This is a genomic window from Chryseobacterium sp. JAH, assembly GCF_001507335.1.
GTDB lineage: Bacteria > Bacteroidota > Bacteroidia > Flavobacteriales > Weeksellaceae > Chryseobacterium.
Map to the genome: position 1 here is coordinate 1 of NZ_LMAH01000006.1, position 57,671 is coordinate 57,671.

Annotated in this window: 64 protein-coding genes (1 of these 64 running past the window's edge); 25 read left to right on the top strand and 39 right to left on the bottom strand. The window is 34.5% G+C overall.

What is annotated here, in order from left to right; translation table 11 throughout:
- Window positions 1-700 precede the first annotated feature (700 nt).
- The 4 genes from asnS to AR685_RS12610 form a co-directional block, all read right to left on the bottom strand.
- Entirely contained in the window at window positions 701-2,149 is a 1,449-nt protein-coding gene (gene asnS, locus AR685_RS12595) for an asparagine--tRNA ligase (RefSeq protein WP_059124788.1), read from the bottom strand.
- 122 nt (window positions 2,150-2,271) lie between these two features.
- On the bottom strand, window positions 2,272-2,871 hold the full coding sequence (locus tag AR685_RS12600) for a CDP-alcohol phosphatidyltransferase family protein (RefSeq protein ID WP_047444406.1): 600 nt from the start codon (window positions 2,869-2,871) through the stop codon (window positions 2,272-2,274).
- 22 nt (window positions 2,872-2,893) lie between these two features.
- The gene (locus AR685_RS12605) at window positions 2,894-3,523 is read right to left on the bottom strand and encodes a hypothetical protein (protein ID WP_059124789.1); all 630 of its coding nucleotides are present in this window, start codon (window positions 3,521-3,523) and stop codon (window positions 2,894-2,896) included.
- 3 nt (window positions 3,524-3,526) lie between these two features.
- Entirely contained in the window at window positions 3,527-4,204 is a 678-nt protein-coding gene (locus tag AR685_RS12610; RefSeq protein ID WP_131777629.1) for an LA_2272 family surface repeat-containing protein, read from the bottom strand.
- 88 nt (window positions 4,205-4,292) lie between these two features.
- Here AR685_RS12610 and AR685_RS12615 point away from each other — a divergent pair, with 88 nt between their 5' ends.
- The 3 genes from AR685_RS12615 to AR685_RS12625 all read left to right on the top strand — a co-directional run bounded on the left by AR685_RS12615 (window position 4,293) and on the right by AR685_RS12625 (window position 7,751).
- Entirely contained in the window at window positions 4,293-5,240 is a 948-nt protein-coding gene (locus tag AR685_RS12615) for an XRE family transcriptional regulator (protein WP_228376438.1), read from the top strand.
- Window positions 5,237-6,043, top strand: a complete 807-nt coding sequence (locus tag AR685_RS12620) for an AraC family transcriptional regulator (RefSeq protein ID WP_059124792.1) — start codon at window positions 5,237-5,239, stop codon at window positions 6,041-6,043. The genes AR685_RS12615 and AR685_RS12620 overlap by 4 nt, the downstream gene beginning before the upstream one ends.
- Window positions 6,044-6,107: 64 nt before the next feature.
- Window positions 6,108-7,751, top strand: a complete 1,644-nt coding sequence (locus tag AR685_RS12625) for a serine hydrolase domain-containing protein (RefSeq protein WP_059124793.1) — start codon at window positions 6,108-6,110, stop codon at window positions 7,749-7,751.
- A 62-nt stretch (window positions 7,752-7,813) separates the two neighbouring features.
- On the opposite strand, the gene rimM is transcribed toward AR685_RS12625, so the two are convergent.
- The 7 genes from rimM to AR685_RS12660 all read right to left on the bottom strand — a co-directional run bounded on the left by rimM (window position 7,814) and on the right by AR685_RS12660 (window position 11,911).
- Complete coding sequence (rimM, locus tag AR685_RS12630; protein WP_059124794.1) at window positions 7,814-8,356, bottom strand: ribosome maturation factor RimM; 543 nt, start codon at window positions 8,354-8,356, stop codon at window positions 7,814-7,816.
- A 184-nt stretch (window positions 8,357-8,540) separates the two neighbouring features.
- Entirely contained in the window at window positions 8,541-9,104 is a 564-nt protein-coding gene (locus tag AR685_RS12635) for a 30S ribosomal protein S16 (protein ID WP_047444420.1), read from the bottom strand.
- Window positions 9,105-9,399: 295 nt separating this feature from the next.
- On the bottom strand, window positions 9,400-9,912 hold the full coding sequence (locus AR685_RS12640; RefSeq protein WP_059124795.1) for a nitroreductase family protein: 513 nt from the start codon (window positions 9,910-9,912) through the stop codon (window positions 9,400-9,402).
- A gap of 133 nt (window positions 9,913-10,045) precedes the next feature.
- A complete protein-coding gene (locus AR685_RS12645) occupies window positions 10,046-10,495 on the bottom strand; it encodes a hypothetical protein (RefSeq protein WP_059124796.1) in 450 nt (149 codons plus the stop codon).
- Window positions 10,496-10,580: 85 nt separating this feature from the next.
- A complete protein-coding gene (locus AR685_RS12650; RefSeq protein WP_047444426.1) occupies window positions 10,581-10,802 on the bottom strand; it encodes a hypothetical protein in 222 nt (73 codons plus the stop codon).
- A gap of 133 nt (window positions 10,803-10,935) precedes the next feature.
- Window positions 10,936-11,466, bottom strand: coding sequence for an SRPBCC family protein (locus AR685_RS12655; RefSeq protein ID WP_059124797.1), 531 nt, complete (start codon window positions 11,464-11,466; stop codon window positions 10,936-10,938).
- 94 nt (window positions 11,467-11,560) lie between these two features.
- Entirely contained in the window at window positions 11,561-11,911 is a 351-nt protein-coding gene (locus AR685_RS12660; protein WP_059124798.1) for a nuclear transport factor 2 family protein, read from the bottom strand.
- A 179-nt stretch (window positions 11,912-12,090) separates the two neighbouring features.
- Here AR685_RS12660 and AR685_RS12665 point away from each other — a divergent pair, with 179 nt between their 5' ends.
- Complete coding sequence (locus tag AR685_RS12665; protein WP_059124799.1) at window positions 12,091-14,109, top strand: M3 family metallopeptidase; 2,019 nt, start codon at window positions 12,091-12,093, stop codon at window positions 14,107-14,109.
- 526 nt (window positions 14,110-14,635) lie between these two features.
- Here the strand turns inward: AR685_RS12665 and AR685_RS18145 are convergent.
- Window positions 14,636-14,773 (bottom strand): hypothetical protein, encoded by a 138-nt coding sequence (locus AR685_RS18145; RefSeq protein ID WP_165592817.1) that lies wholly within the window; start codon window positions 14,771-14,773, stop codon window positions 14,636-14,638.
- A 182-nt stretch (window positions 14,774-14,955) separates the two neighbouring features.
- Between AR685_RS18145 and AR685_RS12675 the strand changes: the two genes are divergently transcribed.
- The 7 genes from AR685_RS12675 (at window position 14,956) to AR685_RS12705 (ending at window position 19,584) form a co-directional block, all read left to right on the top strand.
- A complete protein-coding gene (locus tag AR685_RS12675; protein WP_059124801.1) occupies window positions 14,956-15,405 on the top strand; it encodes a hypothetical protein in 450 nt (149 codons plus the stop codon).
- A 92-nt stretch (window positions 15,406-15,497) separates the two neighbouring features.
- A complete protein-coding gene (locus tag AR685_RS12680; protein ID WP_131777630.1) occupies window positions 15,498-15,956 on the top strand; it encodes a hypothetical protein in 459 nt (152 codons plus the stop codon).
- A gap of 67 nt (window positions 15,957-16,023) precedes the next feature.
- Window positions 16,024-16,980 (top strand): DUF2157 domain-containing protein, encoded by a 957-nt coding sequence (locus AR685_RS12685; RefSeq protein ID WP_059124803.1) that lies wholly within the window; start codon window positions 16,024-16,026, stop codon window positions 16,978-16,980.
- Complete coding sequence (locus tag AR685_RS12690) at window positions 16,970-18,043, top strand: DUF4401 domain-containing protein (protein ID WP_059124804.1); 1,074 nt, start codon at window positions 16,970-16,972, stop codon at window positions 18,041-18,043. Before AR685_RS12685 ends, AR685_RS12690 begins: the two co-directional genes overlap by 11 nt.
- Window positions 18,030-18,518, top strand: coding sequence for a GDYXXLXY domain-containing protein (locus AR685_RS12695; RefSeq protein WP_059124805.1), 489 nt, complete (start codon window positions 18,030-18,032; stop codon window positions 18,516-18,518). The genes AR685_RS12690 and AR685_RS12695 overlap by 14 nt, the downstream gene beginning before the upstream one ends.
- A 28-nt stretch (window positions 18,519-18,546) precedes the next feature.
- Complete coding sequence (locus AR685_RS12700; protein ID WP_082671935.1) at window positions 18,547-19,104, top strand: GNAT family N-acetyltransferase; 558 nt, start codon at window positions 18,547-18,549, stop codon at window positions 19,102-19,104.
- Between the two features lie 48 nt (window positions 19,105-19,152).
- The gene (locus AR685_RS12705) at window positions 19,153-19,584 is read left to right on the top strand and encodes a GNAT family N-acetyltransferase (RefSeq protein ID WP_059124806.1); all 432 of its coding nucleotides are present in this window, start codon (window positions 19,153-19,155) and stop codon (window positions 19,582-19,584) included.
- A gap of 27 nt (window positions 19,585-19,611) precedes the next feature.
- On the opposite strand, the gene AR685_RS12710 is transcribed toward AR685_RS12705, so the two are convergent.
- The 3 genes from AR685_RS12710 to panD all read right to left on the bottom strand — a co-directional run bounded on the left by AR685_RS12710 (window position 19,612) and on the right by panD (window position 21,692).
- Window positions 19,612-20,187, bottom strand: a complete 576-nt coding sequence (locus AR685_RS12710) for a TerD family protein (protein ID WP_059124807.1) — start codon at window positions 20,185-20,187, stop codon at window positions 19,612-19,614.
- A 122-nt stretch (window positions 20,188-20,309) separates the two neighbouring features.
- Window positions 20,310-21,338, bottom strand: a complete 1,029-nt coding sequence (locus AR685_RS12715; RefSeq protein WP_059124808.1) for a lysylphosphatidylglycerol synthase transmembrane domain-containing protein — start codon at window positions 21,336-21,338, stop codon at window positions 20,310-20,312.
- 3 nt (window positions 21,339-21,341) lie between these two features.
- The gene (panD, locus tag AR685_RS12720) at window positions 21,342-21,692 is read right to left on the bottom strand and encodes an aspartate 1-decarboxylase (RefSeq protein ID WP_047444445.1); all 351 of its coding nucleotides are present in this window, start codon (window positions 21,690-21,692) and stop codon (window positions 21,342-21,344) included.
- 399 nt (window positions 21,693-22,091) lie between these two features.
- On the opposite strand from panD, the gene AR685_RS12725 reads away from it, so the two are divergent.
- Window positions 22,092-22,382 (top strand): HU family DNA-binding protein, encoded by a 291-nt coding sequence (locus AR685_RS12725; RefSeq protein WP_047444447.1) that lies wholly within the window; start codon window positions 22,092-22,094, stop codon window positions 22,380-22,382.
- 116 nt (window positions 22,383-22,498) lie between these two features.
- On the opposite strand, the gene pdxH is transcribed toward AR685_RS12725, so the two are convergent.
- Window positions 22,499-23,140, bottom strand: a complete 642-nt coding sequence (gene pdxH, locus AR685_RS12730) for a pyridoxamine 5'-phosphate oxidase (protein ID WP_047444449.1) — start codon at window positions 23,138-23,140, stop codon at window positions 22,499-22,501.
- 24 nt (window positions 23,141-23,164) lie between these two features.
- Between pdxH and AR685_RS12735 the strand changes: the two genes are divergently transcribed.
- Both AR685_RS12735 and AR685_RS12740 read left to right on the top strand, forming a co-directional pair.
- Entirely contained in the window at window positions 23,165-23,713 is a 549-nt protein-coding gene (locus AR685_RS12735) for a YqgE/AlgH family protein (protein WP_047444451.1), read from the top strand.
- A 106-nt stretch (window positions 23,714-23,819) separates the two neighbouring features.
- A complete protein-coding gene (locus tag AR685_RS12740) occupies window positions 23,820-24,401 on the top strand; it encodes an N-acetylmuramoyl-L-alanine amidase (RefSeq protein ID WP_059124809.1) in 582 nt (193 codons plus the stop codon).
- A gap of 80 nt (window positions 24,402-24,481) precedes the next feature.
- Here the strand turns inward: AR685_RS12740 and AR685_RS12745 are convergent, their stop codons facing one another.
- The 9 genes from AR685_RS12745 to AR685_RS12785 all read right to left on the bottom strand — a co-directional run bounded on the left by AR685_RS12745 (window position 24,482) and on the right by AR685_RS12785 (window position 35,438).
- Window positions 24,482-25,297, bottom strand: a complete 816-nt coding sequence (locus AR685_RS12745) for an aminotransferase class IV (protein ID WP_082671936.1) — start codon at window positions 25,295-25,297, stop codon at window positions 24,482-24,484.
- A gap of 77 nt (window positions 25,298-25,374) precedes the next feature.
- Window positions 25,375-25,761, bottom strand: a complete 387-nt coding sequence (locus AR685_RS12750; RefSeq protein ID WP_047444457.1) for an START-like domain-containing protein — start codon at window positions 25,759-25,761, stop codon at window positions 25,375-25,377.
- A gap of 294 nt (window positions 25,762-26,055) precedes the next feature.
- Window positions 26,056-27,231 (bottom strand): aspartate aminotransferase family protein, encoded by a 1,176-nt coding sequence (locus AR685_RS12755; RefSeq protein ID WP_059124811.1) that lies wholly within the window; start codon window positions 27,229-27,231, stop codon window positions 26,056-26,058.
- Window positions 27,232-27,464: 233 nt separating this feature from the next.
- Entirely contained in the window at window positions 27,465-29,201 is a 1,737-nt protein-coding gene (locus AR685_RS12760; protein ID WP_047444461.1) for an OstA-like protein, read from the bottom strand.
- 3 nt (window positions 29,202-29,204) lie between these two features.
- Window positions 29,205-29,678, bottom strand: coding sequence for a Fur family transcriptional regulator (locus AR685_RS12765; RefSeq protein WP_047444463.1), 474 nt, complete (start codon window positions 29,676-29,678; stop codon window positions 29,205-29,207).
- A gap of 77 nt (window positions 29,679-29,755) precedes the next feature.
- A complete protein-coding gene (locus AR685_RS12770; RefSeq protein WP_059124812.1) occupies window positions 29,756-31,744 on the bottom strand; it encodes a KUP/HAK/KT family potassium transporter in 1,989 nt (662 codons plus the stop codon).
- Window positions 31,745-31,850: 106 nt separating this feature from the next.
- Window positions 31,851-32,834 (bottom strand): pyruvate dehydrogenase complex E1 component subunit beta, encoded by a 984-nt coding sequence (locus AR685_RS12775; protein WP_047444468.1) that lies wholly within the window; start codon window positions 32,832-32,834, stop codon window positions 31,851-31,853.
- 110 nt (window positions 32,835-32,944) lie between these two features.
- Window positions 32,945-33,361, bottom strand: coding sequence for a DUF2147 domain-containing protein (locus AR685_RS12780; protein ID WP_047444470.1), 417 nt, complete (start codon window positions 33,359-33,361; stop codon window positions 32,945-32,947).
- Window positions 33,362-33,509: 148 nt separating this feature from the next.
- Window positions 33,510-35,438 carry an LTA synthase family protein gene (locus tag AR685_RS12785; RefSeq protein ID WP_059124813.1) on the bottom strand — a complete coding sequence of 643 codons (1,929 nt, stop codon included), beginning with the start codon at window positions 35,436-35,438 and terminating at the stop codon, window positions 33,510-33,512.
- A 163-nt stretch (window positions 35,439-35,601) separates the two neighbouring features.
- Between AR685_RS12785 and AR685_RS12790 the strand changes: the two genes are divergently transcribed.
- From AR685_RS12790 to AR685_RS12815, 6 genes are all read left to right on the top strand, one after another.
- Window positions 35,602-36,345: a CDP-alcohol phosphatidyltransferase family protein gene (locus tag AR685_RS12790; RefSeq protein WP_059124814.1), complete on the top strand. Its 744-nt coding sequence runs from the start codon at window positions 35,602-35,604 to the stop codon at window positions 36,343-36,345.
- A gap of 105 nt (window positions 36,346-36,450) precedes the next feature.
- Window positions 36,451-37,215, top strand: a complete 765-nt coding sequence (locus AR685_RS12795) for a 3'-5' exonuclease (RefSeq protein WP_047444473.1) — start codon at window positions 36,451-36,453, stop codon at window positions 37,213-37,215.
- 3 nt (window positions 37,216-37,218) lie between these two features.
- The gene (locus AR685_RS12800; RefSeq protein WP_059124815.1) at window positions 37,219-37,620 is read left to right on the top strand and encodes a DUF2007 domain-containing protein; all 402 of its coding nucleotides are present in this window, start codon (window positions 37,219-37,221) and stop codon (window positions 37,618-37,620) included.
- 6 nt (window positions 37,621-37,626) lie between these two features.
- Entirely contained in the window at window positions 37,627-38,190 is a 564-nt protein-coding gene (locus AR685_RS12805; protein ID WP_059124816.1) for a hypothetical protein, read from the top strand.
- A gap of 10 nt (window positions 38,191-38,200) precedes the next feature.
- Window positions 38,201-38,806 carry a fumarylacetoacetate hydrolase family protein gene (locus AR685_RS12810; protein WP_047444478.1) on the top strand — a complete coding sequence of 202 codons (606 nt, stop codon included), beginning with the start codon at window positions 38,201-38,203 and terminating at the stop codon, window positions 38,804-38,806.
- A 64-nt stretch (window positions 38,807-38,870) separates the two neighbouring features.
- The gene (locus AR685_RS12815; RefSeq protein WP_059124817.1) at window positions 38,871-39,308 is read left to right on the top strand and encodes a universal stress protein; all 438 of its coding nucleotides are present in this window, start codon (window positions 38,871-38,873) and stop codon (window positions 39,306-39,308) included.
- Window positions 39,309-39,377: 69 nt separating this feature from the next.
- On the opposite strand, the gene AR685_RS12820 is transcribed toward AR685_RS12815, so the two are convergent.
- Entirely contained in the window at window positions 39,378-39,611 is a 234-nt protein-coding gene (locus tag AR685_RS12820) for a DUF6341 family protein (protein ID WP_047444483.1), read from the bottom strand.
- Between the two features lie 42 nt (window positions 39,612-39,653).
- On the opposite strand from AR685_RS12820, the gene AR685_RS12825 reads away from it, so the two are divergent.
- Entirely contained in the window at window positions 39,654-40,559 is a 906-nt protein-coding gene (locus tag AR685_RS12825; RefSeq protein ID WP_059124818.1) for a DUF6427 family protein, read from the top strand.
- A gap of 12 nt (window positions 40,560-40,571) precedes the next feature.
- A complete protein-coding gene (locus AR685_RS12830; RefSeq protein ID WP_047444488.1) occupies window positions 40,572-41,156 on the top strand; it encodes a DUF3109 family protein in 585 nt (194 codons plus the stop codon).
- Between the two features lie 141 nt (window positions 41,157-41,297).
- Here the strand turns inward: AR685_RS12830 and AR685_RS12835 are convergent, their stop codons facing one another.
- The 9 genes from AR685_RS12835 to AR685_RS12870 all read right to left on the bottom strand — a co-directional run bounded on the left by AR685_RS12835 (window position 41,298) and on the right by AR685_RS12870 (window position 52,154).
- Window positions 41,298-41,984: a hypothetical protein gene (locus AR685_RS12835; protein WP_059124819.1), complete on the bottom strand. Its 687-nt coding sequence runs from the start codon at window positions 41,982-41,984 to the stop codon at window positions 41,298-41,300.
- A 214-nt stretch (window positions 41,985-42,198) separates the two neighbouring features.
- Entirely contained in the window at window positions 42,199-42,342 is a 144-nt protein-coding gene (locus AR685_RS18150) for a hypothetical protein (protein ID WP_156122512.1), read from the bottom strand.
- A gap of 637 nt (window positions 42,343-42,979) precedes the next feature.
- Window positions 42,980-43,936, bottom strand: coding sequence for a T9SS type A sorting domain-containing protein (locus AR685_RS12840; protein WP_059124820.1), 957 nt, complete (start codon window positions 43,934-43,936; stop codon window positions 42,980-42,982).
- 129 nt (window positions 43,937-44,065) lie between these two features.
- Complete coding sequence (locus AR685_RS12845) at window positions 44,066-45,400, bottom strand: trigger factor (protein WP_047444502.1); 1,335 nt, start codon at window positions 45,398-45,400, stop codon at window positions 44,066-44,068.
- Between the two features lie 141 nt (window positions 45,401-45,541).
- A complete protein-coding gene (locus tag AR685_RS12850; protein WP_047444503.1) occupies window positions 45,542-46,102 on the bottom strand; it encodes a hypothetical protein in 561 nt (186 codons plus the stop codon).
- 27 nt (window positions 46,103-46,129) lie between these two features.
- Entirely contained in the window at window positions 46,130-48,514 is a 2,385-nt protein-coding gene (locus AR685_RS12855) for a TonB-dependent receptor (RefSeq protein ID WP_059124821.1), read from the bottom strand.
- A gap of 417 nt (window positions 48,515-48,931) precedes the next feature.
- Window positions 48,932-49,288 carry a hypothetical protein gene (locus AR685_RS12860; RefSeq protein ID WP_059124822.1) on the bottom strand — a complete coding sequence of 119 codons (357 nt, stop codon included), beginning with the start codon at window positions 49,286-49,288 and terminating at the stop codon, window positions 48,932-48,934.
- Window positions 49,289-49,530: 242 nt separating this feature from the next.
- Window positions 49,531-51,456: an ABC-F family ATP-binding cassette domain-containing protein gene (locus tag AR685_RS12865; RefSeq protein ID WP_059124823.1), complete on the bottom strand. Its 1,926-nt coding sequence runs from the start codon at window positions 51,454-51,456 to the stop codon at window positions 49,531-49,533.
- 80 nt (window positions 51,457-51,536) lie between these two features.
- The gene (locus AR685_RS12870; RefSeq protein ID WP_059124824.1) at window positions 51,537-52,154 is read right to left on the bottom strand and encodes a DUF5715 family protein; all 618 of its coding nucleotides are present in this window, start codon (window positions 52,152-52,154) and stop codon (window positions 51,537-51,539) included.
- Window positions 52,155-52,392: 238 nt separating this feature from the next.
- Here AR685_RS12870 and aqpZ point away from each other — a divergent pair, with 238 nt between their 5' ends.
- Window positions 52,393-53,109, top strand: coding sequence for an aquaporin Z (aqpZ, locus tag AR685_RS12875; RefSeq protein WP_047444509.1), 717 nt, complete (start codon window positions 52,393-52,395; stop codon window positions 53,107-53,109).
- Between the two features lie 46 nt (window positions 53,110-53,155).
- Here the strand turns inward: aqpZ and AR685_RS12880 are convergent, their stop codons facing one another.
- The 4 genes from AR685_RS12880 to AR685_RS12895 form a co-directional block, all read right to left on the bottom strand.
- Window positions 53,156-53,701, bottom strand: coding sequence for a hypothetical protein (locus AR685_RS12880; protein ID WP_059124825.1), 546 nt, complete (start codon window positions 53,699-53,701; stop codon window positions 53,156-53,158).
- 115 nt (window positions 53,702-53,816) lie between these two features.
- A complete protein-coding gene (locus AR685_RS12885; RefSeq protein WP_047444511.1) occupies window positions 53,817-54,806 on the bottom strand; it encodes an acyltransferase in 990 nt (329 codons plus the stop codon).
- Window positions 54,807-55,001: 195 nt separating this feature from the next.
- Window positions 55,002-55,775: a UDP-2,3-diacylglucosamine diphosphatase gene (locus AR685_RS12890; protein ID WP_059124826.1), complete on the bottom strand. Its 774-nt coding sequence runs from the start codon at window positions 55,773-55,775 to the stop codon at window positions 55,002-55,004.
- A 24-nt stretch (window positions 55,776-55,799) separates the two neighbouring features.
- Window positions 55,800-56,246, bottom strand: a complete 447-nt coding sequence (locus AR685_RS12895) for a 6-pyruvoyl trahydropterin synthase family protein (protein ID WP_047445211.1) — start codon at window positions 56,244-56,246, stop codon at window positions 55,800-55,802.
- 96 nt (window positions 56,247-56,342) lie between these two features.
- Here AR685_RS12895 and AR685_RS12900 point away from each other — a divergent pair, with 96 nt between their 5' ends.
- Together AR685_RS12900 and AR685_RS12905 are read left to right on the top strand one after the other, a co-directional pair.
- The gene (locus AR685_RS12900) at window positions 56,343-56,996 is read left to right on the top strand and encodes a ComF family protein (protein WP_059124929.1); all 654 of its coding nucleotides are present in this window, start codon (window positions 56,343-56,345) and stop codon (window positions 56,994-56,996) included.
- A gap of 43 nt (window positions 56,997-57,039) precedes the next feature.
- Window positions 57,040-57,671, top strand: the 5' portion of a protein-coding gene (locus AR685_RS12905) for an alpha/beta fold hydrolase (protein WP_059124827.1). It continues 58 nt past the right edge of the window; 632 of the gene's 690 nt are visible here — the first part of the coding sequence; the start codon lies at window positions 57,040-57,042; the stop codon falls past the right edge of the window.

Sequence of the window (57,671 nt, forward strand, 5' to 3'; positions counted from 1 at the left end):
CTATAAAAGCTTTTTCGTTTATGCCTAACTAAAGGCTCTTCTGCGCTACCGAATCTCTCTCGTTTTTCAGTGGGGCAAAGATAGGACACGTACTTACACGAAGCAAATATTTAATAATCAATTATTTTGATTGTGGAAAAATATTAAAGTAAAATACTGGTCTGATAGGCATTGAATAATAGAATAGAGTTATCCACAATGCTCATATTATTTTAATATTGAGTAAAAATGTAATTTTATTGAGGTGTCATTTGAAAATTCACTAAACAAAATACCGATTATGTACCTCGAAAACACTGCAAATATTACGTTTTTACGGAGAAACAGCAGCAACGAGTGTAGTGTTTGCAAAAGAGTAAGACAAAAGATTATTGATATTTATCTATATAATGAAGCTTGTAGATTAAACCTAGGCAATTGAATAGTATCCTTTTGGCGAATAATGATCACCAACTACTACCCTAGCCCAGATTGAACGGCATGTTTGAGCTCTTTTTGCGTCTAAGAATCAGCGAAGGCGCAAAAAAGCGAGTAGAGAAAGCTGGAATAAGCTCCTGATTTGGGTAAAAGTATTTTAGAGTTGGAGTGGAAATTCAGTGTAATTAAAATAATCTATTACAAAACACATCTAGATTTCAAAAAAAATACCTCTGAAAATTTCAGAGGTATTATATATATATATATATATATATGATGCAGATTAAAATTCGGCGTTCTTTGGAGTTCTTGGGAAAGGGATGACGTCTCGAATGTTGGTCATACCTGTTACGAAGAGAACCAATCTTTCTAAACCTAGCCCGAAACCTGCATGAGGAACCGAACCGAATCTTCTGGTATCCATATACCACCAAAGCTCATGCTCGTCTACATGCATTTCTGCCATTTTGGTTTTCAGAACGTCTAATCTTGCTTCTCTCTCTGATCCACCGATGATTTCACCAATTCCAGGGAAAAGTACATCCATTGCAGCAACGGTTTTGTTATCGTCGTTCAGCTTCATATAGAATGCTTTGATCTCTTTTGGATAATCGAAAAGAACAACCGGACACTCGAAGTGCTTCTCTACCAAGAATCTTTCGTGCTCAGACTGAAGGTCTGTTCCCCAGTTTTCAACCGGATATTGGAATTTCCCTTTTTTGTTCTCTTTTGAGTTCATTAAAATCTCAATTGCTTCAGTATAGCTTACACGCTTGAAACGCTTTGCAATAACATTCTCCAATTTTTCGATCAGTCCTTCTTTCGCTCTGTCTTTTTCCGGTTTTGATTTTTGCTCTTCTTCAAAACGTTTGTCTAAGAACTCAAGATCATCTTTACAGTTATCTAAAACATATTGAATCACATATTTCAAGAAATCTTCCGCCAAGTCGATGTTATCTTCAAGATTGTTGAAGGCAACTTCAGGCTCAATCATCCAGAATTCTGCTAAGTGACGTGTTGTGTTTGAATTTTCTGCACGGAAAGTCGGGCCGAAAGTATAAATTCTTCCCAATCCCATTGCTGCAGTTTCGCCTTCAAGCTGTCCGGAAACCGTTAAGTTGGTTTTTTTCCCAAAGAAATCCTGTGCAAAATCGATATCACCTTGCTCGTCTCTTGGAATATTGTTCAAATCAAAGTTGGTAACGCCAAACATTTCCCCCGCTCCTTCTGCATCTGCTCCAGTTACAATCGGTGTATTGATGTAGAAAAACTGGTTTTGGTTAAAGAAAGAGTGAATTGCAAAACTCACTGCATGACGTACTCTGAAAACGGCCCCGAATAAATTGGTTCTGAATCTCAAATGCGCCTGCTCTCTCAACACTTCTAAGGAATGTTTTTTTGGCTGAAGAATAGTTTTATCTCTTTCTTCTGTAAAGTTATCTCCTAAAATGATAATTTTTTTAGCGATAATTTCTACAGTTTGTCCTGCTCCCTGGCTTTCCACCACTTCACCAACAACTTTCAGTGAAGAAGCTGTGCTTATTTTACTGATAATTTCTGCGTCGAAATTTTCAAAATCAACAACAATTTGCAAATTATTAATCGTAGAACCATCATTTAACGCAATAAAGCGATTTGAACGGAAGGCTCTTACCCAACCGTAAACTGTAATGTCATGATGTAATACTTTCTTGTAGTCTTGTAGGACTTCTTTAATCGTCTGCTTTTTCATTTGTTGATTGATAAATTTTTGTATAAAAATTAATGTTTGCAAATTTACAAAAAACGAGGGAACTTTTGCTTGTTATGATTTAGGATTTAAATTAAGATGAGTTTTTCAGTGAAATATCTGAATTAATTAAAAAGCGTACTCTTTTTTCTCGGTTTTCCTTTTCTGATATTCCAGGCATGGTAAAAACTCGGGACGTCGTATTGCCACATGGGAAGAATTAAAATAATCAGGATAACATCAATATGAGAAATAATTCCTAAAATGATCGTTAAATGAAAAGCCCAGCCAGCTTGTTGAAATCCAATTAAATAAGTAAAAGCAATCAATAAACTTATCCCCCATATTTTTGAAAGCCAAGCATGAGTACATGTTTCTTTTTTAAATTTAATGATACTTATTATATAGCACAAAGCTTCCATGATAAAGATAAGCGCAATACTTTGCCAATGGTTTTGTATCACTTCTGGATTGATGAAATAGGCTGCAAATCCCAATGAAAGCCAAAAAACTAAATCGATCTGGCTGTCGAGTCGTCGTAGTTTTTCTGATGAAACTCCTACTTTTCGGGCAATGATACCGTCGAAAATATCTGTGAGTAGACCTACGAACATCAAGGTTAATATTAAAACTCCTGATTTTTCGCCATTTAAATACGCTAACGAAAAAATGAGCGGCGCAAAGAGGAAGCGAATTGCTATTAATAAATATGGTATTGTTTTCATGTTTAAAATTTTTTGATATTATTTAAAATTTAAAAATCAAGCTTGCTTCGGCTGAAAAAGCATTAAATCCTTCTGGCGCAGTTTGCTTATACCACAGTCTATACGGCAGATAAGAAGCCTGAACACCAATTCCCACATTATTTTTCCAAAAACGAATTCCCTGACCAATTTTTAAAGTTGAAAAACTAGCACTGTGAGTATCTATATAGATTGTATTATCATTATCAGATTTTTCCTGAGAATCGTCTTTCGGTATATCTCCATCATTAAAAAACAACGTCTGTAGGCTGAATTCTGAAACCCATTCTATTTTATTGTTTCTTAATTCGTATCTCTTGACCATTCTGGCTCCCAGATTCCAAATAAATTCTTCTGAGCGAATAGGATAAAACAGTCCGTTTTTTCCATAATTAAATTCATAAAGACTTTTACTGTAACCGAAATTTGTTCCCAATTCTAAATGAGTTTTAGATTCATCCGCGGGAAATCTGTACCAGTAACCAGCGTACACACCTGCATTTTGTTTTGCTTTAAATTTGTTAAAGTTCAGAAATGATCCGACTTCGATTAACGATCTCTTACTTTTTTCAGCGTTGACGTTTTGCGCAGAGAGATTGACGCACAAAAACAGGAGTATTGCAAAAGCTCTCATGACTTAAAAGTTGATTAGTGGTAGTGTTCTTTTTCCGTTTTTGTTCCAGAAGCCAATCTGGAGACCTTTCATTTTATTCGATTTATTCACCAAACCGACCTGCAAACCTTTGCCATCAATATTTTCATTAACAATACCTATCTGAACACCTCTGAGAATTTCTGTATTATTAAAAGCAGAAAAACTGACACCCTTCATTTCTTTAGACGAAACGCCTAAGATTGAAACAAAAACGCCATTGCCTTTTTCAATATCAAAATTGGCCAACGAACCCATGACACCATTCATCGTATGACCATAATTGTAAAGAGAAATACTGAATCCGTTGTGGCTAATCCCTCTGAAATAACCTGCGGGAGAAATATTGAGTCCATTAACCTGAACAGTTTCTACATTTGCAGTTTTTGCCGGATCATAAAAAAGCCAGAACAAAATCCCTAAAGGGTTGATTTCCAAATTAAGTCCGTTCACCTTCTGCAAGTTTAAAGCAGTTTCTTCTTTAAAAAGATATTTAGAATCCAAACCTAATCCGAATGCCAACCCGTTGACCTTACTAATTTTGTTATTTAAAGGTGTGATTGCAACCCATCTTACTTCTTGATGATTCACTTTCAAACTGTCCTGACAAAACAGAAAACTATTGAAGCAGGCAGCAATTATTAAAAATAATTTCGTTTTCATAATAGCGAGTTTTAAATTATAACTCAAAGCTACCCACAGAACAACCTTACCTGAATGCGAAAAAAAATTAAAATAAATCTCTACATTTGTGAAAATCGCAAATATCATGAATCAGGAAATTCTACTCAAACAAATCAGAAAGAAAATCGGAGACAAATCTTTGATCGATGAGATTGCCAATATTCTCAATATTAGTTATGATGCGGCACACCGAAGAACTTCGATGAAGGCAAAATTCAGTTTTGAAGAAGCTGTAGAATTGGCAAAATATTATCAGATTTCTATTGATCAATTCTTGGGAACGGAAAACCAATTGGTGGTAAAAAGAACAAAACCCGTAAAAACTCAGGAAGATCTATTGTATTTTTTTGAAAGTTCGTTGCAAATTTTGAATGTTTTCCAGAGTATCAATCAGTCGAAAGTGTATTATTCGGCGAAGGATATTCCTTTTTTTTATACGATTTCAAATACAATATTGTCACGCTTCAAATTTTATGTCTGGATGAACCTTTTAAATGAAGATAAATTTCTAGGACCATTCGAAGATTTTAATCTTCCTTATCATTCTCCGAAAAACGAAATGCTGAAAGATTTGTACGAAAGCCAGAATGTAACCGAAGTCTGGAATGACACCACGATTATGAGTATTCTGATGCAGGTTTCTTTTTACTCAGAAATGGGACTTTTGAAATATAAAGACATCGTGCTTATTTTGGAGGAAGTGAGAAGTGTTCTGCAAAATATCGAATATAAAATCCAGCATAATCCTAATTTCAATTTTTATGTCAACGATCTGGTCATTCTAAGCAATAATATTTTGTTTAAAAATGAATATCAATCTTCGTTTTTTATTCCATTTAACATGTTTGGATACATGATGACGAATGATGAGAATACTTGCAACGACACTTTGATTTATTTTGAACACGAAATAAAAAATTCGAAATCGCTGAATAGTTCAGGTAACAGAGAGCGGAAAATGTTTTTTAATAAAATGTATGACCAGATTGAAAACTTACAACAAAAATTAAAATGAACACACTTTATAAGGGTGAGTTTTTTGGTCAAACCAACAAAACGCTGCACTTCGATGGCCTGATTATCACAGATACAGAATACACTCATTCTTATGTCGACTGGCATTACCACGAGAATGCTTATTTCACTTTTCTCATTCAGGGAAATGTGGTTGAAGGAAATAAAAAAGAAATTTATGAATGCTCTGCCGGAACTTTACTTTATCATCAATGGGAAGATCCGCATTATAATATAAAACCCGATGGTTTTACACGAGGTTTCCACATCGAAATACCCCGAAAATGGTTTGAAAATCTGAATATTTCAAAAAACCAACTCGAAGGAACCTTTAATATAAAGAATCCCGAAGTAAAACTTTTAATGTATAAAATCTTTAAAGAAAGTAAAATAGATGACAGCTCTTCTGAAATCTCTACACATCAGCTTTTGCTCACTATTTTCAGTCAATTATCTACTCATAAGTCTAAGGTAGAAAAGAAACCAGTTTGGGTTAAGCAAATTGATGAGTTGTTGCACGAAAGCTATACGGAAAAATTCAGCTTAACAGAGCTTTCTCAAACGTTAGACATTCATCCAATTCATCTGAGTAGGGACTTTCACAAATATTTCAATTGCAATCTGGGAGATTATATCAGAAAACTAAAGATTAATCAATCTCTATCTTTTCTTACAGCCAACGAAAAATCGTTAACAGAAATTGCGTTAGACTGTGGTTTTGCAGATCAAAGTCATTTCATCCGCAGTTTTAAAGAAAATATAGGAATAACTCCATTAAACTACCGGAAAATTTTGAAAAAGTAAACATGTTAATTCTGTTCTATTTTTTTAAAACTAAGCTTTTTATTTTTGTCATATAAAATTTAAAATGAAATCAAGCCCAATATTTATTCTTTTTTTACTCTTTAATTTTTCTTTTGTACAGTCTCAGAATATTATCAATCCGGAAAAAATTGAAAATGCTATTCAAAAAGATCATTTGAATACAATTATTTTCATTGACAAAGCAGTTTCTGAAGAAAATTTAAAAGAATCAGATTTCCTTTCAACGATGATTTTTCAAGAAGATAAAGATCTTGCTATCCGTATTTTTCAAGATAATTCTTTGATTAATTATTTACACCAGCTTGATCCTTCTTTAACCGCTGATGAGTTATTAAAAAAAGGGAATTATCAGTTTTCTTTTTATGTTGACAGAAAATTAATTTATGTAGAAAATCTCAAATCAGGAGCAGGAACAAAAGAAAGTAAAACTTTAAAAACAACTTTCGGAATTCCTTTCATTAGTTCAAAAAATGAAGATTCCTGGGGAAGATTTTTGTGGATGCGATTTTATTTAGTAAATGGCGGGATCGATGCTTTAGAAACCGGAAGCCATAATTTAAGTATCGAAATAAGACCTTATTTAAAAACTGCAACTTTAAAAACAGGAAAAGTAATCGCAAAAGGCAATATAAATCTGGTGATTCCTAAAAAGAATATTCCTGAAAATCAAATTGTCGTTCAAAAAATAAAGCCCAATAGTGGCTGGAAAGTTTCGAATGAAAAATTTAATATCGAAAAAATAAAAGATTTAAATCAAAAAATTGCAGAAAACAGATTCAAAGATATTACGGGTATCGTTGTGATCAAAAATGACAAGCTTCTTTTGGAAGAATATTTTAATCATTATGAAAGAGACAGCCTTAATGACACACGTTCTGTAGGGAAATCTTTCGCTTCTGCTTTAATGGAAATTGCTTTGAAAGATGGATATTTAAAAAATGAAGATCAAAAAATCAGCGAATTTTATGATTTAAAAACATTCAAAAATTATTCTCCCGAAAAAGAGAATATCACAATAAAAAGTTTGCTGACGATGAGTTCAGGTTTTGATGGAAATGATGAAGATGAAGATTCGCCCGGAAATGAAGAAAATATGTACCCAACCGATAATTGGATAAAATTCGCATTAGATTTACCTTTGACTGACAATAAAATCGGCGAAAAATGGTCTTACTTTACAACCGGAGTCGTTTTAACCGGAGATATTTTAGATAAACTTATTAAAAATGGACTGGAAAAGTATGCAGATCAAAAATTATTTCAACCTCTTGGAATAAAAAATTACAAATGGCAATATACACCTCAACACAAAATATCGCTAGCCGGAGGACTAAGAATGAGTGCTCTGGATTTTGCAAAATTCGGACAGTTATATAAAAATAACGGTGTTTGGAATGGTAAAACTATTTTAGACAAAGCATGGATTAAAAAATCTTTTACCAATTATTTTTCCGACAATAAAGATTTTGAAGGGTACGGATACTTGTTTTGGAGAAAAGTATATAAAATAGCCGATAAAAGTTTTGAATCTTATCAATCTAGCGGAAATGGCGGGAACAAAATTATCATTTTCACAGAACTACCTTTCGTTATGGTCATCACTGCAAAAGCTTACAATAAACCATATTCACACTCACAAGTCGATAAAATGGTACAAGATTATTTGTTACCAGCGGTTTATGAATAATAGATAAATAAAAAATTTGAAAGAACAGATGTCCTAATATAATTTTTTGCTAACTATTTGTATTACTCATCCTTCTTCGAAGGAATCAAGAAAACATCAAGCAAACCTTCAGGAACCTGCATTTTGATCAATCTCTCGTCACGGTTCACTTCAATAATCCAGTCTTTAATCAACGGAATTACAACTTCTTTCCCTTCCAGATTGGTCACAAAATAATTCTGTGCGGTCTGATCATTTATAGATCGAATCACTCCACAATTATTATCATCCTGATCAAGAATTTCGTAGCCGATTACTTCATGATAGTAAAATTGATTTCCTGTCAATTTTGGAAGACTCGTCAGCGGAAGATAAACATCTTTATTCAAAGACTGATCTACCAAAGCTTCTGAAGAGTTTCTAAATGCAATATTCAGAGCATCAAGTTTGCTCCAAGAAGTTTTTTCAACGAAAAAAGGAACCAACAAGCCATTAATTTCCACAAAAATGGAATCTAGTTTTTTGTAAAGCTCTGGTTGGTCTGTATCTAATTTAAGAATTACGTTTCCTGCAAGACCATGTCTGCGGGTGATTTTTCCTAATAAATAGCAGTCTTCTTTTTTCATAATGTCAAAATTAACAAAAATTCCCTAAATCAATTAAATCCTAAAAGGAGTAAAAAACCTAACAAAACAGTTCGAAAAGGTCAAAATCAACAGGCTTCACTAGGGTACTGAAAAAAGTTGATTTTTTTTAAAACAACAAAGACACGAAAAAATCGTGCCTTTGTTTTGTATTTTTTTAGAAGAACTAAGCCTGAGTTTCCTCAGTTCCTTCTGCTTCAGCAGTTGGCTCTTCTGTAGCTTCAGTAACTTCTTCAGCAGGTGCGTTAGCAGCCTCTTCAGCAGCTTTAGCATCAGCTTCTGCCTGAGCAGCCGCAGCAACTCTAGCTTCGTTTACTTTCACTTCAGCATCTAAAGCAGCTTTCTTAGCGTCAGCCTGAGCTTTAGATAAACCTTCTACTTTACCTAGTACTTTTTGTTCTTTAGATTCTACCCAAGCAGCAAATCTCTTTTCAGCTTCAGCCTCATCAAAAGCACCTTTAGCAACACCACCTTGTAAATGTTTTTTGTAAAGTACACCTTTATAAGAAAGAATTGCTCTTGCAGTATCAGTAGGTTGAGCACCGTTGTTTAACCACTTTACAGCAGCGTCAACGTTCAAATCGATAGTCGCAGGGTTAGTAATTGGGTTGTAAGTACCTAGTTTCTCGATGAATCTACCATCTCTTCTAGCTCTAGCATCTGCAACCACGATGTGGAAAAAAGGTCTCCCTTTTGATCCGTGTCTTTGTAATCTGATTTTTACTGACATAATGTATGAATTTTAAGGGAACTCGTCCCGATTAAATATTTAAGTGTGCAAAGATAGTAAAAATTTTCAATTCTGAAAATTTTTGTTGGAAGTCGGGTGCAGGAAGTTAGATGTTTGGGATCATTCTCATTTTGCACTTCATTTAAAATGTTTATTAGGAGCCGAGAACCTGCTGTCCACTATATCTTTTTTGTTTTCCTCTTGCTTAGGCCTCTACAAAAAACAGAAAAGGATGCCGTTTCCATCAGGGCTAAATCAAAGCTTCGTTTACAAATTTTGATTAAAAACAACTACATTAATCAACATTTCCCATATAGAAAAGCCCCAGACATTTCTGGTTTTCTTCGATGGTCAAAGACTCTTTTAAATAGTCTACAATTTTTGGCGAACTCCAGTAGCAGCCCACTCCATTTGCAGTGCAAGTGAGATACATATTTTGAACCGCCATAGAAACAGCAGCGATTTCTTCCCATTCAGGCACCATTCCGCTGAAATTGACAACGATTGAAACGATGACATCTGCTTTATTGATTTTAAAACCGATGTCATTATATTTTTTCTCTAAAAAAACTTGTGGAGCCTGTGTAGATTTATAGATCTCCTGCATTTCGAGAGCTAATTTTGCTTTTTCTTCGCCTTTGAAAATCTTAAAACGCCAAGGTTTTGTTCTTTTATGATTCGGAGCTAATGTCGCCGAATGCAGGATTTCTTCGATGATTTCAGGTGAAATTTCTCTGTCAGCATAATCTTTTGGAAAAATACTTCTTCTCTGCTCTATGATTTCTTTTAAAACTTCTGCTTTATTCATGAAGACAAAAATACGGAAAAAGTTGGTGGGGAAACAGGTATGGTTGATAGTTTTTGGTACTAAAATGTAGCTTTATCAATCATAAATGACAGACTGAAATCTCATCATTCATAATTCAAAACTAATAATTCCATTAAAGAACCTCAATAATCTCCTGATGAATATTATTCAAAGTAAATGAGCTTCCAGACTGCATACCCATCATTTTCTTAGCCATCGGGCTTTCTGGCGATATGGCGTAGAAACGGCCGCCTTCAAAAAAGAATTCGCCCAACGAAACTGAAATATAAAATCTTGCTTTATTGGTAATTACTAATGATCCTAGCTGTACCTTTTCTGTGGAAGCCGGTAAAACTCTTGCCATACTTGTTCTTAAATCATGTAACGCTGCGAGCTGTCTTTGCATTTGGTAAATTTCTTCCTGCATTTCTTCGCGCATACTGTCGTACTTCGGAGTTTTTTTAATATCTCGGCTAGCTTCTAAAGTAAATTCTATAAAATTTTTTAGTTTATCTATTTTTTCTGAAATCACGGTTTTCACATAATTTCTTATGTTATTTTTCTCAAATACTATCTTCTCCATGTATCGTAATCTTTAGATAAAGATAATATTTTTTTAAATAATGAAATCAAAAAACCGCTTCTACAAAGAAACGGTTTTTTGATTTTTATTTTGGCTTATTCTGCTCGTAATCAGAAACATCAATTTTTCTCTCATCGGCTTCTCTTCTTTTTTCAAGTTGCTGAACATTTCTATCAATATCACTTTGACTGCCTTCCATATAATTTTTCTGGTAATTGTTATTGATCACTTTTCCGGATTTCAATGCACATGATGCAAACAAAAAGGACAGAAAAGCTGCCATCAACAAAAGATATTTTTTCCTCATTATTTACTATTTTGTTCAAAGATATATCTTATGTTATGTCACTCTAAAAGTTTAACTAAAAATTATAATTTTAACGTATCTCATTACGATATCTTCAAAGAAAAAATCTGTAGTCTCTCGAAGTTTTTTAGTTTTATTTTTCAGCGAGCCTCTTTAAATCAGCAAACCCCTGATCAAACATTTTACCCATCTGCATATCCATAAAGGGTTTCATTATTTTCATTGGAGTAGTCAATTCATTATCCATTGACCACGTTAGTTTTGTTGAATTTCCTTCTGAAGACATGATAAAATCTGCACTTGCATCACCCTCCCAAGGTTTTATAAAATGTAATTTACTTGTTACTTTTTGATACGGAACTATCGCAACCACCTCTTGTTCACCCTCTCCGACCTCATCATTTCCTTTCCAGTGATAGCTGTCTCCAACTTCTCCTGGATTTCCTTTATAAGTAATGACAATGTTCTTATCGGCTTTAGCAAAAGGGTTCCAAACATTAAAAGCTCTTGTAGAACTTATATGTGGCCACACTTTCTCTTTAGAAGCATTAATGACCACTGATTTTTCAACATGATAATGTTTACTGAAAGCCAACATCGCAACGATGCTGTAAAAGATCATGAGTAAGATTAGAACACCGATAATTTTAAAAATTGTTTTCATATGTAGGTATTTAAAGTTTTTATCTGATAAATTTCAAGTTAAATAAGACAGTTGATTTTAAAACCAAAGGCAAAGCCTAATTTTTAAAAACCACTTATTTTTTCTGCATTAGGTAAGACACTAATTTTTTAATCAATCCGTCTTGCATTTCGAAAACATCGCAGAAATCGGCATTCAGGATGTCACCGTTTTTAAAACTTGCGACCACATTGCCTTCAGCAATCACTATATTATTTTCTTCCGTCATCCTGAAAACTGTGATTTGTGGTTTTCCGGTAAAATTTTCATTTTCTATTTCTTTGTCGAATTCTTCTTTTCCGTGATGCAGATAAACGCCGGGCATTTCCCAGATGACATCTTCGGTAAGGCAGCTCAGGATTTTTTCGTGATCGGTTTTCTGGAAAGAATCCATGTATTTTTGGACAGTTTTCTTATTTTGAGACATCGTTTTGGTTTTTATTTAAATCTGAAATCAAAATTACACTTTCAGCAGAAACTTTATCTTTTCTTATGACAAGAAAATCAACATTAAGTATTTTTGTCATATCTTGACACGAAGGCATTGTTTTTGAGCCATCAGAATCTGTTCAAATTAATTAAATTTACAATATTAAAAATAGTTCAATGAGTATTTTAACAGAAAAATTCAACACGCCATATCAATCATCACCATTCGAACAGATTAAAAATGAAGATTATCTTCCTGCTTTTAAAGAATTAATTCAGCAATCTGAAGCGGAAATCGACGCCATCGTTAACAATTCTGAAGAGCCTACTTTTGAAAATACAATCGAAGCCTTAGCCTTTTCAGGAGAACAACTTGACAGAGCCTCTAATATATTTTTTAATTTAAATTCAGCCGAGACGAGTGATAAACTGCAACAAATCGCACAGGAAGTTTCACCCATTTTAACTGAATATTCATCAAAAATTTCTCAGAACGAAGATCTGTTTAACAGAATTAAAAAAGTTTATGATGAAAAAGAGAAATACAATCTGAATGAAGAACAGCAAATGCTTTTGAATGAAACCTACAAAGGCTTTGTAAGAAGCGGCGCACTTTTGAATGAAGAGAACAAAGAAAAATTAAAGAAAATCAGTATGGATTTATCTTTAAAATCCCTAAAATTTGGTCAGAATGTGTTAGCCTCAACCAATGCGTATTTTAAACATATCGACAGCAAAGAAGATCTTACCGGAATTCCTGAAGCAATTATTGAGCAATATGCAGAAGAAGCAAAAGAAAGAAATTTGGAAGGCTGGGTTGTAACGTTACAATATCCTAGCTACATTCCATTTATGACATATGCTGAAAATCGTAATCTTAGAAAGGAGCTGGCTTTGGCAAACGGTAAAAAATCTTTTGATGGTGGCGAATTTGACAATCAAAACCTCATCAAAGAATTGCTGAATTTAAAACAACAAAAAGCTGAATTATTAGGCTATACAAATTACGCAGATTATGTTTTGGAGGAGAGAATGGCCAAATCGCCCACGAAGGTTATTGATTTTCTGAACGAACTTTTAGTGAAAGCAAGACCTTTCGCAGAAAAAGAAATTGAAGAATTAAAATCTTTAGCAAAAGCAGACGGAATCGATGAAATACAAGGTTACGACCACGCCTATTACGCAGAAAAACTTCGTAAAGCAAAATATGACCTGAATGATGAAGAATTGAAACCTTATTTTCCGCTGGAGCAGGTTCAGGAAGCAGTTTTTGGATTATCTGAACAACTTTTCGGATTGACTTTTGTGGAAAGAAATGATGTTCCGAAATATCATGAAGATGTAAAAGTGTATGAAGTAAAGGAAAATGGTGAATACAAATCTTTACTATACGTCGACTATTTCCCGAGAAAAGGCAAAAGAGCTGGTGCCTGGATGACAAGTTATAAAAATCAGTATCAGAAAGATGGTGAAAATTCACGTCCGCACATTTCTATAGTATGTAATTTCAGTAAGCCGACGAAAGATACTCCGAGTTTATTAACTTTTCAAGAGGTGACCACGTTATTCCACGAGTTTGGTCATGCACTCCACGGCATGTTGGCGAATACACAATACCCGAATTTATCGGGAACTTCTGTAAAATGGGATTTTGTGGAATTACCATCACAATTCCTAGAGAATTTCTGCTACGAACCTGGCTTTTTGAAAACGTTTGCCAAACATTACAAAACCGGCGAAGTTTTACCTGATGAGAAGATTGAAAAAATCGAACAGTCAAAAAGTTTCATGGAAGGTTATCAGACCATGAGACAGCTTGGTTTCGGAATTTTGGACATGAGCTATCATACCAAGGTTAGTGAGTTGGAGAATTTGAGCGTAAAGGAGTTTGAAGATAATTACACCAAAGCAACTCAACTTTATCCGTCAAACCCTGAAACTGCGATGAGCCCGAGCTTTTCACATATTTTCCAGGGAGGATATTCTGCTGGATATTATTCTTACAAGTGGGCGGAAGTTTTGGATGCTGATGCATTTCAATATTTTAAGGAAAATGGAATTTTTAATCCTGAAATTGCCGCAAAATATAAAATCCTTCTTTCTTCTGGCGGAACCAAAGATCCGATGGAACTGTATAAGAGTTTCAGAGGAAGCGAACCGCAAGTGGAAAGCCTGCTGAAGAGAGCATTTGGGTAATATCAAAAAAAGACATACACAACTCCAGATAGTTTATTCTTTCTGGAGTTTTTATTTTTAACCACAAAAGTTTCGACACATTTTTATTTTGAATTTATGAATTCGATTACCTGTAATGATTGAGGATGGAACAGTTATGAATGCCCCAGGTTTGCTAATGATACAACCTGAAGTATTGAAAGCAGCAGTAGATGAAGCTCACAGATTAGGAAAAATAGCGATTGCCCATTTTTAACTGCCGAAGCAGCAAAAACAGCTGTGGAAGTAGGTGTAGATGGATTGGCTCATTTACTTGTTGACAGACCTGACTGGACTCCTTAACTTATAAAATCAATTGCAGAAAAAGGAATTTTCGTAGCACCTTGTTTAGTACTTAACTCATCAATCATAGGAAATTCGGCTTGTCATATAGCTAAAGATTCGCACGTGGGATACAATTAAATGAAGACTGGAAAATGACGACATGTTCTTGTTTCAATACGTTTCCATCTGGCCATATGGAAAACAATTTCAATAATGTAAAGATCTAATCGATGCAGGTGTTGATATTCTTGTCGGCACTGATGTATCTGTTTCTGATGGACAGTGATATGAAAGAACCAAGCATGACAATGCGATTCACAGAATATTTTGCAATGGCTGGAATAATTTTTACAGTAACCACTCTGCTCTATTTTTCAATAAATTTCACCGTGAAAAAATTCAAAGGTTGAACAGCTAACATTGAGTATAATTTAAAAAGCAGTTTTATTATTGAGATAGAACTGCTTTTTTGCTTTTAAAACTAATTTTAAACATTCAGAATAAATTATATACCTTTATTCTCAATCTGATGATAAAAACCAAATGAAAAAATTTATAATCCTTTGCAGCATCTGTATTTTTGAAATAGTGTTTTCTCAAAAAAACAAAGTAGAAAAAACTGCAAGAGAAAAACACGATTCGAGTCAGCCACAAGATCTTTCGGTTCCTCCTCCACCCATTAGCGATTTTCCTGCACAATATCCTGGCGGTAACAGATTATTTCTTGCAAACGTCAGAAAAAATTTGAAAGAATCAGATTTTATCAGCTCTGATAAAATTCTGAAAACAAAAATAATCTTAAAAATTGATCCGAAAGGAAATGTTCTGAATATCTCTACCTACGGAAGCCATTCTGCATTCAACGATGAAGTGAAAAAATCTGCAGAAAAAATTACAAAAAACACACCGTGGGAGCCTTCAAAAAACAAGCAGGGAATCACTGTTGTTGACATCGTCAATCTACCTTTTGAATTTAAAACAATCAATAAATAACCGCAAGATTTATTGATTTAAAACCATGTAACCTTATTTTTAATTTTATGAAATTCTTTTATTATTCACTGATATTTTTTTCTTGTCTGCTCTTGACAAACAAACTCTATTCTCAGACTCCAAATGACACAATTGCTAACGGAATGGCTTTCAAACTAGGTTCAAAATTAACATTGAAACTAGTGAAAAATTCTCAAAATTCTTTTGATTATAAAGTAATTAAGTATTCGGAATTTACTGAGCAATTTAAAATTTTTGAAACAGAAAAATTGTTTGAAAAAAATCCTGAAAAAGAAACTGTCGAAGTTATTTTTGGAATTGGATATTACAAGGAAGGTAAAGATGATAAAGATTTCCAAACCGTAATGTTATCTAGAAACAATTACAGCTTTCCGCTGCAGTTTGATGCTGAAATAAAAATATGGAACAAAGAAGAATTTGAAAAAACCTCAGTCACCCCTCTGAATCCAGGTAGCAGACATACCGAATTGTGGCCGTACAAAATAGACTTTCTGGCATTGATAAATTTCAGACAGCATTCCTTTAAATAGAAATTACACCAAACAAAATCAATTATTACAGACCATAACTTTAAATTAAACTAAAAACCAAATGTAAATGAAAGACATCCAACGGGAAGACATTCACATCATCAGTCGGCACAGCGACATGGATGAAGAGGGAATTGCTCAAATTCTTACAGAAAACATCTACAATAACAGATACAATTGGCAAAAGTTTCTTCGCCTGTTTTTTATTACTTTGGGAATTGGGTTTACCGTTTCCGGAATTATCTTTTTCTTCGCTTACAATTGGGCAGACCTTAACAAATTTGCAAAAATTGGTCTTACGGAATTGTTGGTTATTGCGACAACCTCTTTCGTTTTGTTTGCAAAAACAAGCAAGTCCACAAAAAATATTATCCTCACCGGCAGTGCGGTTTTGGTGGGTGCATTGTTTGCAGTCTACGGACAGATCTATCAAACAGGAGCCAACGCTTATGACTTCTTTTTGGGCTGGACAATATTTATCGCCTTATGGGTCATTGTTTCAGATTTTGCACCGTTGTGGTTGCTATTTCTATTGCTGATTAACACCACATTTTTACTTTACACTGAACAAGTTGCCAAAGATTGGTCGCCAATTTTTATATGCCTGTTTCTATTTTTGTTAAATTCATCGGCTGCGATTACCGGAATTTTCATTTCAGAATCAAAGAAAGACATTTATGCACCAAGATGGTTTTTAAATATTGTTTCCTTTGCAGCCGTCAGTTTTGCAACGATGGGTATTGTGATTGGAATTTCAGATGAATATGACCCTGATTTTCCGTTCTTGGTACTTTTCTCACTCATTGTTTTTGGTTTGGGAATCTGGCATTCTTTGAAAAAGAAGAACGGATTTTATTTGGCGGTCATTCCTTTAAGTTTAATCATTATTATTTCCGCTCTGATTTTCGAGATATCAGATAATGAAGCTAGTTTTCTGTTGGTCAGCCTCTTCACAATAGTTAGTATTACTTTGGTTATTTGGAATTTAATAAACTTTCAAAAGAAATGGAAAAATGAGAAATAAAGAAAATATCGAAGAAATACTCTCCCACCTTCAGAAGAAAAGCAGCAAAGAACTTTTATATGAAAAAGAAAATATATTTAAAGCATATCAAAGGAAAGAAGACCATCAGTCTCTGGCTGTAAAAATCTTATCTGTATTTGGAGGTTTAATGTCTGGGTGTGCTTTTGTAGGATTTCTATTTCTTGCAGAACTTTTTGAATCAACTCAGGGCCTAATAATTTTTGGAGTCTTGTGCATTGCTAGCTCCATTTTATTAAATAAGGCAACTGAGAAAATCATCATTGATACCATGAGTGTCACTTTTTACCTCATTGGTTTCGTGCTGTTGGGAATTGGTCTTACAGATTCTATTCCTGATGAAAATACACTCTGCGTTATATTCATGTTAATTGCGCTTTGCTCCTTATTAATAGTTCAGAATTATATTTTTGCATTCGTATCCATTCTTATGTTTAACGGATGTATTGTTGCACTATTAATATTTAATGATCTGACTTCATGGATGTACATTTATACCGCCCTGGTAGCAGTCTTCATCACCTTCCTCTTCCTGAATGAAGCAAAAATGATTAATCTAAAAAACATCATTTCAAAACTCTACGAACCGCTTCGGTCAGCATTCGTTTTTGCATTTCTGGCAACTTTTATATGTATAAATGAAGCTAACTTATCTTCATTTTCTTACGCCTATTTTATTATTTCTTCAGCAGTGATTATTTTGGCGATTTTGTTGGTCGTATTTCGTCTTTTTAAAATCTTAAATATAACAACGACACCACATAAAACGCTGACATTCGTTGCCACAGCAGTTTTGCTTGTTCCAACGGCATATTCTCCTGCGATATCTGGTGCGATATTGATTATTTTACTAAGTTTCATGGTCAATTATAAAACAGGATTCGGCTTGGGAATTATTGCATTTATTTACTTTATTTCGATGTTTTATTACAACCTGCAATTCACTTTGCTGACCAAATCAATTATTTTATTTTCTTCAGGAATTCTTTTTCTGGCTATTTATTCATTTACACGCAAAAAACTATCATCTAATGAAAAAGTATAAATGGCTTATCATTTTATTGAATCTGACTCTTCTTCTAGCTTATTTTAACTGGTCAGTTTTCAAAAAAGAAGAATTATTAAAAGATGGACAATTGGTTTTGCTAAAATTGGCACCTGTAGATCCTCGTTCTCTCATGCAGGGAGATTACATGACTTTAAGATATGATATTTCTGAAAATATAGATACCAAAAAAATTTCTAAGCGTGGGTATTGTATTGTTAAATTAAACAAGCAAGGTGTCGCCGAAAAAGTAAGATACCAAAAAGAAGTTACTCCTCTAAATTCTGGTGAATATTTGATACAATACAATGCTCCCGATAGCTGGAATATTAATATCGGCGCAGAATCCTATTTTTTCGAAGAAGGACAGGCTGAAAAATTTGATAAAGCAGCATATGGTGGTGTGAAAATTGATAAAAATGGAAACAGCATTCTGATTGGTTTGTATAATAAAAATTTAAAACTGATTAAATAATGTACTACAAAATAATACTTTTTTCATTATGGAAAAACTACAGTTAAAAACTGAAAGATTAGTGATTAGAAATTTAAAGTCTTCAGATGTAGAAGACTTTCATTTTTATCGCTCAAATTCTGAAGTGACAAAATATCAAAGTTTTGATGTGATGACCTTCGAACAGGCAGAGAATTTTATTGAATCTCAGAAAGACAGAATGTTTGGAAAGCCCGGCGAGTGGGTACAATATGCGATTGAAAATATAGACACTAAGAAACTTATTGGCGACTGCGCCATAAAACTTGATGAACATGACAACCGCATTGCTGAAATCGGTATCACGCTTTCTCATACCGAGCAGAAAAAAGGTTTTGCTAAAGAAACAATGAATGCAATTTTAAAATTTCTTTTCAGTTTGGAAGATTTCCATCGGGTTGTAGAGATTGTTGACGCTGAAAACGAGAGTTCAATTAAACTTTTAGAAAACTGTGGTTTTAAAAGGGAAGGTCATTTTATCGAAAATATTTTTTTCAAAGGAAAATGGGGAAGTGAGTTTCAATATGCTATGCTGAGGAGAGATTGGGAGCAGATTTTGGAAAAATAAAATCATTTTAAGTAACGCTTTAAAAAAAAATTTAAATAAAAACAACCCTTGGAACTAGCATATAGAAAAGCCACAGAAGAAGACATTGATTTCTTATTCGACTTAAGAATGCAAACAATGACTGAACATTACGTCAGTTCTCATCTTCCGACCGATGAAGAATCCACCATAAAAAGAATACTTTACAGGTTCGAAAATGCTCATCTTATTATCGTAGAAAATCAACCCATCGGACTGTTGAAATTATCCATAAATGAAAAAGATATAGAAATTCTTCAGCTCCAGATTCATCCTGCATTACAGGGAAAAGGAATTGGTAAAAGTATTCTGAAAGGTATACTTAGTAAAGCTGCATCTTCTCAAAAAACCGTTCGACTCAGCGTTTTAAAAACCAATCAGGCAAAGCGATTATACCTAAGCTTAGGATTTAAAATAATAAGTGAAGACCAGTATTCATTTCATATGGAATTCAATCATTAAAAAAGGAGGCTGTTCGCTTACTTTTTCTTATTTAATGATCTGTCCGTTATAATATTTTTCTAAGAAGAAACCCAAATCAGCTCTGTAACCGATTCCTGAAGCTTCAAATTTCCAGCTGCCGTTTTTCTTGTACAGTCTTCCGAATTCAATTCCTGTTTCTATAGAAAAATCTTCGTCCAATTCATACTTTGCAATTTCCTGATTGTTATTCTGATCGACAATTCTGATGTAAGAGTTTCTTACCTGACCAAAATTCTGTCTTCTCCGTTCAAAATCTTCAATCGTCACCACAAAAAGAATTTCTTCAACTCTATGATCTACTTTAGCAAGATCGATCATGATTGCTTCATCATCATCGCCATCACTGTTCTTGCCACTTGGATCATCACCTGTGTGCGTCAGAGCATCATCGGGAGATGTGAGATTATTGTAAAAAACAAAATATTCTTCACTTACCAATTTTCTCTGAGCATCAATCATGATTGCAGAAGCATCAAGATCAAAATCATAGCCTGTTCCTTCATTGGGATCCCAGCCAAGCCCGATTGTCATTTTTGTGAGTCCTATATCAATTCTCTGTCCTTTCTGTAAGTTGATTGCCATAATTCTGTTCTTTATGCCTAAGATAGTTTTGATTTACCAATTTTACAAATATTCAGATTAAAAAAACATTAAAAAACCTAATCAGGAAGATCAGGCAATATATTTATTTAAAATTTTAAAGGCTAAACAGATTTTATTTCTGTCTCAGCTTCCAGTCTGTTTCTTGCTTTCGCAAGCATTGGAATAGATAATAATCCTGTGGTCAGCATAATGACAATTTGCAGAGGAAGAGAAATAAAAGAATAAGTAAGTCCCATTTCACCACCAAACTCAGCACTTTTTCCCATCGAGATAAACAGTGCCATAAAACCGTATTTCATCGCCAGATTAAAAGCTCCGATTCCGCCACTTGCAGGAACTATCATTCCTAAAGTACCGACAACAATAATGAAAAATCCGTCTGCGATTGTAAAATCCGAAGTTTCAGGTAATGCAAAGCAGACAAGATAAGCAGCCATGTAATAGCAAATCCAGATTCCTACAGTGTAAAGGATGAATTTTACTTTTTGTTTTAATTTAAATATTGACGCTAATCCTAAAAAAATCCCATCTATGAAACTAACTATTTTTTCTAAAAAAGAAACCTTCGCTAATTTTTTTCTGAATATCAAAAATATAATTCCTCCGATCATCAAAACAAAAGCCCCAATTATTAAATTTTGTGGAAGTTTAATTCCAGAATTTTCGTAGAAAGATAAAATTGCGTCATATTTAAAGATCAATGTCAATCCTAAAAACCCCATCATACAAACCAAATCCACTACCCTTTCAAGAATAATGGTTCCGAAAGATTTGTCAACAGGCACTTTTTCTACGCCGTATAATGCTGTCGCACGAGCAACTTCTCCACTTCTGGGAATAGTTAAATTCATTAAATATCCAAAAGAGATCGTCCAGAATGCATTGGAAGTTGAAATACGGTGTCCCATAGGTTCCAGCAAAAGATTCCAGCGAACTGCTCTGAACCAATATGCCAAAACACCAAATACAGCGGCAAACACTACCCAAAGATAATTGGCTTTTGCCAAAGATTTCTGCACCTTTTCAAACTCAAAACCTTTCAGTGCGAGCCAAAGAAAAAAACCTGCAAATGCAAGCGAAATCACAATCGTAAGGATTGATTTTAAAGGATTGGTTGGTTTTTTTTCCATGAATTAGGTAAGAAGGTTGGTTTTCTCGTCCGGGAAAACAATTTTCGGCTGAAAATCTCTTGCTTCTTCAGGAGTCATCTGCGCATACGCAATGATGATGATGATATCATCACGCTGTACTTTTCTTGCAGCAGGACCGTTCAGACAAACCTCACCCGATTTTCTTTTTCCTTTGATCACGTAGGTATCAAAACGCTCTCCATTATTAACATTAACGATATAAACTCTTTCTCCTACTACCAGACCGGCAGCATCGATAAGATCTTCATCAATGGTAATACTCCCTATATAATTAAGGTCTGAAGCCGTAACTCTTACCCTGTGAATCTTAGATTTAAATACTTCTATTAACATACTGCAAATTTATTAATAATATTTAATAAAATGGTGGTTAAACAAATTTTAGAACTACCACAAAAACAGGCATTTGATTTACAAGAAACCAATAAAATTTGTTTCCAGTTACATATTTTACAAGAAAATCATGAAAACAATCAAAACTAATCATGTAATTTAGGATTTAATAAATATAAAAATTAATACTAAAATTTACAGAAAGCCAATATACATAAGCAGTTGGCATGATTTTAGCATCCTGAAACGTAGATTTTACGTGAAAATGTGAATTATGATATTTTGATAATTTCATGGGTAAAATAAAAAATATCCACAAGTTTTTATAAAAAATTTGCACAATTTGAAAATTGTTTTATATTTGCTACAATTACTAACTAACTTTTAATATAAAAAATTATGAACAAGTCTGAATTAATCGACGCAATTGCAAAAGATGCAGGAATTACTAAGGTTGCAGCAAAAGCTGCTCTAGAATCTTTCATTTCTAATGTTTCAACTACTTTGAAGTCTAAAGACGGAAAAGTGTCTCTAGTAGGATTCGGTACATTCTCCGTATCTGAGAGAGCTGCAAGACAAGGTATCAACCCTGCAACTAAAAAACCGATCAAAATTGCGGCTAAGAAAGTAGCTAAATTTAAGGCTGGTGCTGATTTGGCAACTGCTGTTTCAGGTGTTAAGAAAAAATAATCATCCTGAATATAAAAATGCAAACCTCATCTGCTGATGAGGTTTTTTTGTTGCGTCGAGAATTAGTCTATCATCTCAACTACTTATTAATGTAAATGCTGTATTTACACAACGATTTATGGCGCCAATCGTGAAATTCCCCAGTCAATATCGTCTAGTGTGTAAATAATTCTGTCATGTAATCTATTGGGTCTTCCCTGCCAAAATTCAATCTCATAAGGTTTTGCAATATAACCACCCCAATTTTCAGGTCTTGGAACTTCTCTATGCTCAAATTGCACTTCCAGTTCCTTTAATTTAGTTTCTAGAAAATCTCTATTGGGAATCACTTCGCTCTGCGGTGAAACAGCAGCTCCTAACTGACTACCTTTTGGTCTTGAATGAAAATATCCGTCACTCAGGTTTTCAGCAATTTTTTCTAAATCTGCTTTGATAATGATCTGTCTTTCTAAACCCGGCCAAAAAAAATGAAGACATGCTTTATGATTTTTTGCAATCGCTTTTCCTTTTCTGCTGTCGTAATTGGTATAAAAAATGAAACCTTCATACGTATATTCTTTCAATAAAACCATTCTTGTTCGGGGGCAGCCGTCATCCTCCAGAGTAGAAACCGCCATTGCATTTGCCTCGTAAACCGTAGGATTTTCTGACGCAGCCAAAAACCAATCCCTAAACTGCTCTATCGGATTCTCTTTAATCTCACTTTCAATAAGTTGAGATTTTTCGTAGACTTTTCTCTTGTCATGCAGGTTTTCCATAAATAATTTTTATTAAATTTGAGTATGAATTACTCGTACAAAGGTAAAATATTAATTTCCACCCCTGATATTTCGGGAGATATTTTTTCCAGATCGGTAGTACTCATTATTGAACATAATGAAAATGGTGCTTTTGGTCTGATCCTAAATAAGAAAAATTCTAAAATGAGCAGCAGATTCAGAAACTTCTTCGACTTTAAAATAGAAGTCTATGACGGTGGCCCAGTAGAAAATGAAAAAGTATTCTTTATTATTAAAGGGAATAAAGAAGTTGAAACAGACACAGAAATCAATCAAGAATTCTATCTTACCGAAGATGTAGAAAAAATAATAAATTCAGTTCTGAGCACCGAAATAAGCATTGAAAACGTGAAAATTTTCTCAGGATATTCAGGATGGGGAGCTCTGCAGCTAGACAGTGAGGTAAAACGCAAAATGTGGACCGTAGTGGATGTTTACAATCTTGATTATACTCTGCCAAATGACCAAAGTCTCTGGAAATCGATCATGCAAAATTTAGGTGGAGAATACCTGCTGTGGGCCAACTCACCGGAAGACATTTCGTTAAATTAACCATTACTTCACAAAGAAGCGATTTATATTTAACAAATTTTAAGTATTCCTTACGTAATTTTTAACATAGTTTTCACGTTCTTTGAAAAACAAAAAATCCCAAATTATGAATGTAAAAAATTTACTTATTGTTCCGATTTTTGCCGCTGCATTTTTATCTTTCAGCCCCATAGGTAAGAAAATCATAGTGATTGATGCAGGGCATGGAGGAAATGATATGGGAGCAAGCTATGAAGGAGTTTCTGAAAAGCAAATTGTTCTTGCTATTGCTTCCAAAATAAAACAAGCCAATAAAACTCAGGACGATTATGAAATTATTCTGACAAGGGATTCTGACACCTATTCAACATTAGCCAACAGAACAGCTTTGATTAATAAGCTGAATCCGGAAATGGTGATATCTCTTCACATCAACAGAAGTCCTGCACTTGAATCAGCACTGAAAGGACATGAGATTTTCACACAAAACACGGATGCATCAAAATCTTTAGCTGCAAAAATTTCAAAAAAATTCGGAGAATGTAGTATTGAAGAAAAAAATCTACATATTTTAAGAGAATCAAAATCTCCTGCCGTACTTGTAGAATTAGGGTTTATTAATAATACAGAAGACAGAGATTATCTAACGAGTGAAACTGGACAAAAAGAAGTTGCCCAAAAATTCATCGAGATTATCAACGAAAAATAAAGTGGAAAAAACACTTTTCTGATTCTATATCAGAATAAAACCCGGTAAAGGACGTTATTGTTGTTTACCGGGTTTGTCAATTAGTTTGAAAAGCTATTCTTCCAACCTTCCACCAATGCGGTGAAACGTGAGTTTTCAAATGTCTTATTTCTAATTTTCCCTACTGAGAAAATTCCTTTCTCATCTGAAATCATTAATATTTCTTCAGCCTTTTGAGATTCAAAAGCGATAATTTCATGCTCCTGAATATCAGCAAGATTATTTTTATGCAAATAAGTCACGAAATTCTCCAACAACGGCGAAATGTACGCCCCTTCTGAATGCTTAGGAACTTTGATGATATCACCCTCCAAGAACAAAAGATTTCCTGAAGTAGAGCGGGCAATTCTTTTATTTGGATTTAAAAGAATCACATCATCAAGATCATTTTCCTGAGCGTAAATTCCTGCATAAATATTTTCGGGGCAGTGCACTCTTATGTTGCTCAAAAGATTATTATTAACGTTGATCTCTTTAATTAAATCTAATTCTAAAGATCTTTGATGCACATTCAGCACATCCCTCATTTCGTCAACCTCAAAGAAATAGGAAATGGTAGATTTTGATAAAGTAACTCCATCAGAATTTCTGTACACAAGGAAGTTAATGATTCCGTTTGCTACGCCTCCTTCCTGAATTACTTTCTCGGTAAAAAGATTCTGAAAAAACTCCAGTGTGTAGGTTAAAGGAATATTCATCCTCATTTTCCGCATAGAAGCCATCAGGAAGAAGTAGCACTCTTCATCCATAATAAGTCTGGATTCTCTTATAAAAAATGAAACTTTCACAGCATCTCCCAAAAGAAATGCTCTGTTTTTAAGCTCGAGCTCCTCTGAAGTAAAATATGTATTTTGCAAAATATGATTGTTTATAAAAAAATAATGAACGATAAATCGTTCATCAGTTTTACCATTAAGTCAGTACCGCTTACGGATTAAGCTGCACCTAATTTTATTCTAAGATTTTCAATTAAATTTTCCCAGTACAAAGCATTTTCTTCCTCGTCACCTTCCTCACAAAAATCTGTAATATTGAGAGCCAAATCTTCTGTAATATCATCAATCGTAATGGTCATTTCAAAAAAGTTTTTGGTACCTTCATCTTCTTCCCATCGGAAACGCACGAAACCTTCAGGCTTGTACCTGATCAAAGTCGCTTTTTCTTCAGAACCTCCACCCCAACTAAAATAGAAATCGTCACCTTTCTCTATAACATCATCTGCAAACCATTCGGATAATCCCTCAGCACTAGCCAAATATTCATACAAAATCTCTGAAAGACAATGCATTGGGAATTCGTAATGGACTTTATGTTTCGCCATATAACTTATTTTTAACGTCACGCAATATATAAATTAATTTTTTTATTACACAAAAAACTAAATAGATTTTTACGCATTATGAATGATATTTATCAGAAAAATAAATTTAAATTTTTCCGTCCCAATTTTTGTTTTTAATTCTACGATATTTAGCAAAAAACCACCTTATTCAAGCAGTTTTCAGTTTATTATAACGAAAAAGAAACTTTTTCCATTACTCCATTACTTCAGATAAATAAAGAAAAAAAATCCGAATAGGAAAAAAAGTAATCACCCAGTGACAACGAATCTACCTTAGTCTTCATTTAAAACTTCAAGGATAATGCGACAACCTTTTTCGATTTCTTCTTTGGAAATCGTAAGCGGTGGTGAAATTCTAAGGTACTCGTTTCTGTACAGCTGCCAGAAAACAATAAGACCTTTCTCCATACATCTTTTAGCTACATCCAATGTAAAATCTGGTGTTCCCAGATTGACTGCCAACATTAGACCTTTACCGTTGATATTTTTGATTTTCGGGTGTACTAAAAGTTTTCTGAACAACTCCTCTTTTTCTGCCACTTCATTCATCAATCCGCTTTCCAACACTTCTTTCAAAGTAGCATGAGAAGCAGCAGCGATCAAAGGATTACCTCCAAAAGTGGTGATGTGACCTAGTTTTGGTGAATGAGATAATGTTTCCATAATTTTTTTTGAACTCATAAAGGCTCCTACAGGAACTCCGCCACCCATTCCTTTTCCCATAACCAAAATATCAGGTACAATCCCGAAATGTTCAAAAGAGAACAGTTTACCCGTTCTTCCGAAGCCCGGCTGAATTTCATCTAAAATTAAAAGAGCGCCCACTTCTTCGCATCTCTTCTTTAGTTTAACCAAATAATCGCCGTTCGGAACTAAAAAACCAGCCGCTCCCTGAATGGTTTCCAGGATGACACAGGCTGTTTTTTTTGTGATTTTTCCGAAGTCATTTTCATTATTAAATTCAATAAAAGAGACCATAGGCAATAGCGGACGGAATTCTCTTTTATGAAACTCGTTTCCGGAAACACTTAAGGCTCCATGCGTATTTCCGTGGTAGGAATTTTTGAACGAAACAATCTCTTCTCTTCCTGTATATCTTTTGGCTAATTTTAGACTTCCGTCAATAGCTTCTGCACCACTGTTCACTAAATACGTAATTTCTAAAGGATCAGGTGTAGCTTCTGCCAGTAATCTGCATAATTCTACCGGTTTTTCCTGAGCGTATTCCCCGTAAACCATAACGTGAAGATATTTGTCTGCCTGCTCTTTAATCGCACTGACAATTTTGGGATGAGAATGCCCCAGTGTATTGGCTGAAACTCCTGCTACAAAGTCAAGATATTTTCTTCCGTCTTTACCAAAAATATAGCTTCCCTCTGCTTTTTCTACTTCAAAACCTGCAGCAAACTGCGTCGTTTGTGCCTGATATTTAAAAAAATCTTTTTGCATTTCTATGGATGAAATTTAGGCAAAGCTAAAGAAGATCTACCAAACACAGAAATTTAATGATTATAAATATATTGGAAAACACCGCTTTTGTCATTCCACAGGAATCTCGACAGTCTTAAAAACCAATTTATTTAGATTCCTATGGAGAGACAGAGTGGGTGCTTATTTAAAATATTCTCAAAGTAAAGTGTAGGTAATAAAAAAAGACCAGTTTCAAACTGATCTTTTTAATATTATTTTCTAACTCTTTTAGGTTTCTTAGCTTCTTCCGCAGCTTTCTGCTTATCTATGATTTCCTGTGCCTGATTAAAGAGTTCATCTCCCGATTCGTACTTTATCTCCTCATAATTAGGAGAGTCAACAAGGATATCCTGCCATTTCCTGATCCGGTCTTTGGTATTCCAGTTGAAGTCGGGAAACTTCTTTTTATCAGGACCAATCTTACTCATAGGATAGGTAGAAGACAGAGCTCCTATACTGCAGGAAATAATCTGCAGTTCCTGCTGTTCGAAGAATGCACCAATGATCCCACACGAAGAAAGCGTGATTCCTAATCTTTCGTTCTTTTTAGTCTTTTCATTAAAATCATCATCATAAGTAATCGCCTGGGCATTTCCTATTACTTTGATGTCTTTAATATTTTTACCTTCATAATAAACCGCCATGAGCTTACCTTTTACCTGGTTAAACTCGTCTTTCATATTCAGAGAATCTGCTTTGCTGATGGCGAAACCATTTCCAATGACCTTTATAGAATCTATATTTTCAGTCTCCGTATTTGAATAGAGCTCGACTTTATCTCCCGTCACCTGCTTCTCTCCGCTCCACAAAATCGGATCTTTATACATATGCATTACACCGTCGGTTTCGTTAAAAGCTATAGAGTCTGCTCTTCCCTGTGCATTAGACTTATAAATCCTTGCCTTTTTGAATGCCCTTAAATAACTTTTCTTAACGTTCGTTGAATCTAATTTCTGATAGGATAGTATTTTTTCAGCAGCGAAATATATAGAATCTTTCTCAAGGATCTTTACGGCATAAGGACCTTTGGTCATCATCGCCGAATCTTTCTTTTCAAAAATTTCTCCATAACCGCCTTTTAGATATCTTTTTTCTAACGGATCATCTAAGGTCACATTTCCCGTGGCCGTACCAAAACCACTGAGCTGATTATAATACATCGCATCTCCTGTAAGAATTTTGTCATTGTAATAAATCCTTGAATTTTTAGTCAAGAAAGATTCTTTGGTATTCAAATTATGGGTTCCTTTCTCGGTAAAGATTCTGTTCTTAGGATTTTTTCTGTTGGTAATCGTGGTAGGTCCGTTGATATCAACAATGTTTGTATTTTGATTCTGCACGACATTAATTCCATCTAAAATATAATCTTTATCCTCAATTCTTACATTGTCTGTTAAATTGATTGTTCGGTTGGTCAGATTATACGTAGCTGATTTTGAATAGGTCGTACTTTTACCATCATTGATGGTTCCTCCTGTATTGTAATATGCCAGATTTGAACCTCTGTCATAATAAAGGGTTTCTGTTTTTATCACCGTACCTTTAGGATCATTCAGTACCACATTTTTTCTAGCAACTCCTTTTTGTGTGTTTCCGTCGTATTCCATTTCTGACGCGGTGATAACTGAGCCGTCAGTATTCTGAAGTTTTGTATTGCCAACTGCCTTCACAAAGTTTTCTTCATCATACATCACGACCAAATCAGCAGTAAGGATAGAACCTTGATGCTCTATCTGTACATTCCCAACCAAATATCTGTTTCCGTCATATTTGGTGTCTTTTTTAATTTCATCAGCATTGATGATTTTCACCTTATTATTAAGATTCGATTTCTGGGGCTGATTTTTCACAGGATTCTGTAAAAACGGATCTCTCTGCGCAGGTTTTGGTTTATCCTGAGCAAACGTAAAAGTAGAAAGTAAGAGGAATAGAAAAAAGAATATTCTCATTGATTAGTCATTCTTGGTGCCATAAAAATACAGCGAATGAGAATCAATTTTTACGCCAAAAGCTTCTTCAATTGCCTCTTTAATCCCTTGAATTCTAGGGTCGCAAAACTCAATAATCTCTTCAATTTCTTTATCTGAACCTTTTTTGTAAATCACCAGATGATCATGCTGTTTATCAAAATATGATTTCTCATAAGATGATGAAGTGAGGGTTTTTTCACCAAACTGATGCTTACGGATTAATCCTGCATCCAAAAAGATCTCTATGGTGTTGTAGATCGTTGCTTTAGAAACATGATATTTCTTCTGCATCATCAAAAGATACAGATCATCTACATTGAAGTGATGATCCATATTATAGATTTCCTCTAAAATAGTGTATCGCTCAGGTGTGTTACGAAAGCCTTTCTCTAAAAGGTAATTTCTTAAAACATCTTTTATTAAAGTAATATTTTTTTCTTTTTGTAAAGTATCCATCAAAAAATTTATACTACAAATTTATCGATTTTTATTTAAATACAATATACCACCTGAGAGAGTATACCTCTGATTTTCTAAAAATTATAACGTGTATAATTAGATTGTTCAATCCTGTTTGCAGAAATTGTCTCTTCAGTCAAAGGTGCCGATTCCACTTCTACATTGTGCATCGTAACTCCCCAAGCTTTAAAATCATCGCTTCCAATGTACTTTACAAAGTTGTACAAACTAAGGGTTATTTTCTGTTTTACTGTTAAAAGAATATCATTGATATAGGTGTTATCAATAATCACATACTTCAGATCTGGAGGAATATTGTGTGCCCTCAAAGAAGGATGGCTGCTTCTTGAAGGAATTGTACCCTCTGCCATCAGATCCTTCAGAACCATATTGAAATAATCATTGATTCTGCGATCTACTTTAAATCCTAGAAGGAAATTAACTTTGTAAATCGTTCCCGGTAAAATCTCATCAACACTATATTTAAAGGTATAAGGATCTTCCTGATTGATGATACTAAGAATGAAATAGTGATCAGCTCTCTTAGGCTGCTTTTTGATAATCGAATAGATAATTTTTGCCTCAATCTCGTCATTTCTCTTGGCACGGCTCAGGTAAGCAAGATTGGTACAGTATTTAGGAATGGTTTCATCCAGTTTCATATCTTTAATGATAGAAACATACTTATCAATTTTAACAAAATTAATAAAGTTAGCCTTAATCATTCTACCGTTGTACCATGCGTACATACAGATTGCAATGAATCCTCCCAATACCATGGTTAACCAACCTCCATCCATGAATTTGATGACATTTGCATAGAAAAACCCTGACTCTAAGAAGATATAGATTAAACCAAAACCAATGATGAAGAACCTGTTGACTCTGCTTCTGCTTAACCAATAAATTAGTAAAATAGTCGTCATCAACATGGTGATGGTGATGGTCAAACCGTATGCAGCTTCCATTTTACCGGACTCTTTAAAGAAAATAACCACTCCAAAACACAGAGCCATCAAGCCCCAATTAATTCTTGGAATGTACATCTGTCCTTTAATCCCTGAAGGGTATTCGATATGTTGGTTTGGCCAAAATGAAATTGACATCGCCTCGGAAAACATAGTAAATGAACCTGTAATTACCGCCTGACTTGCAATAATAGCTGCTAACGTCGCTAAGATTACTCCCGGTAAAACTGCCCATTCTGGCATAATTCCGAAGAACGGATTAACTCCTGTAAATACTTGTTTATAATTGGTTAAAAGCCAAGCTCCCTGACCTAAATAATTCAGAATCAGCATCAATTTAACAAAAATCCAGCTTACTCTAATGTTTTTCGCACCACAGTGTCCTAAATCTGAATACAATGCCTCAGCTCCCGTCGTACAAAGGAAAACAGCTCCCATAATAACGATTGCACTTGGTGAATGGGTGATCAGATTGTAAGCGTAAACAGGATTGAATGCTTTTAAAATTTCGATATGATCTACAATATGTACAGATCCGAAAATTCCTAAAGCAAGAAACCAGGTCACCATAATCGGTCCGAAAAGTTTACCAATAGATGCCGTACCAAATTGCTGAACAACAAAAACGATAAATAAGATAAAAATTGTAATGACAACAACCGGAGTTTCGGGATTGTATATTTTAAGACCTTCAATCGCTGACATCACGGTAAGAGATGGCGTGATCACACTGTCTGCAACCAGAGTGGATGCTCCAATAATAGCGACGACATACAACCATTTTTTCTTGAGTTTCTTAACTAATGAGTAAAGAGCCAAAATTCCACCTTCACCTTTGTTATCTGCTCTTAAAGCAATGATCACATACTTTATCGTTGTCTGTAGAGTCAACGTCCAGATAATACAAGAGATTGCTCCCTCAATATAGGCATCGAAAGCCATTGTAGAATCTTTGCTTGCATTCACAATCGCTTTCATTACGTAAAGCGGTGAGGTACCAATATCACCGAATACAATTCCGAGTGAAACAAGAACTCCCACAAATGAAAGTTTTTTAAGATCAATATGATGACCTCCTTCTGTAACTTCTGCCATGTCAGCTAATTATTTTGAAAGCGCAAATGTATACTAAATTTATGACCCTCAGCTCAAATAGTGATACATTGTATAAATGAAAAAACTTCCTTTCGGAAGTTTTTTTCTATGATTTAACGTACATTGCTTTTTTGATCTCCTCTTTTACTTTTTCAAGTTTCGGGAACCAATCTGCAAATAATGCTGCTGAATAAGGTGCAGGAGCATCCGGAGTCGTAATTCTCTTAATTGGAGCATCCAAATAATCAAATGCTTTTTGCTGAACCATATAAGTAATCTCTGAAGATACTGAACCGAACGGCCAAGCTTCTTCTAAAATAACCAATCTGTTTGTTTTCTTCACTGAAGCTAAAACCGTATCGAAATCTAAAGGACGAACTGTTCTTAAGTCGATTACCTCAACAGAAATACCTTCTTTAGCTAAGTCTTCAGCTGCCTGAATCGCTAATTTCATGATTTTTCCGAAAGAAACCAAAGTTACATCAGTACCTTCTTTTTTGATATCAGCTTTTCCTATTGGTAAGTAATATTCTTCTTCAGGAATTTCCATTTTGTCTCCGTACATCTGCTCAGATTCCATGAAAATTACAGGATCGTTATCCTGAATTGCAGTTTTCAACAACCCTTTCGCATCATAAGGATTCGAAGGAACTACTACTTTAAGACCAGGAATGTTTGCATACCAGTTTTCAAAAGCCTGAGAGTGCGTTGCTCCCAACTGACCCGCAGAAGCTGTAGGACCACGGAAAACAATAGGACAGTTCCACTGACCACCACTCATCTGACGGATTTTTGCTGCGTTGTTTATGATCTGATCGATCCCAACAAGGGCAAAGTTGAACGTCATATATTCTACAATTGGTCTGTTACCATTCATTGCAGCACCCACAGCGATACCTGTAAAACCAAGCTCTGCAATAGGTGTATCGATTACACGTTTAGCACCAAACTCGTCCAACATTCCTTTAGAAGCTTTGTATGCACCGTTGTAATCTGCAACTTCTTCTCCCATTAGAAAAATGGATTCGTCTTTACGCATTTCCTCGCTCATTGCCTGCGCAATCACTTCACGAAAAGTATATTCTGCCATATTTATTTGAAAAATTTAGAGTACAAAAATAGTAATTATTTATTATTTACATCATAAAAAAGACAACTCATTGCTGAGTTGCCTTATAATTTAATATTATTTTAAACTGATTAGTTCACTTTGTGCCAAGTTTGAGTTTTCATTGCAATTCCCATGATAAGAGCTTTCACTTTAAGTGTATTGCCATCTCTCACAATCTCGGTCTTATAACTTTTACCGTCTTTTGGATTCGTAATCGTTCCACCTCCAAACTCATTACCATCTTTTGCAAGTCCTCTGATGATTTCTAAACCAATTAAAGGTTTATTTTTACGGTCATCTTTACATTTTACACAGTTATTGTTTTCAGGCTTTATTAACAGTTGAACTATTTTGCCATAATATTTACCATCACTTTTCTTGAAAATTTCAACAATTGATTTTGGTTTTCCTGTTTCATCATCAATGGTTTTCCATTTTCCCTCAATTTGCGCAAATGACATGACACTGAATAAAGAAAGTACGAATGTTGCTAATAATTTTTTCATATTATATAAGTTTAATTTTATTGATAGATAACTAATTTGTTCAATAGTTAAAAATAGAAATAAATTTTAAACATGCAACAATTTTTATTATCCAACACATATATAATAATAAGCAGACCGATTTAAAAAACTAAACAGTCTTAAAAAATCAATCCAATTTCCTATTCATTACCCTACTCATATAATCCTGATACCAAGCTTTTGCAATCAGTTTTCCTTTTTCGGTTTCCTGACTTTTTACTTTGTCATTTAAATTATTTTCAAATCCCAAATCGTTTTTATCATAGATTCCTGTGATTTCTTTTCCATCAAACCGGTAAATATAATTTCCAATAATAAACTGCTCAGACGTACCATCAGAGTTCACGATCAGAGGAGGGTATGCTTTTGTATTCATTAAACTCCTTCCCCAGCTTCTTATTTTTTTATTATACCCTATTAAATCTGTCAAAGTCGGATAAATATCGATTTGTTGTGCGACTTCATTATTGATGCCTCTTAAATTAAATTTCGGATTTGGAGAATAAAAAACCAACGGAACAGCAAAACGATTCATTGCCTTTTCGTACTCAGGATAATAAATCTGGTTAGGATGATCTCCTGTAAAAACGAATATCGTATTATTAAACCAAGACTGCTTTTTAGCCGTTTCAAAATATTTTTTAATCGCATAATCAGTATACTGCATTGGCTCATGCATCTCTATTTTCCCTTTTTTAAATTTCCCATTGTATTTCGCAGGGATTTTAAAAGGATGATGCGATGAAGCGGTAAAAACCGTTGCCATGAAAGGTGTCATTTTCCCTACGTTTTTAGCAAAATATTGAAGGAACGGTTCGTCCCAGATCGCCCACATCCCATCAAAATCTTCGTTGTGATTATATTCGTCCTTCCCGTAATAATGTTTAAATCCTAGAATATTTCCGAAGCCTAAGAATCCCATTGAACCATTCGGTGCTCCATGATAAAATGAAGTATCGTAACCCATTTCATTACAAACCGATACAATCGACTGAATTTTCTGGTTCGAATATGGTGAACTTGTAAAAGCATCCGTCAGGCTTGGAATTCCTGCCAGAATACTGCTCATTCCGTGAATCGACTGCCTGCCATTCGCAAAAGTATTCGGGAATATCAAGCTTTCATTTGCAAGACTGTCAATAAAAGGAGTGTAAGAAACATAATCTTTGATGTTTTTTTCTTTATTGAACGCTCCCGAATATTCTCTACCAAAAGATTCAACAATAAAAATAACGATATTGGGTTTATCCTGACCCTCTCTCTTATAGATTTTGTACGGCTGAATATTGTCGTCGATAAATTTTTCATCCACAAAATGAACTTCCTTGAAATTATTGGTCCCCAACGTTCTGAAAAACGAGAATGTACTGTTCAAAACAACATTTCCCTGAAGCGGCGTTTTCACAAATTTATTTGCATCAACCAGATTAATTGGTCTTGTACTATGTTTGAAATCTCCACGAATTCCACCGACAATCAGAACGGCAGAAATACAAATTGTGACTATAGAGAGAATAAAGTAAGGAATCAGTTTCGCAGGTTTTCTTTCCTGAATTTTAAATCTTTTATATAGGAAAACCCACAGTGCCATCAGAGCTATGAACCAAAAAATCACAAAAGGATGTTCTTTGGTGGAAACTGTAAAAACTTTTAAAATATTGGTTTCATGCTTTGCCACCTGAAAAGCAGCAGAAGTCAATCTCGTCTGAGAAAATTTATAATAAATAAAATCCCCGAAATTCATCACGTAAGCCAAGCCGTTCGTGATAAAATAAAGCCAGAAAAGAACTTTCTGATATCCTTTTTTGGTATTGATGACAATCGGAATTAAACTTAAAAAAATAAATAATGAATTGACATACAAAATTGCAGTGGTATCAAATGCAATCCCATGAAAAGCGAGACTCAGGTAATCCGAAACACTGTCTATTTTTATCAAATCTTTGTTGAAAAACCAGAACAAAAGTCTGGCAAACTGATAAAAAACAAAAGCCAAAAAAATCCTGTAACATAAAATCAGGACTTCTTGTTTTCTAAATTCTTTAAAAAATTTCATTTATACTATCATGTTTTTAAGGTCAAAATGTAATCTTAGGCTACGAAACAGTTTATTTTCACAGCGATTTTCAAGATGCAAATTTAAGTTAAATTCACAGTATTGTAATTTTTAGTTCATATTAATTAAGGTTAAAATTTTTAAAAAATGTAATTTTGCTCTCATGAATTTCATTAAAAACAATCTGGCAAATGCCATTACGCTTGGGAATTTATTTTCAGGCTGCGTCGGAGCTGTGCATATACTTAATGGCGATTATCAGACGACCGCCATCTGTATCATTTTGTCTTTGGTACTCGACTTTTTCGACGGTTTTGTGGCGAGAGCTTTAAAAGCCAATTCTAATTTGGGAACTCAGCTTGATTCATTGGCAGACATGGTAAGTTTCGGATTGATTCCCGGTTTGGCAATGTTTAAAATGCTTGAACCATTCGGAAATGAGCTTTTAGGTATGCATCTTCCTTTCGAAATCAAATATTTTGGATTTTTGATTACTCTTTTTTCGTGTTTGAGATTGGCGATTTTCAATTTGGATGAAGATCAAAAGTATTATTTTAAAGGTCTGAATACGCCGAGTAATACGATTCTGATTTTTGGAATTTATTATATTTTACAAAACAATAATGTTATTCAGCCATCAAATGGTTTTCCATCAGTAAGAGATACTTTTACTTTTACTGCAGGCTTTTGGTTAATAATTACAATTCTCAGTTCTTGGCTTTTAATTTCTCCAATCAAAATGATCGCCATGAAATTTAAGTCTATGAAGTTGGAGGATAACTATCCAAAAATCTCTTTATTGATTGGCGTAATTCTTATTTTAATTATATTTAAAACTGTCGGAATTCCTTTAGTAATTCTCTATTACATCTTCATTTCACTTATTTTTCAAAAGCAATTAAAGTAGAGAAGGGGAAGTTTTCCCATCTTCAAATTAACACATTTCAAAGTATAAAATAAACATAGGCGAGAACGCAAGTAGCCAATCGCCAGCAGCTAAAAGCAATTTAAAATGAACTTAAAACTCCATAAACCTCTTTGTATCTTCGATCTTGAAACAACCGGAATCAACGTCGGGAAAGACCGAATCGTTGAAATCTGTATTTTAAAAGTAAATCCTGATTCTTCAAGAGAAAGCAAAACATGGCGTGTAAATCCTGAAATGCCAATTCCTCTGCAGTCTAGCGAAGTACACGGAATCTATGACGAAGATGTAAAAGATGCGCCAACTTTTAAAGAAATTGCTTCTAAAGTGGTAGAAATGATTTCTGGCGCAGATTTGGGTGGATTTAATTCTAACCGATTTGATGTACCGTTATTGGCGGAAGAATTGCTCCGTGCAGATTTCGATTTTGATTTGAGTAAATTCAAATTAGTCGATGCACAGACGATTTACCATAAAATGGAACCCAGAAATCTGGGTGCAGCCTATCAGTTTTACTGTGGGAAAACTTTAGAAAATGCCCACTCGGCGGAAGCTGATGTTTTGGCGACTTTCGAAGTTTTGGATGCTCAGGTTGGTAAATATGATGATGTTCCGAAAGAGATTAATGCCTTAAGTGAATTCAGTTTCCATAATAAGAATGCTGATCTGGCAGGTTTTATCGGATTTAATGATAAAAATACCGAAATTTTTAACTTCGGAAAATATAAAGGTCAGGGTGTGAAAGATGTTTTCAAAAAAGACCTTGGGTATTACGGATGGCTTCAGAATGCTGATTTCCCGCTGTACACGAAGAAAGTCTTCACCAAAATTCAACTGTCAAGTAAATTTTAAATTATGAATGATTTAGTTAAGTTCAAATTTTACGAAACCGCTCTCGAAGCCAACAAAGATAAACAGATCTTAGCTGAAAACGACATTCAGAGTTTCATTGCCAACGAGCAGACCATTCAGTCAGACTGGCTGTTGTCACAGGCTTTAGGCGGAATTCAACTGCAGGTTTTTGAAAATGATTTCGAGAACGCCGAAAAGATTCTGTCAGATTATCACGAAAACAATAAGTTCTCTCTGGAAGTTGAACATACCGTTTCTGATCCGAAGTTTGATTTCGTCTGTCCAAAATGTGGCTCAAATCATATTTACAGAGATGACAGTTCTACAAGCTTCTTCGGAATTTCTTTAATTTCCAGCCACAAATTTGTGTGTTATTATTGTGAAAATGAATTTACTCATGAATAATTTTTTATGATCAGGAAAAGAATAGGAAAATTCTTACTTGTTGCGCTAATTATCGGAATCATCTTTATCCTAGGAAAGTATTTTTTCTTTTGGCATAAAGTTGACATTGACAGCCATCTGAGTAAAAAGACATTTTTCAAAGATTTTAATCATCAAAAACAACAATATATTGACGGAGGGGACAGTGAAGAAATTAAAACCAATAACTTTCGGTTAAAAATCGACAGTCTTTCCACCGAATCGTACAGATATAATACTCATAAGACTCCCATTTCTCTCGAGATAAAACTAAATACAGGAGATGGATTTAGCGGTAGAGGCTATACTGTAGAAATTATTAATAACCGATACACAATTTCGACTAATCATTACACAGATAGCCCAAGACCCTTTGATTTTATTAACGAAGAATATTATAAAATCCTTGACAGCAAAGTAATTCTTGATAAAGATTCTTATAAAAAAGGAGACAGCATTTTTGGATATACAAAACTGAAAGTTCAGAAAAGATATGGTCCTGAAAAATATTTCGAAGAAGGCGAAGGGTATTTTAAAGGAATTGTAAATTAAATAAATAATTATGAAAATAATCTGCATAGGAAGAAATTACAGCGAGCATGCTAAAGAATTAGGCAATGCAATTCCCGACAAACCTGTCATTTTTATGAAGCCTGACACGGCGGTTTTAAAAGGAAATGATTTCTACATTCCCGAATTTTCTAATGATGTTCATTACGAACTGGAGATTGTGGTAAAAATTTCAAAAGGCGGAAAGTATATTCAGAAAGAAACGGCCAGCAAACATTACGAAGAAATCGGTTTAGGAATAGATTTTACCGCAAGAGATCTGCAAAGTGATTTAAAATCTAAAGGTTTGCCCTGGGAACTGGCCAAAGGTTTCGACGGTTCTGCGGTGGTGGGAAGCTTCTTCAAAAAAGAAAATTATGATCTTGAAAACCTGCAGTTTTCATTGTTAAAAAATAAACAGGAAGTACAGCATGGAAATTCAAAAGATATGATGTTCAAAATTGATGACATCATCGCCTTTGTTTCACAGTATTTCACTTTACGAGTTGGAGATTTAATCTTTACCGGAACTCCTGAAGGCGTTGGGAAAGTCTCGGAAAATGATATTCTTGAAGCTTACCTGGAAGAGGAAAAAGCGCTGGATATTCGAATATTATAAGTTTTTAACAGCCTTTTTATATATTTTTTCATATCTTTAAAAGACAAATCAAAAAAATAAATATATGATCAATATAGTACTGCCAGTGGATTTTGGCGAAAAAACAGATCAGCTAGTAGACGGAGCCATAGAATTTGCAAAGAAAGTAAATGGAAAGCTCAATATCATCCATGTTGCACCTACAGACATTGGTTTTGCCATCGGTGATATGGGATACCAGTATTTCCCTGAAATAGAAGAAAACGAAATTAGAGAAGAGCTTGTACTGCTTAATAAAATTAACCAAAAAGTTCTGGCTCACAATATAGATTGCGAGCATCTTTTGAAACAAGGAGTTGCAAAAGATATTATTTTGGAATATGCTGATACCAAAAATGCAGATTTCATCGTGATGGGTTCTCACGGCAGAAGCGGAATTTATGATGTCTTTGTTGGCAGCTTAACCAAAGGCATTACAAAAAGCTCTAAAGTACCTGTTCTGGTTTTGCCGATACATGACTAGTTTAACATAAAGCATAAAAAGACCGATCAAATAAAACTTTGATCGGTCTTTTACTATATAACCAATTAATTAACCTTCTTTTTTGTAGATCTTAGGATCATAGTAAGGGTTTTTACCCTCAGTCGGAGAATAATACTCTTTGTCTTTGTCTCCTCCAAGCGTCACCACCAAGACATAGCACCAATATGTAAATAGTACGCAACAAACAAAGAATAAAATCCAGTTGAGTACGTTTCCAAAGGTTGTGAAAAAACCAAAAGACCATTTGAAAACATCACTTAAGAATAGAAAGAAAGACGTCATTATTTTCCTTTTTTAAATTAACTTTGCACAAATTTATAAAAAATGTTTAGATTACTTTCAAAAGAAAGCAATATTTTTTCAATTCCTGTCTACATTGGTTTTCTTCTTTTAGTAGTTATTATAATTAACAGTTTGAATTTCAACACTTATGAAGCAACAATAGCTATCATTACATTTATTGGAATCTCATTGGGTTATTTCTGTTTCAACGCAATTGCACTGAATTATCAGACGCATCTGCCTTTATTTCTCTACACATTTTTTGTTTTGGGACTATATCCCGGTAAATTAGACATCGGAATTGCCGTTGCATTGCTCACCAATTCTTTCCTTCTGCTTCTTCTTACAAGTACTGATGAAGATCTCAGGAAAAAATCTTATGTCTTGGTAGGATCTATTTTAGCTTTAAATTTTATCTTCCTGCCAACAACATGGCCGATGATCTTCTTTGTATTGATCCATCTGATCGTTACTTCCGAACGGATAAGTCTCAATATTTTCAGATTCGTTTTAGGAATGTCTTTAATTGCGCTAAGCTACTTTTCGCTGATGTTTTTTATCAGATTCAACGATTGGAATATGGATTATCTGCCGTTTGGAAAAATGAGATTTATCACAGATTATATAGAGCTGATTCCACTGATTCCTTTAGTATTGATGCTGATTTATGCAATCTACGACCATTTTAGCCATTATAATAAAAAAAGCCCGGTAAGCCGATACAAATACACCTTCCTTCTTGTTTTCTCATTCGCACAAATAGTGACTATTGTGATGTATATGAACACCAATTATGAATATTTACTTCTTCTGGCATTTCCTACAACAATTATCTTAAGCAGAATGCTGAGATTTTTACCTAAGTTATGGATGCAGGAACTGAGTCTTTGGCTGATTATTGTGAGCCTGGTTGGCTTTAAGGCAGGTACTCATTTCAATTTATTTTAAAAAAAAAAGATTATGATTCAAATAGACGATAAATTAATTTCTGAAGATATTTTCTCTGAAGAATTTGTTTGCAACCTTACCAAATGTAAAGGTGCTTGTTGTGTGGAGGGCGATGTAGGGGCTCCGTTAGATAAAGATGAACTGGTAATTTTAGATAATATTTTTGATAAAGTGAAACCTTATCTTACTGCCGACGGAATCAAAGCACTGGAAGAACAGGGAACATGGACAACTGATCCAACAGACGGAATGTATGTGACACCAATGATTGAAGATGCAGAGTGCGCCTACGTTACATTCGACGAACGAGGAATTACGAAATGTGGCATCGAAAAAGCGTATGAAGATGGCGCTATTGACTGGCAAAAACCCATTTCCTGCCATCTGTATCCGATCAGGGTTACGGAGTACTCGTCCTTCTCTGCCTTAAACTACCATGAATGGCCTATTTGCAATGACGCATGTACTTTGGGCAAAGAATTGCAGGTTCCGGTGTATAAGTTCCTGAAAACACCTCTTACGAGAAAATATGGCGAAGATTTTTACACAACTTTAAGCGAAGTTGCTGAAGAATGGAAAAAGGAATATGGAAGTTAACCAAATTGGAGAGTTTTGCAATTTTAAGTTTCACTTAAAATAAGTTGTCATCTACAGAATTTCTTTCTCAGTTTCAACGCAAAAAAACAAAACAGCCGCAGAAAATTTTCTGCGGCTGTTTTGTTTTGTAAGATTTATTTTTTATTTAAAATCTGCGTCACTAACTCCTGAGTTCAAAGTAACTTTATTCGTTTTAATGGTTACTTTCTGACCTCCTCCTTCAGCTTCAATCAATTCAGGAAATTTGATCCCGTCGACCGTCATATAGCTTTTGATAACAGCCACACCTTCTGCCGCATTAGATTTGTACAGCAAGCCTGTTGCTGCGTCGAAGTAAAAAGTACCTTTATCTGAAGTCAGAACATTGTAATCTTTATTATCCAATTTCTCTACTGTAGCTGTTTTAAAGGAAGCTGCATCATATCCTAAAGCATCTACTGTTTTTCCTTTTTTAAGATCTGGAATCTTGTCTGCAGGAATATCCATTTTGGTACCCATCTGCTCAAAATAACCTTTTTCACCATCAAAAAGCTGAGTCATATTTTTTCCCATTACTGTTTGTACAGATTTGAATTTATTCCCCATTTTTTTCGTGGTCATAGACACCTCCATTCCCTGTACAGAAATAGTATTGTCTGTGATGGTCGTTTTTATATCCGCTAGCTTCTCCTTTCCTCCAAGAGCAATGAGATAATTATCAACAACTTGTTTTGGAGTGATCTGCACATTTGCAGCCGCCTTTTTTGCGGGTGCTGTTGATGTTTTTTGAGCCACTGCTGATGTAGAAAACAATACAGCACAGAAAAACGGAACGATTATTTTTTTCATAATACAATTAAATTTTAGTGATGTAAATATAAGACTTTTGAATGGTAAAGAGGTATTAACTCAGTATCTGGGTTCAAAACGCTTCCGTTTTCAATGGTGTTTTTATACTTTTCAAACTCTTTCTTAGAAAGACTCTTCCCGCCAAAGGAGGTGAATTGTCGTTGTACAGAGAAACGCAGTGATCACAAAAAAAACAACTTAGGAAGTGGCTTCGTCACATAGGCGATTTCTTTTCTTCCGACGATTCTGTAGTTCCTTGGTTGGTAATAAGTAGATTATACTGATCGGTTAATGCCTTCAGCTGGTTGATTACTGTAGCATATTCAAAAGATAAGTCTTTCGGAATTACCGAATGCATTTTACTAGAATCAACTGCTTTTCAGAGCTCCCTGAAACCTGTTGCTAGTGTGCAGGGACGGTCTGTCTGATAATGGATTTTTTAGTATTTAGGCGTATTTTATGCATAAAAGGACATACACCAAGCTACATATTTCTGTCAAAAAAAATATCAACGTCAAAATCTACCGTGCCTAAGAAATAAATATTTATTTTAACAAACAAATAACGTTTATTAAGTATTCATTAACACTCTTAGGTATGGTTATTGCTTCTAATAGAATCGATTCTCATGTTTAATTGAGTTTTCATGGTTATTAGTTTTTACCCAGCTTCGGCTGGGTTTTTTGTTTTATAAATAAAAAAACCAGATATTATGTCAATATTATAGACTTCCACAGTTTTGATAAACTAGTCGTAAGATGCTATTTAAGTAGGTAATACAGAAGCAATAGATTATTGCCGATACGTCTTATTCTTCCAATTCCATCAAAATCGGAAATTTATATCCTTTCTTCATTAGAAAAGAGAAGCACAAAGACTTCCATTATTCACGATTTTATTTATTACTGAGACTTCGAATTTTTAATTTAAAAAAAATCATGCTTGACTTCGAATTTTTAATTTAAAAAAATCATTCTAAAAGACTTTTTTCAAAATCATTCTTTAATAAATTTTGAAGAAGAAAATGCCCCTGCTTTGGTCATCATCTGAATAATGTAAACTCCTTTTTCAAGATAAGAAATATCAATTTTGGGTTCTTCTAAAGAGTTGCTGAGTGACATTATTTGCTGACCTACAATATTTAAAATGGTAATTTTTTTAATATCTCCCGCAGATTTTAGATAAATAAAATCTTTTGCCGGATTGGGATAGACAGAGAAATCATTAATAATTACAACAGATTGCACCCCTAATTCATCCTGAGCATTTATTTTGATATATCCAAAATTACAGGGCGAAACCAAACTCGCAGTCTGATAACAAGCGGTGAATAATGTACCTTGGCCTGGTGCGCTTTGATGTACAGAATCTACAGAAGTCTGTGTACTTACGCCGTTTCCTGTATGACGTATTTCCACAACCAGATTATTCCCGTTATTATATAAGTAAGGGGTATCAAAAACGATATCATAGCTGAATGCATTGGGCGTACTCCCCACAGTAAAAGAACCTGCAGGAATAATCAAGCTCCCAGACCTTACAAGAGTCTGCGTCCCTACAACATTTAATGCAAAATTAAGTTGTCTGTTAGCTGGATCTACTCCATTACTTAAAAATACCTGGAAGTTTGGATACGCAATATTAGTAGAAGGCCAGGACGAAGACAATGAGGTTGGCAACCTAAATGATATGGAATTGATATATTTGCCCGACAGCGAAGCAAGTTGAGAATCATCAATAATGGATTGGTATGTCGTTGCAGTATTTGAGAACGGAACAATGACAGATGAGTTTATTGTACTGTTGGGAATAACTACAGAATTCTGCGCATACATATTTGCCGTCAAGAGGAATACTAAGAAGGCAGCCCTCAATGGAGAAAGGATAAAATAAGCTTTAAAATAATGATTTCCCTTCTTAAATTTGTATAAAAATGGTAAATTTATTATCATAATCAAAAATTTTAATAATAATAAAAATACAAATTATTGTAAAAATCTAATGCTGTATTTTCACAAAATCATACTATAACGAAGAAACCCACCATATAGGTGGGTTTAATTTTATAGGTAAAAAGTAAATTACTTCTTCAACTCTTCTAAGAACTCGTCGTGCGAAATTGCAGTTTCTTTTTTAGTAGCTTTTTCAAGAATTACGTCTTTCAACTTAGCCATTGCAACCTCAGAAGAAATTTGTCTTACCTGCTCTTGGTCTTTCAACATTTCAGCAGCATATTTCTGAACTTCTTCGTCTCCTAAGTGGTGAATTCCGTAGATAGCCAACTGGTTTCTTACCAACTGCTCAGCCTGAGCTAAAACGTCAGCATAATCTAACTGGATATTGTTATCAGACATCAACTTACCTTCAATGATCTGATATTTCAATTGAGTTTTCTCAGCTTCAAGAATTTCTTTTGCCTGCTCTTCAGACTGGATGTTCTGGTTTGAGAATACCAACCACTTCGTCAAGAAAGACTCAGGAAGTTTTACTTCCTCTTTTTCAGAAACCTGCTCCAATACTTTGTTTACAAAGTGTACGTCTGCATTCTGCTGGAAGTATTCATCTAACTCAGTTTTTACTTTGTCTTTAAGCTCTTCCTCTGTTTTGATGTTTCCTTCGCCGTAAACTTTATCGAATAATTCTTCGTTAAGTTCTGCTAAGTTTAGACTGTAGAAATCTTTAACTTTAACTTCAACTTCAGCGTGGTGTAAGTGCTCAGCCTCTTCTTTAGTGAATCCTAATTCTTTAGCCAAGTTTTCGTCAGCAGCCAAAGTTTCTTTAGAAACCTTCACAGACTCATCCATTTTAAGACCTTTTACCAATTTGAAAGCATCTTTGTTTTCAGCAGTAATGGTAGCATTTTTTGGATGGTGGTGGTGCTCACCTTCAGCATCTTCTTCTACAACCTGAGAAATCTCTAAGTTGATGTAAGAATCTTTAGTGATTTTGTCTTGAGGAACTTGCTCTGCAAAACGCTTCTGCATGTTCTCGATGCTTTTGCTGATTTCTTTATCAGAAGCTTCCACTTTGTAGTGAGGAGCTTCATATTTAGCCAAATCTATAGTAAATTCTGGTTCGTAACCTACTTCGAAAGCAACTTCCAATTTCTCAGCATTATGGTTGAAATCATTCACCGGCTGAGGTACTGGCTGACCTACTAGTCTTAATTTGTTTTCGTTGATATAGTTATTCAAAGCATCAGAAACTTGTTTGTTGATCTCTTCGAATGCAATCCCTGCTTCATATTGCTTTCTAACCATACTCAAAGGCACTTTTCCTTTTCTGAAACCAGGAACCTGTGCGTTTTTAGCATAATTAATCAATTGCTTTTCTACTTTTTCTTTGTAGTCAGATTTCTCCAATGTTACTGTAAGCAATGCACTTACATCATCATGGTTTTTTGCGGTAACCTTCATTATTGATTAAAATTTTAGGTTGCAAAAATATGAATTTTTTATTAAAACAAGCCATTCCTTTTGTTATAATACGTTAAAATAAAAAAGACACTATAGAATAGTGTCTTTGTGTAATATTAAAAATCTAGTTTTAAAAAACTTTTAATGTGCGTCAACCGTAATGTCAACATCTGTTTCTCCTCCAACCGTCTGTCCTAACTGATTAGATGCAGAAGGATAATTCTGGTTAACTGATGTAGGGCCATGAATTAATTTAATATTCATTTTACCTGTTGGTTGTGTCGAATTAATCTTCCATTCTGTTTTCAAACCTAACTTTTGACCGTCAGTTCTTACAATATCGTTTGCAGCTCTGATCAAAGTGATGTCTGCATCAGCAGGGTTAAATACAATAAAATGGTGGTCTTTTTCTTCCTCAATCTCATCAGAAGAATGATAGTGGTCGTCATGCTTGATTTGGAAATCAAGTACCGCAATATACGTATCGCCCTGATGCAGGTGAAGATGCTCATCTGCTACCCCTCCGATCACATTAACCGTCTGTACATCTGCTGCATCAGCTTTATTGGTTAGTGTCAATACCACTTTACCTATTTCATCATGATCATGGATATCTTCAGGAATATCATCATCTCCGTTTCTACATGATAAGATAAAAACTGTAGCTAAAAGTAATAGGGTTATGTTGAATAATTTTTTCATTTTAAATTTAATTTTAAGTATTAATAATTAGAATTTGTATTTGAGAGTAACGATAAAGTTTCGTCCGGATTCCGGCATAAAATATCTCAGTCTGTTAAGATACTCACGATACTCTGTATTAAAAATGTTATTGATTCTGAAATTAAGATTCAGATTTTTAAATAGGTCTGCACCTACAGATGCATTGAATAATGTATATGCTGAAGGAGGAGTACTTAGGTCAAGTTCTTCATTGAAAGTAGTTCCATTTTCAATAAAATCAAGATTTTGATTTCTGATAGGGAAACGTTTCTGACTGAATACACTTTCGTTCTCCAAGCGTACGTAGAAGTTTTTGGGAGCATTCAATTTAAACTCAACCGCATTTCTCAGATTAGCCGGCATCATTAAGATCAAAGGTTCGTCATGGGTGAGATCATCCCCTTTCAATGCACTAAAACTCGTATTCCATTTTAGATTATCCAGAATATTAAGTTCGGCATCGGCATCAATTCCAAAAATCCTCGCTTTAATCTGCTGATAGCTCCAAACCTGAAAAACACCTCTGTTTGAAGATTCAATACCAGTAGGAATTTGATTGATAAAACTATCTGAAATCATATAATAAGGATTAACCTCAATATGTAATCCCTTTAAGATATTGAACTTTCCTATCATCGAAAGATTTGCATTATATACTGTCTCTTTCTGAATAGACAAATCTCCCTCTTCAATAATGGCAGCAGAATGATGAAGCCCATCGGAGAAAAGCTCCGCCGGATTCGGGGTTCTGTCTGCTCTTGCGAAGTTTAATTTAAATTCAAAAGCAGCATTCGGTTTATAATTGAATCCCAAATTGGCAGAAAAATTATGATAGTCTAAGATAGGGCGCGTCAAAATTCTACTGTCAAATTCCTGTACAAAAAACTGAGGAAAAAGACTGGCAAATTTATCATCCCAGTCTGTGGCATCATAATATTTGTAAGCATCATATCTACTGAAATCATATCTCGCGCCGGCTTCTGCATTGAGCTTTGAACTGAATTTATATTTAAATACAGAAAAAGCTCCTGCATCATATCTGTAATAATCAGGAATTAGACGTCTTGCTTTGGTTGAAGGGTTCGGATAATTATCCTGAAAACCTGCCGAAAGACCACTTTCTAAACTCCAGTTTCCTCTTTCCAGAAGATGAGTAAGACTTGCAGAATGTGTAATCAATCTTAAATCCATGGAAGGAAGTTCATTAAGCTCGCCTCTCCTGATATCAAATTCCTTACGGCGATTCAACTGGAAACTGTATTGAAAGCTTAGTTTTCCAAAGTTTTCAAAACGCTTGTAAGCAGCCAGCTTTGCAATATGATGCTCAACTTCCTGTTTCGGGTTCACAATATCATAACTGAAATTATCAAGGTAATAAGGCTGTCCAAACTTGAAGACATTTCTAAAATCTAAATTATTTCCAATATGCGCGCCCTTAAAAATCCCAAACTCCTGATTGATTCCGCTGTATGACACGTCGAAACCCTGCATGAACCCGTGATTTCCAAAAGAGAAATTAAAAGAATTCACCTCCGCTCCTGTATTCTGCAACGTGTGATGTGGAATGTATAAATCTCCCACCTTCTTATAACTTCCACCAGTTTTTACAAACCATTGGTTTTGCCATGTTTTAGCGACATTCGCTGCCATCTCCCCACCTCTACCGTTAGAAATACCCGAAAGCTTGACACTTCCCATGATGGTATCTCTTTTAGGTAAAACAGCAGGCTCCAAAACCACTGCTCCACCCACGGCATCGCTTCCATATTTTAATGCAGCTGCACCTTTCACGACATCGATGTGCTCAAAGTCATTCACATCCACATTGGGAGCATGCTCTACACCCCACTCCTGTTCCGCCATCTTCACACCATTATTCACAATTGCAATTCGGCTTCCGTACAAACCGTGAATCACAGGTTTTGCAATATTGTTTCCTGTTTTAAGTGCCGTAATTCCAGATATTTTTGATAAAAGATTACCCAAATTTTCAGTTGAATTTCTTTCAATATCAGAGTGAGACAGTGTCTGCATAATCACTGAACCTTTGGTTTTGTGATTTCCGTGCACCGTAACCGCTTCTATATCACCAATGTGGTGTTCTAAAGTAATGGCTAAGTGCACATCATGTGTAACTCCTACATTTTCAGTATAATCATTACAATCAGGATGCTTTGCAATGAGTTTGTAATTCCCTGAAGGAATTTTATTGAAAGAAAACTTTCCGCTTTTATCTGTTTTGGCAGTGAAATCTCCCAATTTTACCACAGCATTTTCGAGCATGGTTTTATCGTGAAAATCCTGAACTGTCCCCTGAACAGTGAAAGTTTTCTGTGCATTTGTAAATACCAACCCACAAAGGATCAGCAATACACTATAAATCAGTTTCATTGTAAATAGCTTGCTTTTACTTAGGTTGTTAACTATTAGCTTTAGCAGACAGACTCAAATCAACATTCCTGATGATTTGCAACAACCGTTAAGTATTGTTCGTTAAAAAAAATTGATTGGATTTTGGCTTAAATTAAATCAGTAAGCATTCAATTTTTGAATGATTTTACTTTTAGAAAATGATGAATGATCAGTGTTAATTCAACCATGAAGATTCTTTATTAAGAAGTTTAAAATAGTTAAGCTGAGCTTCACTTTTAATAATGCTAAACAAAAATCTATTTGATTTTATCTTAATAGAACTTAATTTCTTTAATGGTTCAAAAGCAATGAATACATCCATTTAAATACATCAAGCATTTAAATTATTAAATTCTAAAATTTAAATTAAAAAAAATCCGGTAAGTAAATCGGTGATTAAGAAATTGTGGGTGGACCACGAAGTTGAAAAGTGAATTTTGTCTGAGACCAAATTCTTTCCTGAACAGCAATAATTTGCTCAACCTCATGTGTGTAACTTTCAAAAGCAAAGCTAAATTCTTCAGGAATTAAAGTATTTCCAGTTGCCAAGAAATGACAAGCCAAACAGTCGCCGGCTTTTTCTTTAGTTTCAGATTTTGATATGTTGTTCTCTGATTTTTTTAGATTAAAACCTATAAAAACATCAGCGGAATCATGACTGTGAAAGCTTGAAGAAAACAAAGCAAAAAAGTAAATCCCAAACATCAGTTTGGAGATAAAGCTTTTTAGTTGTCTGCTTTCCTTGAAAATCATTTGGCAAAAATAGGAATAATATTTTAAAGGATTTTAATTAAAGATTAAATTGTGGTTATTTAATGATGATTATCTTTTTATAATGAAGTGCATTTCATACCGAGTTCAAAAATAATGACCAAATATCTTTCTACAAAGATGACGCTTTTACTAATTGATACGCTTTAGAAATGCAGAACTCTGTTTTCACAAAAAAAGGATGAGCCAAAAACCCATCCTTATGATTTATATTTCGTTAAAAATTAGTCTAACTGCGTTCCCAAATGCTCCCATTCCTGCAATGCAAGATCAAGCTCTTCTTTGGTTTTATTGTATTTTTCTAAAGTTTCTTCAGAAGGATTTTCTTTGGTGAAAGATGCTTCGAAGTTTTCGATTACAGTTTCCAGTTCAGAAATTTTCTCTTCTACTTTCTTCAGTTTATTCTGAATACTTTTCTGCTCTTTGCTTACAATGGTTGTGGTTGGAACATCAGCTTTAGGTTCAGATTTAACCTCAACTTTCACCTTAACATCATCACTATGAAGCTTTGCTTTTTCAGCAGAAATTTCACGGATGCTTTCTTTCTGTCTGAACTCAAGATATTCGTTGATATCTCCTAAGAATTCTTTCATATGTCCATCACGGAATTCGTAAATCTTATCGCAAAGTCCCTGTAAAAATTCTCTATCGTGAGAAATTACAATTAACGTACCTTCAAACTTCTGTAGAGCCAATTTAATGATCTCCTTAGACTGAATATCCAGGTGATTCGTAGGCTCATCCATAATCAAAGTATTGAACGGACGTAATAATAATTTACAAAGTGCCAGACGGTTTCTTTCACCTCCGGAAAGTACTTTCGTCTTTTTGTTGACCGCTTCACCCTGAAAAAGGAAAGATCCCAACAAATCTCTTACCCTTGGTCTTGTCTCTTCGGTTGCTGCATCTTCTGCCTCTTCCTGAACAGTTTTGTTTGGAGTTAAAACTTCTTCCTGGTTTTGAGCAAAATAACCAATATTGACATTGTGACCTAAGTTCCAGTTTCCTGAATAATCTTTAATATCTCCCGAAAGAATTTTCGCTAAAGTTGTTTTCCCCTGTCCGTTCTGTCCAAGAAGAGCAATTCTGTCGCCTCTCTGAACGATAAAGTCTACATCGTCAAAGATTTGTTTCTGACCGTAAGCTTTCCCAAGATTTTCAGCTTCGAAAATAACTTTCCCAGGAACTTGAGACTGTACGAAACGGATATTGAATTTAGAAACGTCTTCGTTATCAACCTCGATACGCTCTATTTTATCTAATTTTTTAATCAAAGACTGTGCAAAAGAAGCTTTGGTCGCACTTGCGCGGAATTTGTTGATGTTATCTTCCATCTGCTTGATTTCCGCATCCTGATTCTTTTTAGCCTGAATCAGTTTTTCACGGCGGTCTTCACGCATCACCAAATATTTAGAATAATTGGCTTTGTAATCGTCTACTTTTCTGTTATTGACATCAAAAGTCCTGTTACAAACCGCTGTCATAAACTGTTTATCGTGACTTACCAAAAGAATTCCTCCGGGATAATCTTTCAGGAAGTTTTCTAACCAAATGATTGACTCCATATCCAAGTGGTTGGTAGGCTCATCGAGAAGCATCAGATCATTCTTTTGGAGAAGCAATTTTGCCAATTCAATTCTCATTCTCCAACCTCCGGAAAATTCATCAGTGATTTTTTGGAAATCATCTGCTTTAAATCCTAATCCGAATAGAACTTTTTCAATATCACCTTCAAGATTATAGGCGTCATGATGCATCAAAAGGTCATTCAGATCGGTCATTCTGTTGATCAGATCGGTATAAGCATCACTTTCGTAATCAGTTCTTACAGTCAATTGATGATTGATTTCTTCGAGTTCTTCTTTCCAAGCATTGATTTGCTCAAAAGCCTGCATGGTTTCATTCCAAACGGTTCTCCCTTTCACAAAATCAAGATCCTGTTTCAGGAATCCAATGGTAATATTTCCTTCAGGAACGATATTTCCTTCATAGAAAGTAATTTCGCCGGAAAGCATTTTCAGAAGCGTAGATTTCCCTGCTCCATTTTTACCAACCAAACCAATTTTATCATCCTTTTTAATGGTGAAATTCACGTTTTGAAACAAGTAGTTTCCCGAATGATGTAAGCCTAAACCTTGAACCGAAAGCATCTTTATGAGTAATTAATGATGAATAATGTGTACTGAATATTTTTCGGGTGCAAAAATACGCAAAATAAAGGACTTTAAATTTAATAATTCCTAACGGTGATGTGAAAACAGCTTTGTTGCCTTTCTTTGATGTAATAAATACGACCGGCAGCAACATAATATTTTAAAACTTTTTCTAAAGCAACCTCGAGTTTTGGATTTGTTTTAAGCTTATTATTAAATCTCACATAAGAAATATCAAATGAATTTCCATAATTATGCGAACTGATCCCCAATGATGCATTGGCATTAACTTTTCTTAATCTGCACTGATCTTCCAACGTTCGGGTGATTGATGAAACGGTAAATGTGTTTCCTTTGTTTTCTTTACTGAATCTGGATCCTATTTTTTCTAAAATTGTTTTCGCTTTTAAAACCAGACATGCTCTGCTGTAATCTAATTTTTGAACACGGTATCCTTTTCCCGTTTTCTTAACTGTATGAAATTTCCCTTTATTGATGTACTTCTGAACTTGCGATGTATTTTTTAGAATACTGACATTAAAACTTCTGGAAGCATCTAAATGTGGTTTGTACAGAAAAGTCGGTTCCACTTTTAAAACTTGTGTAAGATCATAGCAGGGAAGTTTTTTCTTTGATGCCTGACTGTATACAAGCTGATGAAATGCCAATGGAATGATATACAGAAATTTCCTCATACGAATTACTTTGACGATTTAAACGTGAAAATAGCAGATTTTGTTGTTGACAAAGATATTAATTTAATGAGAAGACTAAACTTTTTGAGAATAAATAAAAAGTCATAATTACAGTTAATTTACCAACAAAATAATCAGCAATAATCACAAATAACAATATTATATGTATGTAATTTCAAATAATTTTGAATAATTAATTTTCGTAATTTTACATACACAATTTAAAATACATAAAAAGATGATTTCAAAAACTTCAAAATTTGTTGCCGAGATGCTTGGCACAATGGTACTTGTTCTCATGGGCTGCGGAAGCGCAGTGATTGCAGGCGCAGATGGCACTACAGGAGTAGGATTTCTGGGAATTTCTTTTGCCTTTGGACTGAGCGTGATTGCGATGGCCTATGCAATTGGGCACATTTCAGGGTGTCACATTAATCCTGCAATTTCCATAGCAATGGTCGCAGCGGGAAGAATGAAAATGGATGAAGCGATACGATACATTATCGCCCAAATCATTGGAGCCATTATCGGCGCAGGAATTCTTTACGTGATTTTCATTAACCATCCTGGGGCAGAAATGAAAGAATGGGCTCTAGGCTCAAACGGTTGGGGAACGGGATATCTTGATGCATACAACGTGACCGCAGCTTTTGTCGCTGAATTTATATTTACATTCATTTTCCTAATGGTCATCTTAGGTTCAACATCCACAAAAAACATCAACGGTGGTTTTGCAGGTCTAGCCATTGGTTTCTCACTAGTTTTGATTCATATTGTCGGAATCAAAATAACCGGAGTTTCCGTAAATCCGGCAAGAAGTATAGGCCCGGCGATTTTCGCTCAGGGTGCTGCCCTTTCACAATTATGGCTTTTTGTAGTCGCACCAGTACTGGGAGGCATTGCAGCGGCTTTTACTTACAATTTATTAATGGAAAGACCAGAACAGACAAAATAATTTCATAAGATATAAAAAAACAAATCCTGTCTTACGGCAGGATTTACTATTTTAACTTCTTTATTTCGAAAGGATTTTTGAATATAAGTTCTTCATGCTTTCCTTTGATTTCTAATTTTCTCTGCAATAAATTTAAAGCCATTTTTCTGATAAAAAGATCTTTGTCATTCAGGTTCCAGTAAGAATCTTCATGTACTTTTTTGGGCTCGCGGATCAAATAGAATTCAGTATTCCAATTGTCGGCGTTATGGTAAAATTCAATAATTCCACAATGTTCAGGAATTTGAGAATGCTCAACCATTCCCATTGGCAGTAAAAAACTGAACGCATTGCAGACGTAATCTCCACAACATATCTTGTCATGTTTCAGAAATTTTTCTCCGGTTTTGGTATTAATGTATGACTTTTTAAAATCATTTTTAAAATCACTTTTCGAAAGTTTAATTTCAATTTCATGGCTGAAACCTTCAGAATCTATAATCAGCATATCAGCCTCCCAATCTGAATGGAAGTGATTGCTCAATACAATTTCTTTTTCAAAATCGCAATTTGCATGAATGTAAGCATGAACTAACTCTTCAATCTTTAACACTTTTTTTAGTTTTAATACAAAGTTCACTAAGATCTTTTATATAATTGCATATATTCTTCTTTCGCAAAGGTGATTAACTCTGCAAAGAATCATCTCTCTATAACTCTTAAACCCACTAACTCACCAACAGACTACAACCCCGAATATCAGAGTGGTCAATTCTTCCCAGGACCTGAAATTTCTTGTCATTCTCCGGTAACAATTTACCCAAATCCTGCGTAGCAATAAACGAACAGGAATGAATATTTGCCAAGTCAATAATATTGATTGCTCCGGTTTTTCCCGCAGTTTCATAACTGAGAGGATCTTCCACATTTCTCACCAAAACCCGCATCCATTCGGGACATTCATACGTATTTCCACCTAAAGAATATGCCTGTGAAAGCAGTTCGGTCATTGAATATTCTGAATATATTTTTTCAGTTTTAAAACCATCCTGAAGAATTTTAAGCAATTCATCTTTGGTCATTTCTTCTTTACGGCCTTTCATCCCGCCAGTTTCTATAACAATCAGATTGCTGGAATTTTGAAATACTAAGGAGCTTGAACCACAATAATCAAGAAAATCTAAAAGCGCAAAAGAAACTCCGAAAAGAATGACTTTTTTATCATTTACTTCATTGAGAAGCTTGAACAACTCTTCATGATTGTACAGAAAATATCCATTTTCAGCCTTGTCTGATTTTTTCATCAGATAATCAACCATGTAAATTAATGATGAATTCTGCTTTTCAAGATAACTTGGAAGCAATCCTAAAAAGATAAAGTCTTCAGGGATGCCAATAAACTGTTCGAAACTTTTATAGATACTTTCCTGATAGATATTTTCGTTAGCGATATAATGTTTAGACAAATTCATTTGCGTAGTTCCCGAACTCTGAAAATACAAATCCGTGGAAATACTTTTGTCTAAAATCTGATGATTTTTAAACATCTCAATTGGCAGAAATGGAATTTTTTCGATAGACTTTACCGCTTCTACGTCGATATTGAGATAATCAACAAATTTTTTGTAGATTTCAATGTTTCTGTATTGATACCGAAAAGTAGTCAGCGCCACATCCAGAAATTCTTGTTCGGTCTTTATTTCAAATATACTTTTCAATTTAATTAAGAATAATTTTAACGCCTTATTGATTCATTCTGAATCATTTAGGAAACCTGATACCGATTTTAATGTTAATTTAATATGTAAAACTAAAATTTGGTCAGGTTCTTGCAACTCACTCTGCGGAATATGGATTAGAAATAACAGCTTTAGAAACTGTTATTCAGGAATTACCTCTTTGGAGGTAATTTTTTATTTCTGCTCAAAAGTTTTCAATTCAAAATCATATTGAAAAACTCCGAATGTGAAATAAGAAATCCAGTCACCCAGATTGATGTATTTTGAATTTTGATTTAAATCTAAAACCATCGGCAAATGACGATGACCATAGATAAAGTAGTCAATCTTTTCAGTTTTCAGTTTTTCTTTCGAGTAAATGATCAGAAACTCCTTATCCTCCCCCAAAAACGCTTTGTCTTCATCTCCGGAAATCATTTTATTCTTCTGAGACATATACAATGCAATCTTCATCGCAATATCGGGATGCAGCCATTTGAAAAACCACTGCGCCACAGGATTGGTAAAGACTTTTTTCATTCTTTTATACCCTTTATCACCAGGCCCCAAACCGTCACCGTGAGCAAGTAGAAACTGTTTTCCTGCAATTTCAAAATATTGCTTTTTGTAAAAAACGGTACAGCCAATCTCTTCTTCCAGATAATCTTTCATCCAAAGATCGTGATTTCCCACAAAAAAATAAACGTGAATCCCGCTGTCTTTCAACTCGGCAATTTTCCCGAGAACACGCACATATCCTTTAGGAATTACATGTTTCCATTCATGCCAAAAATCAAACAGATCACCCATCAAAAACAAAACCTGAGCATCTTCTTTGATCTCATTCATCCAACTAATAAATTTTTCCTCACGAACTTTGCTCTGCTTCACATCCGGCGCACCAAAATGCTGATCTGAAGCAAAATATACTTTTTTTCCGGGTTCTAGATTAATGGTTGTCTTTAGCACTTTTCTATATTAAATTCAGAAAAATTATTGATTATCTTCTGCAAACCATTCTCCGTAAGAGTTTTCTGTTTCATGTAGCTTTAAGTAAGCTAAAGAAACATCTGCAGGAAGTTTTGATTTTATTTTTGCAGCGATGGCGTACAACATGTTTTCACAGGTTGGCTGAAAATTACAGTAAATCACTTTCTGACCTTTATTTTCCAATTCTTCACCCATCTCTCTGTGCGGAGAAACACCGTTGATCAACACAGAATGATCCCAAACATCAACAATTTCAGCTTTTACAATAGCTTTAATATCTCCAAAATCTACGACCATTCCGTTTTTAGGATTTTCAAGATCATTGATTGGTTTTCCCTTTACGGTAACGAAAAGTTTATAAGAATGTCCGTGCATATTTTTACATTTCCCATCATAATTGTATAAAACATGAGCAGTCTCGAATGTAAAAATTTTTGTAATACGTATCATGGTGCAAAGATAGAGAATTTGATTAGAAAATTGGAATTTCAGTCGACCGGCTTCTTTATGGAAATTTTTATTAATTTTATCTTCAAACACACACTGATGATTTTAGATTTATTCTTTCCAAACCGATGTATTCACTGCAACAGAATCATAGATGGAAATTTAATTGTCTGTAATATCTGTTTTGAACAGATCCATTTCACCCATTTTGACTATTCATCCGAAAACAGCTTAAAAGAAAAATGTAAATTGCTCTTTCCTATTGAGCATGCATATGCTTTGATGCAGTTTGAACAGGAAAATCTCAGCAGAAAAATCATTCATCAATTAAAATACAGAAGTCGGGAAAAAACAGGAAAAATTCTTGCGGATTGGGTGACAGAAAGATTAAGCTTTAAAAACGAAAAACCTGATATACTGATAAGTGTGCCACTTCATCCGAAGAAAGAAAAGGAAAGAGGTTATAATCAATTGCACCTGTTTACAAAAACACTGTCTGAATTTTATGGAATTCCGTTTGAGCATCATTTGCTGAAGAGAAATCATTACTCAAAAGCTCAAGCGTTGAAAGATAAAAAACACCGTCTAGATACTCAAAATACCTTTTCATTGAAAAAAAAGATTTCTAACCACCATGTTTTACTGATTGACGATGTTTTTACTACCGGAAATACTTTGGCAACAATTGCTTGGGAAATTTTGAAAGAAGGAAATAACAAAGTGAGCGTCCTGGTAATGGCGATGGATGAATAGTTTAGATTAAAATATTTTTGCTAATTTTCCATAAACTAATTATATGAGAAACCTTATTTTACTACATGGTGCATTGGGTCACAGTGATCTATTTAATCCTTATCTAAATGCGCTTTCACAATCTTTCAATGTTTATACTCCATTATTTTCTGGACACGGAAACACAGAGCTGCCACCAAACGGAATTACGATTGAAACATACATTCAGGAATTAAGTGAATTTATTGAAGAGAAAAATTTAAATGATTTCTGTATTTTCGGGCACAGCATGGGTGGCTATATTGCACTTTGTTATGCTTTGGAAAATCCCGGAAAAGTAAAGTCAGTAATGACATTGGGAACCAAATTTGACTGGACAGAAGAACAGGCATTCAAAGAAAGTAAAATGCTTAATCCTGAGATTATTTTAGAAAAAATTCCAAAATATGCCGAATTATTAGAATCGCAACATGGTTCAAATTGGAAAAAATTACTTCCTGCGATTGCCGAAATGATGATTTCTTTGGGTAAAAATCCGCCGTTACATGATGAAATTTTAAAGAATATAGAAATTCCGGTTCAGATTATGGTCGGAGATCAGGATCATATGGTTACTATTGAAGAGAGCACTGCAGTTTACAGAAAACTTACAAAAGGAAAATTGGCCGTACTTCCCAACACAAAGCATCCTCTCGA

Coding starts and splice junctions, on each gene's coding strand:
- AR685_RS12685 (WP_059124803.1), top strand. CDS start 16,024: ATGAAAGACATCCAACGGGAAGACATTCACATCATCAGTCGGCACAGC.
- AR685_RS12620 (WP_059124792.1), top strand. CDS start 5,237: ATGAACACACTTTATAAGGGTGAGTTTTTTGGTCAAACCAACAAAACG.
- AR685_RS12820 (WP_047444483.1), bottom strand. CDS start 39,611: ATGACGTCTTTCTTTCTATTCTTAAGTGATGTTTTCAAATGGTCTTTT.
- AR685_RS12800 (WP_059124815.1), top strand. CDS start 37,219: ATGAATGATTTAGTTAAGTTCAAATTTTACGAAACCGCTCTCGAAGCC.
- AR685_RS12645 (WP_059124796.1), bottom strand. CDS start 10,495: ATGGAGAAGATAGTATTTGAGAAAAATAACATAAGAAATTATGTGAAA.
- AR685_RS12600 (WP_047444406.1), bottom strand. CDS start 2,871: ATGAAAACAATACCATATTTATTAATAGCAATTCGCTTCCTCTTTGCG.
- AR685_RS12825 (WP_059124818.1), top strand. CDS start 39,654: ATGTTTAGATTACTTTCAAAAGAAAGCAATATTTTTTCAATTCCTGTC.
- AR685_RS12700 (WP_082671935.1), top strand. CDS start 18,547: ATGGAAAAACTACAGTTAAAAACTGAAAGATTAGTGATTAGAAATTTA.
- AR685_RS12815 (WP_059124817.1), top strand. CDS start 38,871: ATGATCAATATAGTACTGCCAGTGGATTTTGGCGAAAAAACAGATCAG.
- AR685_RS12790 (WP_059124814.1), top strand. CDS start 35,602: ATGAATTTCATTAAAAACAATCTGGCAAATGCCATTACGCTTGGGAAT.
- AR685_RS12640 (WP_059124795.1), bottom strand. CDS start 9,912: ATGAATAAAGCAGAAGTTTTAAAAGAAATCATAGAGCAGAGAAGAAGT.
- AR685_RS12610 (WP_131777629.1), bottom strand. CDS start 4,204: ATGAAAACGAAATTATTTTTAATAATTGCTGCCTGCTTCAATAGTTTT.
- AR685_RS12775 (WP_047444468.1), bottom strand. CDS start 32,834: ATGGCAGAATATACTTTTCGTGAAGTGATTGCGCAGGCAATGAGCGAG.
- AR685_RS12860 (WP_059124822.1), bottom strand. CDS start 49,288: ATGATTTTCAAGGAAAGCAGACAACTAAAAAGCTTTATCTCCAAACTG.
- AR685_RS12725 (WP_047444447.1), top strand. CDS start 22,092: ATGAACAAGTCTGAATTAATCGACGCAATTGCAAAAGATGCAGGAATT.
- AR685_RS12845 (WP_047444502.1), bottom strand. CDS start 45,400: ATGAAGGTTACCGCAAAAAACCATGATGATGTAAGTGCATTGCTTACA.
- AR685_RS12830 (WP_047444488.1), top strand. CDS start 40,572: ATGATTCAAATAGACGATAAATTAATTTCTGAAGATATTTTCTCTGAA.
- AR685_RS12675 (WP_059124801.1), top strand. CDS start 14,956: ATGAAAAAATTTATAATCCTTTGCAGCATCTGTATTTTTGAAATAGTG.
- asnS (WP_059124788.1), bottom strand. CDS start 2,149: ATGAAAAAGCAGACGATTAAAGAAGTCCTACAAGACTACAAGAAAGTA.
- AR685_RS12870 (WP_059124824.1), bottom strand. CDS start 52,154: ATGAGGAAATTTCTGTATATCATTCCATTGGCATTTCATCAGCTTGTA.
- AR685_RS12715 (WP_059124808.1), bottom strand. CDS start 21,338: ATGGAAAAAAAACCAACCAATCCTTTAAAATCAATCCTTACGATTGTG.
- AR685_RS12750 (WP_047444457.1), bottom strand. CDS start 25,761: ATGGCGAAACATAAAGTCCATTACGAATTCCCAATGCATTGTCTTTCA.
- pdxH (WP_047444449.1), bottom strand. CDS start 23,140: ATGGAAAACCTGCATGACAAGAGAAAAGTCTACGAAAAATCTCAACTT.
- AR685_RS12740 (WP_059124809.1), top strand. CDS start 23,820: ATGAATGTAAAAAATTTACTTATTGTTCCGATTTTTGCCGCTGCATTT.
- AR685_RS12765 (WP_047444463.1), bottom strand. CDS start 29,678: ATGGATACTTTACAAAAAGAAAAAAATATTACTTTAATAAAAGATGTT.
- AR685_RS12840 (WP_059124820.1), bottom strand. CDS start 43,936: ATGATAATAAATTTACCATTTTTATACAAATTTAAGAAGGGAAATCAT.
- AR685_RS18150 (WP_156122512.1), bottom strand. CDS start 42,342: ATGCATTCGGTAATTCCGAAAGACTTATCTTTTGAATATGCTACAGTA.
- AR685_RS12900 (WP_059124929.1), top strand. CDS start 56,343: ATGATTTTAGATTTATTCTTTCCAAACCGATGTATTCACTGCAACAGA.
- AR685_RS12835 (WP_059124819.1), bottom strand. CDS start 41,984: ATGAAAAAAATAATCGTTCCGTTTTTCTGTGCTGTATTGTTTTCTACA.
- AR685_RS12805 (WP_059124816.1), top strand. CDS start 37,627: ATGATCAGGAAAAGAATAGGAAAATTCTTACTTGTTGCGCTAATTATC.
- AR685_RS12850 (WP_047444503.1), bottom strand. CDS start 46,102: ATGAAAAAATTATTCAACATAACCCTATTACTTTTAGCTACAGTTTTT.
- AR685_RS12780 (WP_047444470.1), bottom strand. CDS start 33,361: ATGAAAAAATTATTAGCAACATTCGTACTTTCTTTATTCAGTGTCATG.
- panD (WP_047444445.1), bottom strand. CDS start 21,692: ATGTTAATAGAAGTATTTAAATCTAAGATTCACAGGGTAAGAGTTACG.
- AR685_RS12605 (WP_059124789.1), bottom strand. CDS start 3,523: ATGAGAGCTTTTGCAATACTCCTGTTTTTGTGCGTCAATCTCTCTGCG.
- AR685_RS12695 (WP_059124805.1), top strand. CDS start 18,030: ATGAAAAAGTATAAATGGCTTATCATTTTATTGAATCTGACTCTTCTT.
- AR685_RS12625 (WP_059124793.1), top strand. CDS start 6,108: ATGAAATCAAGCCCAATATTTATTCTTTTTTTACTCTTTAATTTTTCT.
- rimM (WP_059124794.1), bottom strand. CDS start 8,356: ATGAAAAAAGAAGACTGCTATTTATTAGGAAAAATCACCCGCAGACAT.
- AR685_RS12865 (WP_059124823.1), bottom strand. CDS start 51,456: ATGCTTTCGGTTCAAGGTTTAGGCTTACATCATTCGGGAAACTACTTG.
- AR685_RS12690 (WP_059124804.1), top strand. CDS start 16,970: ATGAGAAATAAAGAAAATATCGAAGAAATACTCTCCCACCTTCAGAAG.
- AR685_RS12770 (WP_059124812.1), bottom strand. CDS start 31,744: ATGGCAGAAGTTACAGAAGGAGGTCATCATATTGATCTTAAAAAACTT.
- AR685_RS12650 (WP_047444426.1), bottom strand. CDS start 10,802: ATGAGGAAAAAATATCTTTTGTTGATGGCAGCTTTTCTGTCCTTTTTG.
- AR685_RS12810 (WP_047444478.1), top strand. CDS start 38,201: ATGAAAATAATCTGCATAGGAAGAAATTACAGCGAGCATGCTAAAGAA.
- AR685_RS12660 (WP_059124798.1), bottom strand. CDS start 11,911: ATGTCTCAAAATAAGAAAACTGTCCAAAAATACATGGATTCTTTCCAG.
- AR685_RS12635 (WP_047444420.1), bottom strand. CDS start 9,104: ATGTCAGTAAAAATCAGATTACAAAGACACGGATCAAAAGGGAGACCT.
- AR685_RS12895 (WP_047445211.1), bottom strand. CDS start 56,246: ATGATACGTATTACAAAAATTTTTACATTCGAGACTGCTCATGTTTTA.
- AR685_RS12665 (WP_059124799.1), top strand. CDS start 12,091: ATGAGTATTTTAACAGAAAAATTCAACACGCCATATCAATCATCACCA.
- AR685_RS12785 (WP_059124813.1), bottom strand. CDS start 35,438: ATGAAATTTTTTAAAGAATTTAGAAAACAAGAAGTCCTGATTTTATGT.
- AR685_RS12735 (WP_047444451.1), top strand. CDS start 23,165: ATGAATTACTCGTACAAAGGTAAAATATTAATTTCCACCCCTGATATT.
- AR685_RS12760 (WP_047444461.1), bottom strand. CDS start 29,201: ATGAGAATATTCTTTTTTCTATTCCTCTTACTTTCTACTTTTACGTTT.
- AR685_RS12755 (WP_059124811.1), bottom strand. CDS start 27,231: ATGCAAAAAGATTTTTTTAAATATCAGGCACAAACGACGCAGTTTGCT.
- aqpZ (WP_047444509.1), top strand. CDS start 52,393: ATGATTTCAAAAACTTCAAAATTTGTTGCCGAGATGCTTGGCACAATG.
- AR685_RS12855 (WP_059124821.1), bottom strand. CDS start 48,514: ATGAAACTGATTTATAGTGTATTGCTGATCCTTTGTGGGTTGGTATTT.
- AR685_RS12710 (WP_059124807.1), bottom strand. CDS start 20,187: ATGGCAATCAACTTACAGAAAGGACAGAGAATTGATATAGGACTCACA.
- AR685_RS12655 (WP_059124797.1), bottom strand. CDS start 11,466: ATGAAAACAATTTTTAAAATTATCGGTGTTCTAATCTTACTCATGATC.
- AR685_RS12795 (WP_047444473.1), top strand. CDS start 36,451: ATGAACTTAAAACTCCATAAACCTCTTTGTATCTTCGATCTTGAAACA.